The sequence below is a fragment of the Streptomyces sp. NPDC093085 genome (assembly GCF_040683935.1).
Classification (GTDB): Bacteria; Actinomycetota; Actinomycetes; order Streptomycetales; family Streptomycetaceae; genus Streptomyces.
Map to the genome: position 1 here is coordinate 1 of NZ_JBFBFB010000004.1, position 56,998 is coordinate 56,998.

The 56,998-nt window shown below is 71.6% G+C and carries 48 protein-coding genes (1 of these 48 cut by a window edge); 19 read left to right on the forward strand and 29 right to left on the reverse strand.

Features of this window, described 5'->3' with window-relative positions:
• Positions 1 to 133: 133 nt before the first annotated feature.
• Complete coding sequence (locus tag AB0O07_RS13775; RefSeq protein WP_365631626.1) at positions 134 to 1,159, reverse strand: ATP-dependent 6-phosphofructokinase; 1,026 nt, start codon at positions 1,157 to 1,159, stop codon at positions 134 to 136.
• 350 nt (positions 1,160 to 1,509) lie between these two features.
• Here AB0O07_RS13775 and pta point away from each other — a divergent pair, with 350 nt between their 5' ends.
• The 3 genes from pta (at position 1,510) to pyk (ending at position 6,403) form a co-directional block, all read left to right on the forward strand.
• Positions 1,510 to 3,585, forward strand: coding sequence for a phosphate acetyltransferase (pta, locus tag AB0O07_RS13780; protein ID WP_365631628.1), 2,076 nt, complete (start codon positions 1,510 to 1,512; stop codon positions 3,583 to 3,585).
• 92 nt (positions 3,586 to 3,677) lie between these two features.
• Positions 3,678 to 4,898 (forward strand): acetate kinase, encoded by a 1,221-nt coding sequence (locus AB0O07_RS13785; RefSeq protein ID WP_365632971.1) that lies wholly within the window; start codon positions 3,678 to 3,680, stop codon positions 4,896 to 4,898.
• Between the two features lie 74 nt (positions 4,899 to 4,972).
• Positions 4,973 to 6,403: a pyruvate kinase gene (pyk, locus tag AB0O07_RS13790; protein ID WP_365631630.1), complete on the forward strand. Its 1,431-nt coding sequence runs from the start codon at positions 4,973 to 4,975 to the stop codon at positions 6,401 to 6,403.
• Between the two features lie 130 nt (positions 6,404 to 6,533).
• Here pyk and AB0O07_RS13795 read toward each other — a convergent pair whose 3' ends face one another.
• Positions 6,534 to 6,908 carry a metalloregulator ArsR/SmtB family transcription factor gene (locus tag AB0O07_RS13795; protein ID WP_365631632.1) on the reverse strand — a complete coding sequence of 125 codons (375 nt, stop codon included), beginning with the start codon at positions 6,906 to 6,908 and terminating at the stop codon, positions 6,534 to 6,536.
• A gap of 126 nt (positions 6,909 to 7,034) precedes the next feature.
• On the opposite strand from AB0O07_RS13795, the gene AB0O07_RS13800 reads away from it, so the two are divergent.
• Positions 7,035 to 9,074, forward strand: coding sequence for a heavy metal translocating P-type ATPase (locus AB0O07_RS13800; protein ID WP_365631634.1), 2,040 nt, complete (start codon positions 7,035 to 7,037; stop codon positions 9,072 to 9,074).
• 13 nt (positions 9,075 to 9,087) lie between these two features.
• On the opposite strand, the gene AB0O07_RS13805 is transcribed toward AB0O07_RS13800, so the two are convergent.
• From AB0O07_RS13805 to AB0O07_RS13820, 4 genes are all read right to left on the reverse strand, one after another.
• The gene (locus tag AB0O07_RS13805; RefSeq protein ID WP_365631636.1) at positions 9,088 to 10,497 is read right to left on the reverse strand and encodes a hypothetical protein; all 1,410 of its coding nucleotides are present in this window, start codon (positions 10,495 to 10,497) and stop codon (positions 9,088 to 9,090) included.
• Positions 10,498 to 10,501: 4 nt separating this feature from the next.
• The gene (locus AB0O07_RS13810) at positions 10,502 to 11,188 is read right to left on the reverse strand and encodes a DUF6114 domain-containing protein (RefSeq protein ID WP_365631638.1); all 687 of its coding nucleotides are present in this window, start codon (positions 11,186 to 11,188) and stop codon (positions 10,502 to 10,504) included.
• A 100-nt stretch (positions 11,189 to 11,288) separates the two neighbouring features.
• Complete coding sequence (locus tag AB0O07_RS13815; RefSeq protein WP_365631640.1) at positions 11,289 to 11,924, reverse strand: DUF6230 family protein; 636 nt, start codon at positions 11,922 to 11,924, stop codon at positions 11,289 to 11,291.
• Between the two features lie 613 nt (positions 11,925 to 12,537).
• Positions 12,538 to 13,521, reverse strand: a complete 984-nt coding sequence (locus tag AB0O07_RS13820) for a tetratricopeptide repeat protein (protein ID WP_365631642.1) — start codon at positions 13,519 to 13,521, stop codon at positions 12,538 to 12,540.
• Between the two features lie 194 nt (positions 13,522 to 13,715).
• On the opposite strand from AB0O07_RS13820, the gene AB0O07_RS13825 reads away from it, so the two are divergent.
• On the forward strand, positions 13,716 to 14,435 hold the full coding sequence (locus AB0O07_RS13825) for a TetR/AcrR family transcriptional regulator (protein WP_365631644.1): 720 nt from the start codon (positions 13,716 to 13,718) through the stop codon (positions 14,433 to 14,435).
• 82 nt (positions 14,436 to 14,517) lie between these two features.
• Here the strand turns inward: AB0O07_RS13825 and AB0O07_RS13830 are convergent, their stop codons facing one another.
• From AB0O07_RS13830 to AB0O07_RS13840, 3 genes are read right to left on the reverse strand one after another with little or no spacing between them, the layout of a single operon-like run.
• Positions 14,518 to 15,435, reverse strand: coding sequence for an ABC transporter permease (locus AB0O07_RS13830; protein WP_365631646.1), 918 nt, complete (start codon positions 15,433 to 15,435; stop codon positions 14,518 to 14,520).
• The gene (locus tag AB0O07_RS13835) at positions 15,395 to 16,306 is read right to left on the reverse strand and encodes an ATP-binding cassette domain-containing protein (protein WP_365631648.1); all 912 of its coding nucleotides are present in this window, start codon (positions 16,304 to 16,306) and stop codon (positions 15,395 to 15,397) included. The genes AB0O07_RS13830 and AB0O07_RS13835 overlap by 41 nt, the downstream gene beginning before the upstream one ends.
• A 17-nt stretch (positions 16,307 to 16,323) precedes the next feature.
• On the reverse strand, positions 16,324 to 16,791 hold the full coding sequence (locus AB0O07_RS13840; RefSeq protein WP_365631650.1) for a MarR family winged helix-turn-helix transcriptional regulator: 468 nt from the start codon (positions 16,789 to 16,791) through the stop codon (positions 16,324 to 16,326).
• A 150-nt stretch (positions 16,792 to 16,941) separates the two neighbouring features.
• Here AB0O07_RS13840 and dnaE point away from each other — a divergent pair, with 150 nt between their 5' ends.
• Positions 16,942 to 20,397: a DNA polymerase III subunit alpha gene (gene dnaE, locus AB0O07_RS13845; RefSeq protein WP_365631652.1), complete on the forward strand. Its 3,456-nt coding sequence runs from the start codon at positions 16,942 to 16,944 to the stop codon at positions 20,395 to 20,397.
• Here the strand turns inward: dnaE and AB0O07_RS13850 are convergent.
• The 3 genes from AB0O07_RS13850 to AB0O07_RS13860 all read right to left on the reverse strand — a co-directional run bounded on the left by AB0O07_RS13850 (position 20,394) and on the right by AB0O07_RS13860 (position 22,282).
• Positions 20,394 to 20,588 (reverse strand): hypothetical protein, encoded by a 195-nt coding sequence (locus AB0O07_RS13850; RefSeq protein WP_365631654.1) that lies wholly within the window; start codon positions 20,586 to 20,588, stop codon positions 20,394 to 20,396. The two genes, dnaE and AB0O07_RS13850, sit on opposite strands and share 4 nt — an antisense overlap.
• Positions 20,589 to 20,734: 146 nt before the next feature.
• Positions 20,735 to 21,601, reverse strand: coding sequence for a hypothetical protein (locus tag AB0O07_RS13855; protein WP_365631656.1), 867 nt, complete (start codon positions 21,599 to 21,601; stop codon positions 20,735 to 20,737).
• A gap of 216 nt (positions 21,602 to 21,817) precedes the next feature.
• Complete coding sequence (locus AB0O07_RS13860) at positions 21,818 to 22,282, reverse strand: DUF2199 domain-containing protein (protein WP_365632972.1); 465 nt, start codon at positions 22,280 to 22,282, stop codon at positions 21,818 to 21,820.
• Between the two features lie 373 nt (positions 22,283 to 22,655).
• Between AB0O07_RS13860 and AB0O07_RS13865 the strand changes: the two genes are divergently transcribed.
• A complete protein-coding gene (locus tag AB0O07_RS13865) occupies positions 22,656 to 23,639 on the forward strand; it encodes an ImpB/MucB/SamB family protein (protein ID WP_365631658.1) in 984 nt (327 codons plus the stop codon).
• A 10-nt stretch (positions 23,640 to 23,649) separates the two neighbouring features.
• Here AB0O07_RS13865 and AB0O07_RS13870 read toward each other — a convergent pair whose 3' ends face one another.
• From AB0O07_RS13870 to AB0O07_RS13885, 4 genes are all read right to left on the reverse strand, one after another.
• The gene (locus tag AB0O07_RS13870) at positions 23,650 to 25,350 is read right to left on the reverse strand and encodes a methylmalonyl-CoA mutase family protein (protein WP_365631660.1); all 1,701 of its coding nucleotides are present in this window, start codon (positions 25,348 to 25,350) and stop codon (positions 23,650 to 23,652) included.
• A gap of 109 nt (positions 25,351 to 25,459) precedes the next feature.
• Positions 25,460 to 25,786 (reverse strand): DUF3817 domain-containing protein, encoded by a 327-nt coding sequence (locus AB0O07_RS13875; protein WP_365631662.1) that lies wholly within the window; start codon positions 25,784 to 25,786, stop codon positions 25,460 to 25,462.
• Between the two features lie 98 nt (positions 25,787 to 25,884).
• The gene (locus AB0O07_RS13880; protein WP_365631664.1) at positions 25,885 to 26,391 is read right to left on the reverse strand and encodes a MarR family transcriptional regulator; all 507 of its coding nucleotides are present in this window, start codon (positions 26,389 to 26,391) and stop codon (positions 25,885 to 25,887) included.
• A 10-nt stretch (positions 26,392 to 26,401) separates the two neighbouring features.
• Positions 26,402 to 27,793 carry an MFS transporter gene (locus AB0O07_RS13885; protein ID WP_365631666.1) on the reverse strand — a complete coding sequence of 464 codons (1,392 nt, stop codon included), beginning with the start codon at positions 27,791 to 27,793 and terminating at the stop codon, positions 26,402 to 26,404.
• Positions 27,794 to 28,008: 215 nt separating this feature from the next.
• On the opposite strand from AB0O07_RS13885, the gene AB0O07_RS13890 reads away from it, so the two are divergent.
• Positions 28,009 to 29,007: a DUF5937 family protein gene (locus tag AB0O07_RS13890; protein WP_365631668.1), complete on the forward strand. Its 999-nt coding sequence runs from the start codon at positions 28,009 to 28,011 to the stop codon at positions 29,005 to 29,007.
• Between the two features lie 50 nt (positions 29,008 to 29,057).
• Positions 29,058 to 30,143: a glycoside hydrolase family 6 protein gene (locus AB0O07_RS13895; RefSeq protein ID WP_365631670.1), complete on the forward strand. Its 1,086-nt coding sequence runs from the start codon at positions 29,058 to 29,060 to the stop codon at positions 30,141 to 30,143.
• Between the two features lie 43 nt (positions 30,144 to 30,186).
• On the opposite strand, the gene AB0O07_RS13900 is transcribed toward AB0O07_RS13895, so the two are convergent.
• From AB0O07_RS13900 to AB0O07_RS13915, 4 genes are all read right to left on the reverse strand, one after another.
• Positions 30,187 to 30,663, reverse strand: a complete 477-nt coding sequence (locus AB0O07_RS13900) for a MarR family transcriptional regulator (protein WP_365631672.1) — start codon at positions 30,661 to 30,663, stop codon at positions 30,187 to 30,189.
• Between the two features lie 195 nt (positions 30,664 to 30,858).
• Positions 30,859 to 31,611 carry an AIM24 family protein gene (locus AB0O07_RS13905; protein ID WP_365632975.1) on the reverse strand — a complete coding sequence of 251 codons (753 nt, stop codon included), beginning with the start codon at positions 31,609 to 31,611 and terminating at the stop codon, positions 30,859 to 30,861.
• Between the two features lie 23 nt (positions 31,612 to 31,634).
• Positions 31,635 to 32,285, reverse strand: a complete 651-nt coding sequence (locus AB0O07_RS13910) for an AIM24 family protein (protein WP_365631674.1) — start codon at positions 32,283 to 32,285, stop codon at positions 31,635 to 31,637.
• Entirely contained in the window at positions 32,285 to 32,923 is a 639-nt protein-coding gene (locus tag AB0O07_RS13915) for an AIM24 family protein (protein WP_365631676.1), read from the reverse strand. Before AB0O07_RS13915 ends, AB0O07_RS13910 begins: the two co-directional genes overlap by 1 nt.
• A 271-nt stretch (positions 32,924 to 33,194) precedes the next feature.
• Between AB0O07_RS13915 and AB0O07_RS13920 the strand changes: the two genes are divergently transcribed.
• From AB0O07_RS13920 to AB0O07_RS13935, 4 genes are all read left to right on the forward strand, one after another.
• Positions 33,195 to 33,539, forward strand: coding sequence for a DUF3817 domain-containing protein (locus AB0O07_RS13920; RefSeq protein WP_365631678.1), 345 nt, complete (start codon positions 33,195 to 33,197; stop codon positions 33,537 to 33,539).
• Positions 33,536 to 33,829 (forward strand): MTH1187 family thiamine-binding protein, encoded by a 294-nt coding sequence (locus AB0O07_RS13925; protein ID WP_365631680.1) that lies wholly within the window; start codon positions 33,536 to 33,538, stop codon positions 33,827 to 33,829. Before AB0O07_RS13920 ends, AB0O07_RS13925 begins: the two co-directional genes overlap by 4 nt.
• A 210-nt stretch (positions 33,830 to 34,039) precedes the next feature.
• A complete protein-coding gene (locus tag AB0O07_RS13930) occupies positions 34,040 to 35,917 on the forward strand; it encodes a cellulose synthase catalytic subunit (protein WP_365631682.1) in 1,878 nt (625 codons plus the stop codon).
• 3 nt (positions 35,918 to 35,920) lie between these two features.
• The gene (locus AB0O07_RS13935; protein WP_365631684.1) at positions 35,921 to 37,918 is read left to right on the forward strand and encodes a galactose oxidase-like domain-containing protein; all 1,998 of its coding nucleotides are present in this window, start codon (positions 35,921 to 35,923) and stop codon (positions 37,916 to 37,918) included.
• Between the two features lie 621 nt (positions 37,919 to 38,539).
• On the opposite strand, the gene AB0O07_RS13940 is transcribed toward AB0O07_RS13935, so the two are convergent.
• Positions 38,540 to 39,307, reverse strand: a complete 768-nt coding sequence (locus AB0O07_RS13940; protein ID WP_365631685.1) for a shikimate dehydrogenase — start codon at positions 39,305 to 39,307, stop codon at positions 38,540 to 38,542.
• Positions 39,308 to 39,466: 159 nt separating this feature from the next.
• Complete coding sequence (locus tag AB0O07_RS13945; protein ID WP_365631687.1) at positions 39,467 to 39,673, reverse strand: hypothetical protein; 207 nt, start codon at positions 39,671 to 39,673, stop codon at positions 39,467 to 39,469.
• A gap of 125 nt (positions 39,674 to 39,798) precedes the next feature.
• Here AB0O07_RS13945 and AB0O07_RS13950 point away from each other — a divergent pair, with 125 nt between their 5' ends.
• Positions 39,799 to 40,494: a hypothetical protein gene (locus AB0O07_RS13950; RefSeq protein ID WP_365631689.1), complete on the forward strand. Its 696-nt coding sequence runs from the start codon at positions 39,799 to 39,801 to the stop codon at positions 40,492 to 40,494.
• 69 nt (positions 40,495 to 40,563) lie between these two features.
• Here AB0O07_RS13950 and AB0O07_RS13955 read toward each other — a convergent pair whose 3' ends face one another.
• The 5 genes from AB0O07_RS13955 to AB0O07_RS13975 all read right to left on the reverse strand — a co-directional run bounded on the left by AB0O07_RS13955 (position 40,564) and on the right by AB0O07_RS13975 (position 47,146).
• Positions 40,564 to 42,507, reverse strand: a complete 1,944-nt coding sequence (locus AB0O07_RS13955; protein ID WP_365631691.1) for a hypothetical protein — start codon at positions 42,505 to 42,507, stop codon at positions 40,564 to 40,566.
• Positions 42,508 to 42,805: 298 nt separating this feature from the next.
• Positions 42,806 to 43,519 (reverse strand): hypothetical protein, encoded by a 714-nt coding sequence (locus AB0O07_RS13960; RefSeq protein WP_365631693.1) that lies wholly within the window; start codon positions 43,517 to 43,519, stop codon positions 42,806 to 42,808.
• An 18-nt stretch (positions 43,520 to 43,537) separates the two neighbouring features.
• Positions 43,538 to 44,278, reverse strand: a complete 741-nt coding sequence (locus tag AB0O07_RS13965; RefSeq protein WP_365631695.1) for an AAA family ATPase — start codon at positions 44,276 to 44,278, stop codon at positions 43,538 to 43,540.
• A gap of 688 nt (positions 44,279 to 44,966) precedes the next feature.
• Positions 44,967 to 46,487: a HAMP domain-containing sensor histidine kinase gene (locus tag AB0O07_RS13970; protein ID WP_365631697.1), complete on the reverse strand. Its 1,521-nt coding sequence runs from the start codon at positions 46,485 to 46,487 to the stop codon at positions 44,967 to 44,969.
• The gene (locus AB0O07_RS13975) at positions 46,484 to 47,146 is read right to left on the reverse strand and encodes a response regulator transcription factor (RefSeq protein WP_365631699.1); all 663 of its coding nucleotides are present in this window, start codon (positions 47,144 to 47,146) and stop codon (positions 46,484 to 46,486) included. The genes AB0O07_RS13970 and AB0O07_RS13975 overlap by 4 nt, the downstream gene beginning before the upstream one ends.
• A 126-nt stretch (positions 47,147 to 47,272) precedes the next feature.
• Between AB0O07_RS13975 and AB0O07_RS13980 the strand changes: the two genes are divergently transcribed.
• A complete protein-coding gene (locus AB0O07_RS13980) occupies positions 47,273 to 48,019 on the forward strand; it encodes a PepSY domain-containing protein (RefSeq protein WP_365631701.1) in 747 nt (248 codons plus the stop codon).
• Between the two features lie 179 nt (positions 48,020 to 48,198).
• Here the strand turns inward: AB0O07_RS13980 and meaB are convergent, their stop codons facing one another.
• Together meaB and AB0O07_RS13990 are read right to left on the reverse strand one after the other, a co-directional pair.
• Positions 48,199 to 49,158, reverse strand: a complete 960-nt coding sequence (meaB, locus tag AB0O07_RS13985) for a methylmalonyl Co-A mutase-associated GTPase MeaB (protein ID WP_365632978.1) — start codon at positions 49,156 to 49,158, stop codon at positions 48,199 to 48,201.
• A gap of 67 nt (positions 49,159 to 49,225) precedes the next feature.
• Positions 49,226 to 50,428: an acetyl-CoA C-acetyltransferase gene (locus AB0O07_RS13990; protein WP_365631703.1), complete on the reverse strand. Its 1,203-nt coding sequence runs from the start codon at positions 50,426 to 50,428 to the stop codon at positions 49,226 to 49,228.
• Between the two features lie 205 nt (positions 50,429 to 50,633).
• Between AB0O07_RS13990 and mce the strand changes: the two genes are divergently transcribed.
• The 4 genes from mce to AB0O07_RS14010 all read left to right on the forward strand — a co-directional run.
• Positions 50,634 to 51,062 carry a methylmalonyl-CoA epimerase gene (mce, locus tag AB0O07_RS13995; protein WP_365631705.1) on the forward strand — a complete coding sequence of 143 codons (429 nt, stop codon included), beginning with the start codon at positions 50,634 to 50,636 and terminating at the stop codon, positions 51,060 to 51,062.
• A 160-nt stretch (positions 51,063 to 51,222) separates the two neighbouring features.
• Positions 51,223 to 54,945, forward strand: coding sequence for a polarized growth protein Scy (gene scy / locus AB0O07_RS14000; RefSeq protein WP_365631706.1), 3,723 nt, complete (start codon positions 51,223 to 51,225; stop codon positions 54,943 to 54,945).
• Between the two features lie 144 nt (positions 54,946 to 55,089).
• Entirely contained in the window at positions 55,090 to 56,028 is a 939-nt protein-coding gene (locus AB0O07_RS14005) for a cellulose-binding protein (protein WP_365631707.1), read from the forward strand.
• A gap of 103 nt (positions 56,029 to 56,131) precedes the next feature.
• Positions 56,132 to 56,998, forward strand: partial view of an ATP-binding cassette domain-containing protein gene (locus tag AB0O07_RS14010; RefSeq protein WP_365631709.1) — the 5' portion only. It continues 69 nt past the right edge of the window; only the first 867 of its 936 coding nucleotides appear in the window; it begins with the start codon at positions 56,132 to 56,134; its stop codon lies beyond the right edge, outside the window.

Below are 56,998 nucleotides of genomic sequence, written 5' to 3' on the forward strand. Positions count from 1 at the left end.
GTTGGTCGGCGCGGGTGGGGTGGGGGGGGCCGCGGGGCGGGGTTTGTCGGCCCGGCCGCGGGGCGGGGGGGGGGGCAGGACAGGGGGGTGCGGTCGTACGCGTACGACCGCACCCTCCGCCGTACGGAAACCCTCAGAAGACCGACTCGGCCTCGAACATCCGGTCCTCCGGCACCGTCTTCAGCCGGGTCACCGCCTCCGCCAGCGGCACCGTCACGATCTCCGTGCCGCGCAGCGCCGTCATCCGCCCGAACTCGCCCCGGTGCGCCGCCTCCACCGCGTGCCAGCCGAAGCGGGTGGCGAGGACGCGGTCGTACGCGGTCGGGGTGCCGCCGCGCTGGACATGGCCCAGGATCACCGGACGGGCCTCCTTGCCGAGGCGGCGCTCCAGCTCGGTGGCGAGGACGTTGCCGATGCCCTGGAAGCGCTCGTGTCCGAACTGGTCGATCTCGCCCTTGCCGTACTCCATGGTGCCCGCCGCCGGGTGGGCGCCCTCCGCGACGCAGACGACCGCGAACTTCTTGCCGCGCGCGAAGCGCTCCTCGACCATCTTCACCAGGCTCTCGACCTCGAAGGGCCGCTCCGGCAGGCAGATCCCGTGCGCGCCGCCCGCCATCCCGGACTCCAGCGCGATCCACCCGGCGTGCCGCCCCATGACCTCCACGACCATCACCCGCTGGTGGGACTCGGCGGTGGTCTTGAGGCGGTCGATGGCCTCCGTGGCGACGGTGACGGCGGTGTCGAAGCCGAAGGTGCGGTCGGTGGCGTGGATGTCGTTGTCGATGGTCTTCGGGACGCCGACGACCGGCATGCCCGCGTCCGAGAGGAGCCGGGCGGCGGTCAGGGTGCCCTCGCCGCCGATCGGGATGAGGGCGTCTATGCCGTACCTGCGGGCCAGTTCGGCGCAGTTCTCGGCCGCCTCGCGGAGCCGTCCGCGCTCCAGCCGGGCCGAGCCGAGGATGGTGCCGCCCCGGGCGAGGATGCCGCTGACCGCGTTGAGGTCGAGGGGGCGCAGATGGCCGTCGAGGAGCCCCTTGAAGCCGTCCTCGAAGCCGATGACCTCGTCGCCGTGGCCGGTCAGGGCGCGGTGCACGACCGAACGGATCACTGCGTTCAGGCCGGGGCAGTCGCCACCTGCGGTGAGAACTCCGATACGCATCGTGCTCTGGTCTCCTGCTCGCTCGTGTCCTGTGCGGCGCGCTCGCCTCCTGTGCGGGTCCGATCCTCCCACGGGTGATCGGCGCCACGTACCGGCCGTATGGGGGCCCTCCGCGCTGTTGACCGCGTCACTGATCGTTTCGTACGGAGGCCCCGGGGCAGCCGGTCAGAAGCGGGAACGGAGCCCGCCGAAACCTTTTGACCTGGGCTTTCCTCCACAGGCATGACCATCGGGCGCCCCGGCCCGCACCGGGTGCACTATCGACCCCCGCAGGTATTGTCAAGAGGAAGTCAAGAAGAAACAGCCACGGGCAAGAAGAACAGCCACCGGACAGGAACGGGAGAGCACGCGTGACACGCAGCGTGTACGTGACCGGGATCGATCGCGGGGACGGCCGCCAGGTCGTCGAACTGGGGGTCATGGAACTCCTCACCCGCCAGGTGGACCGGGTGGGGGTCTTCCGGCCGCTCGTCCACGACGGGCCCGACCGCCTCTTCGACCTGCTGCGCGCCCGCTACCGGCTGACGCAGGACGCCGGCTCCGTCTACGGGCTCGACTACCCCGAGGCCGCCGCGCTCCAGGCCGAGCGGGGCACCGACGAGCTGGTCTCGCGGCTGGTGGAGCGGTTCCACGCGGTGGCGCGCGACTACGAGGTGGTGCTCGTCCTGGGCACGGACTTCGCCGCGACCCAGCTCCCCGACGAACTCGCGCTCAACGCACGGCTCGCCAACGAGTTCGGCGCCTCCGTGATCGGCGTCGTCGGCGGCAAGGGCCAGAGCGCCGAGTCCGTACGCGCCGAGGCCCGCAACGCGCACCGCGCCTACGAGGTGCTCGGCTGCGACGTGCTGACCATGGTCGTCAACCGGGTCGCCGCCGAGGACCGTACCGCCATAGCCGAGGGCCTGACCGCCCAGCTCCCGGTCCCCTGCTACGTGCTCCCCGACGAGCCCGCGCTCGCCGCCCCGACGGTCGCCCAGATCACCCAGGCGCTCGGCGGCACGGTGCTGCTCGGCGACGACTCCGGACTCGCCAGGGACGCGCTGGACTTCGTCTTCGGCGGCGCCATGCTCCCCACCTTCCTGGAGGCCCTGACCCCCGGCTGCATGGTGGTCACCCCCGGCGACCGCGCCGACCTGGTGGTCGGCGCGCTGGCCGCGCACTCGGCGGGCACCCCGCCCATCGCGGGCGTCCTGCTCACCCTGGACGAGCGCCCCGACGACGCGGTCCTCACCCTGGCGGCGCGGCTCGCGCCGGGCACCCCGGTGGTCTCCGTACCGGGCGGCTCCTTCCCCACCGCCACCGAACTCTTCGGCCTGGAGGGGAAGCTCTCCGCAGCGACGCCCCGCAAGGCGGAGACCGCGCTCGGCCTCTTCGAGCGCCACGTGGACACCGCCGATCTGCTGGCGCGGATGTCGGTGGCGCGCAGCGGCCATGTGACCCCGATGATGTTCGAGCACGACCTGCTGGAGCAGGCGCGCGCCCACCGCCGCCGGGTGGTGCTCCCCGAGGGCACCGAGGAGCGGGTGCTCCGCGCCGCCGATGTGCTGCTCCGCCGGGACGTCTGCGACCTGACGCTGCTCGGCGACACCGACACCATCCGCAAGAAGGCCGCGGACCTCGGCATCGACCTGGCCGGGACGCATCTGGTCGACCCCGCCACGGACGAGCTGCGCCAGGAGTTCGCTGAGCGGTACGCGGGGCTGCGGGCGCACAAGGGCGTCACGGTGGAGCTGGCGTACGACGTGGTCTCCGACCCGAACTACTTCGGCACGCTGATGGTCCAGCAGGGCCTGGCGGACGGCATGGTCTCGGGTTCGGTCCACTCGACGGCCGCGACCATCCGCCCCGCCTTCGAGATCATCAAGACGAGGACCGACGCGTCGATCGTCTCGTCGGTCTTCTTCATGTGCCTCGCCGACCGGGTGCTGGTGTACGGCGACTGCGCGGTCAACCCGGATCCGGACGCGGAGCAGCTCGCTGACATCGCCGTCCAGTCGGCCGCCACCGCCGCCCGGTTCGGGGTGGAGCCCCGGATCGCGATGCTCTCGTACTCGACGGGCACCTCGGGGTCGGGCGCGGATGTCGACAAGGTGCGCGCGGCGACGAAGCTGGTCCGCGACGCCCATCCGGAGCTGCGGATCGAGGGCCCGATCCAGTACGACGCGGCGGTCGAGCCGACGGTCGCCGCGACGAAGCTGCCGGACTCGGAGGTGGCCGGGCAGGCGACGGTGCTGATCTTCCCGGACCTGAACACCGGCAACAACACCTACAAGGCCGTGCAGCGCTCGGCGGGCGCGGTGGCGGTCGGCCCGGTCCTCCAGGGGCTCCGCAAGCCGGTCAACGACCTGTCGCGCGGCGCGCTGGTGCAGGACATCGTCAACACGGTGGCCATCACGGCGATACAGGCCCAGGACACCCCCGCATGACCCCGCCGTCCGACCCGTACGACCCGACCTCCCCGTACTCCCCCACCTCCCCCACCTCCCCCACCTCCCCCACCACAGAAGGCCAGCCCCCCGTGACTCCCCGCGCCACCCGTGTCCTCGTGCTCAACTCCGGTTCCTCCTCGCTGAAGTACCAGCTCCTGGACATGGCGGACGGCTCCCGGCTCGCCTCCGGGGTGGTCGAGCGGATCGGGGAGGGGCCGGTCGCCGACCACACCGAGGCGCTGGAGGCCGTCGCCGCCGAGCTGGCCGGGGCCGGGCTCGGCCTGGACTCCCCCGAGCTGGCGGCGATCGGCCACCGGGTGGTGCACGGCGGGCCCCGGTTCACCGCGCCGACGCTGGTGGACGATGCCGTCCTCGCCGAGATCGAGCGGCTGGTGCCGCTCGCGCCGCTGCACAACCCGGCCAACCTCACCGGGATACGGACCGCCCTGCGGCTCCGCCCCGACCTGCCGCAGGTCGCCGTCTTCGACACGGCGTTCCACACGACGATGCCGGAGCACGCGGCGCGGTACGCGATCGACACGGCGACCGCCGACGCGCATCTGATCCGGCGGTACGGCTTCCACGGCACCTCGCACGCGTATGTCTCCCGGAAGACCGCCGAACTCCTCGGCAAGGACCCGTCCGAGGTCAATGTGATCGTGCTGCACCTGGGGAACGGGGCCTCCGCCTCGGCGGTCGAGGGCGGCCGGTGCGTGGAGACCTCGATGGGGCTGACGCCGCTGGAGGGTCTGGTGATGGGGACGCGCTCCGGGGACATCGACCCGGCCGTCACGTCCCATCTGCACCGCGTGGCCGGGATGTCCGTCGCGGAGACCGATGAACTTCTGAACAAGAAAAGCGGTCTGGCCGGTCTCTGCGGGGACAACGACATGCGCGAGATCCAGCGCAGGATCGACGAGGGGGACGAGCGGGCGCGGCTCGCCTTCGCCGTCTATATCCACCGGCTGAAGAAGTACATCGGCGCGTATACGGCGGTTCTGGGCCGGGTGGACGCGGTCGCGTTCACGGCGGGCGTGGGCGAGAACGCGGCGCCGGTACGGGCGGCGGCGGTGGCCGGACTGGCGGGCCTGGGCCTGTCGGTGGACCCGGAGCGCAATACCGTACGTACCGGGGAGCCCCGGGTCATCTCACCGGACGGCGCCCCGGTGGTGGTGGCCGTGGTGCCGACCGACGAGGAATGGGAGATCGCGCGGGGGACCTTCGCGACGGTGACCGCGACCGCGGATTCCGCCGCATCCATGGATTCCGCTCCGGCGGGCGCCGGGGAATCCGCTGGACCTATCGACTGAGCACACACCCGCCCATTTGTACTTTCCACCAGACGGAATATTCCGCACCGAAACAAAACGATAGGATCCGCCTTATGCGCCGTTCCAAAATCGTCTGCACCCTGGGCCCAGCCGTCGACTCGTACGAGCAGTTGAAGTCGCTCATCGAAGCCGGCATGAATGTGGCCCGTCTGAACATGAGCCACGGAAGCCACCCGGAGCACGAGGAGCGGTACCACCGCGTCCGCAAGGCCGCCGAGGACACCGGCCGCGCGGTGGGCGTGCTGGTCGACCTCCAGGGGCCGAAGATCCGTCTGGAGACCTTCGAGGAAGGCCCGGTCGAGCTGGAGCGCGGTGACGAGTTCACCATCACCACCGAGGACGTGCCCGGCTCCAAGTCGATCTGCGGGACGACGTACAAGGGCCTGCCCGGCGATGTCTCCAAGGGCGACCAGATCCTCATCAACGACGGCAATGTCGAGCTGCGGGTGGTCGAGGTCGAGGGCCCCGAGGTCAGGTCGGTCGTCATCGAGGGCGGGGTGATCTCCGACCACAAGGGCATCAACCTGCCGGGCGCGGCGGTCAATGTGCCGGCCCTCTCCGAGAAGGACATCGAGGACCTGCGCTTCGGGCTGCGGATGGGGTGCGACATGGTCGCGCTGTCGTTCGTCCGCGACGCGCACGACGTGCTGGACGTCCACAAGATCATGGACGAGGAGGGGCGCCGGGTCCCCGTCATCGCCAAGGTCGAGAAGCCGCAGGCGGTCGCCAACATGGAGGCCGTCGTCGCGGCGTTCGACGGCGTCATGGTGGCCCGCGGTGACCTGGCCGTCGAGTATCCGCTCGAAAAGGTCCCGATGGTGCAGAAGCGCCTCATCGAGCTCTGCCGCCGGAACGCCAAGCCGGTGATCGTGGCGACCCAGATGATGGAGTCGATGATCACCAACTCCCGTCCGACCCGCGCCGAGGCGTCCGACGTGGCGAACGCGATCCTGGACGGCGCGGACGCGGTGATGCTCTCCGCGGAGTCGTCGGTGGGCGCGTACCCGGTCGAGACGGTCAAGACGATGTCGAAGATCGTCGTCGCGGCCGAGGAGGAGCTGCTCTCCAAGGGGCTCCAGCCGCTGGTCCCCGGGAAGAAGCCGCGTACGCAGGGCGGTTCGGTGGCGCGCGCGGCGTGCGAGATCGCGGACTTCCTGGGCGGCAAGGCGCTGGTCGCCTTCACCCAGTCCGGCGACACGGCCCGCCGGCTCTCCCGCTACCGCGCCGAGCAGCCGATCCTGGCGTTCACGACGGACGAGTCGACGCGGAACCAGCTCGCGCTGAGCTGGGGCGTGGAGTCCTTCGTCGTGCCGTGGGTGCAGTCCACGGACGACATGGTCGACCTGGTCGACGACGAGGTGCTGAAGCTCCAGCGCTACAGCGCGGGCGACGCCCTCATCATCACCGCGGGATCGCCCCCCGGCGTCCCCGGTACGACGAACATGGTCCGGGTCCACCACCTGGGCGGCGCCGCCGCCTCCTGACGTATCCGCCTCACCTCACCTTGCCCGTGGCCCCGCCGGTTCCGTACCGGCGGGGCCGCGGTGCGTACGGGGCGGGGCTGCGGGGGGGGGATTGCGCGGCGGGGTTACGGAGCGGGGGCGCGTGGCGGGGTCACGGCGTGTCGTGTACGGGCGGGTCGGTCATGCCGAGGCGGAGGTGTTCGACGTGGTGGACCGCCTGGTCGAGGAGGCTGGCGACATGGTCGTCATGGAGCGCGTAGACGACGGAGCGGCCCTGGCGCTCGCCGACGACCAGGCCGAGGTTGCGGAGCAGCCGTAGCTGGTGGGAGCAGGCGGACTGCTCCATGCCGACGGCGGCGGCGAGTTCGGTCGCCGCGCAGGGGCCCTCGCGCAGATGGGCCAGGATCAGCAGCCGGGAGGGCGTGGAGAGGGCCTGGAGCGCGGTGGCGACCTGCGGGGCGTTCTCGGGGGTCAGCCGGGTGCGGGGGGTCGTACCGCTGTCCGGGGTGTTCGCTCCGTGGCCCATGGCGCCATCCTACGGACTTGAACACATGAATGGATGTTCATTCGTTCCTGTATGGTGAGGGCGGTACGGACCCCTCTTCCCCCCTCCCCACCTCCCCTCCCTCTCCTGTGAAGGACCCCTGCCCTCATGGCCTCCACCCTGACCACCCGGGCCCCCGCCGCCCCGGCGGCCGAGAACGCCCCCGCCGCGCGGCGCACCCGCGTCCTCGCGCTGCCCGAGGCCCGCTGGGCGCTCGCCGCCCTCGTGCTCTTCCTCGTCGCCCTCGCGCTGGACCTGCTCGGCGCCCCGGGGTGGATGTGGGGCCCGCTGTACGCCGCCACCTACGTCACCGGGGGCTGGGAGCCCGGGTGGGCGGGGCTGAGGGCGCTCAAGGAGCGGACCCTGGACGTGGATCTGCTGATGGTGGTTGCCGCGCTCGGCGCCGCCGCCATCGGGCAGGTCCTGGACGGGGCGCTGCTGATCGTCATCTTCGCGACGTCCGGCGCCCTGGAGGCGGTCGCGACCGCCCGTACCGCCGACTCCGTACGCGGCCTCCTCGACCTGGCGCCGCCGACCGCGACCCGGCTCCGGAACGGCTCGGCCGGGGAGGCAGGGGAGACCGGAGCGGCGGGGGAAGCGGTGGAGGCCGAGGAGACCGTCGCCACCGGGGAACTCGCCGTCGGGGACCTCCTGCTGATCCGGCCCGGCGAGCGGGTCGGGGCGGACGGCCGGGTGGTGGGCGGGGCGAGCGAGGTCGACCAGGCCACCATCACCGGCGAACCGCTCCCGGTGGCCAAGACGGCCGGCGACGAGGTCTTCGCCGGGACCCTGAACGGGACGGGCGCGCTCCGGGTCCGGGTGGAGCGGGACCCGTCGGACTCGGTGATCGCCCGGATCGTACGGATGGTCGAGGACGCCTCGGAGACGAAGGCGCCCACGCAGTTGTTCATCGAGAAGGTCGAGCAGCGCTACTCGATCGGCATGGTCGCCGCCACCCTGGCGGTCTTCCTCGTCCCTCTCGCCCTCGGCGCCGACCTGACCGGGGCGTTGCTCCGGGCGATGACCTTCATGATCGTCGCATCGCCGTGTGCGGTGGTGCTGGCCACGATGCCGCCGCTGCTCGCCACCATCGCCACCGCGGGCCGGCACGGCGTGCTGGTGAAGTCCGCCGTGGTGATGGAGCGGCTGGGCCAGATCGACGCCGTGGCGCTGGACAAGACGGGCACCCTGACCGAGGGCACCCCGTACGTCACCGATGTCAGGGCGCTGGACGGCTCGGGGCTCGACGAGAACGGGGTGCTGGCGCTCGCCGCCGCCGCCGAGCACCCCAGCGAACACCCGCTGGCCCGCGCGGTGGTGGCCGCCGCCCGCGCCCGTGGCCTCCGTACCCCCGCCGCCGGGGAGTTCGCCGCCACCCCCGGCGTCGGGGTCACCGCCACGGTCGACGGCGCCCGGGTCGCGGTCGGCGCCCCCGCCTCCGTGGTCACCGGGCCCCGCGCGGCGGAGGCCGCCGAGGTGGCGGCCGGCTGGGAGGCCGGGGGGCGGACCGCCGTGGTGGTCACCGTGGACGGGGCGGCGGCCGGGGTGCTCGCCATCGCTGACCGGCTCCGCCCGGACGCCGCAGCCACCGTCGCCGCCCTGACGGAGCTCACCGGGGCCGCGCCCGCCCTGCTCACCGGCGACAACCCGCGCGCCGCCGCCCGGCTCGCGGCCGAGGTGGGCATCACCGACGTACGGGCCGGGCTGCTCCCCGAGGAGAAGGTCGCCGCCGTACGGGAGGCGGAGGCGGCGGGGCGCCGGGTCCTGGTCGTCGGCGACGGCGTGAACGACGCCCCCGCGCTGGCCGCCGCGCACACCGGGGTCGCGATGGGCCGGGCCGGTTCCGACCTGGCGCTGGAGACCGCGGACGCGGTGGTCGTACGGGACGAACTCGCCGCCGTCCCCACGGTCGTGGCGCTCTCCCGCCGGGCCCGCGCCCTCGTCGTGCAGAACCTGGTCATCGCGGCGGTGTGCATCACCGGGCTGGTCCTCTGGGACCTGGTGGGCACCCTCCCGCTGCCGCTCGGCGTCCTCGGCCACGAGGGCTCCACGGTCCTCGTCGGCCTCAACGGGCTGCGCCTGCTCCGTGAAGCGGCCTGGCGGCGCGCCTCGGCGGAGGCGGCGGGCACCACGGGGGCCGCCGGGTGAGCCCCGGTGAAAGTCAGCGGGTGATGTAGTTGTGCAGGCCGGGGACGGTGAGGGTGCCGCCGAACTGGCCCGCCTGGACGACCGTGACATCGGTGAAGAAGGCGAACGGGACGTTCAGCGGGGGCGGGGTGGCCGGGCTGAAGGTGATCGGGATCAGGCCGAAGAGGTTGCCCTTCAGCTCCTCCGTGTACATCGTCACCTCGCCGTCGCGGATGGTCGAGGTGGACCCCGGACGCGCCTCCACATGGGCGGTGCCGCCCTGCGGGTAGACGACCCGCTGGTCGAGGTCCTTGATGTCCAGGGACGAGGCCGTGAACTTGAGGACCTTCTTGACCTGGCCGCTGTAGGTCCGCACCTCGACGATGCCCTGGTAGTCGAGGCCGTTCAGGGTCAGCAGCGAACTGTGCAGCGTCCAGGGGTCGTCGGGGAGGAGCGGGAGGCCCTGCTCCTCGGTGGCCGCGGCGAGGGCCTCGGGGTCGGCCGTCGGGCAGGGGTACGGGGTCTTGCCCTCGGCGCCCGCCGGGATGTCACCGTCCTTGCGGGCCTGGAGCCCTTTGGCGGCGTCGTCCAGCTCCTCGACCTCGGCGCCGGCCTGCTCGGCGGCTTCCTTGATCGCGTCCTTGGACTTCTCGGTGGCCGCGTCGCCGTCCTCGGACTTCCCGTCCTCGGACTTCCCGTCCTCGGACTTCCCGTCCTTCTGTCCGGCCTTGTCCTTGCCGTCTTCGTCGTCGCCGTCGGCGTTCTCGCCCTTCGCTGCGGAGGAGGCGGAGGAGGCGGAGGCGCCGGCGGTGGTGCTCGGCGAGGGGCTGCTCGTGGCCGCCTTCTCGTCGTCCTCGCTGCTCTTGTCGTCCTTGCCCTCCTTGTCCTTGCCGTTCACACCCAGCAGGTCGCCCAGCGCGTCGCCCAGACCCAGCGGGTCCAGCGGGTTGGTGGAGTGCGAAGGGGTGGCGCCGGGGGTGGGGGTGCCGGTGGCCGAGGCCGAGGCCGAGGCCGAGGCCGACGGTTCCGGGGCCTCGGCAGGACCGGCGTCCGCCGCCGGGGCGGACCCGGACGGCGAGGGCCCGGCCGCCTCCTTGCCCTCGGTGTCCTTCTCTCCCGCCGAGGACGAGGCCGAGGGGGAAGGAGCGGTGGAGGCGGAGGGGGAGGAGGAGGGCGCCGGGGAGGACTCCGAGGCCGAGGCGGAGGGCTCGTCGGAGCGGGTCACGCAGGGGCCGGGGGCGAAGGGTATGTCGTCGCCGCCCGCCGCCAGCGCGAGCCGGGGCGTGAGCCCCATGCCCACGAAGACCGCCGTCGGCATCGCCGCCAGGGCCATCGCCTTGCCGGCGGGTATCTGGAGCTTCGTCAGGAGGGACTTCTTCGGAGCCGCGTGGCGGGGCCCTCTCCTCGCCCGGGGCTCCTCACCGCCGGACGCGGTGGGCCGCACATCGTCACCCCGCACTGTTCCTCCCGCCGTTGGCGTGGGCAGTCGCTTCCGTAGCGTTCCGGTCCGTGCCGTGGTGCTCCGTGCCGCGCTCCGGGGTGCCGCCCCGCTCCGTACCGCCCCGCTCCGTACCGTCGCGCTCCGTGCCGTACGGGTCCCCACTGCCGTACGAGTCCCCGCTGTACGGTTCTCCGCTGTCGCGTACCGCCCCGTACCGGGAGGAACCGCGCGCCCCGGGCGGACGGTGCCGCTCCGCCTCCCCGCCGGTCTCCGCGTCCTCCGGTACGCCCGGGGCCCAGGAGATCGAGAGCGCGCCGCCGATCAGCGCGAGCAGGAAGCCGATGAGGAAGCCGCCGAGGTTGGAGACCGGGAGCGAGACGAGCGCCAGCAGGATCGTGGCGACGCCCGCGAAGACCCGGACGATGGAGTGGAACCACATCGTCAGGCCGAGCGTGACCAGCAGCACGCCGATGATCAGCGAGCCGGCGCCGGCCGTGGTCGCCATCGCCACCGTGAGGTTGCCGAACTTCACCTCGGCGTACGGGAAGTAGGCGATCGGGAACCCGCTGAGCAGCGTGAAGAGCCCCGCCCAGAACGGCCGGGTACCGCGCCAGCCGCGGAACCGCTGCCGCCCCTGCGCGAAGCGGCCGGGGGAATCCGAGGAGCCTCGGGGGCCTGAAGACTCGGCGCTCATGGAAAACAGCTCCCTGGTACCGGTGTTGCGGTGAGAAAGTGGAGGTGGGGCGGGCAGGCGGAGGCCCTACGGGACACGGCCCGCCCGCCCGGAGGAGTGCTTAGTAGCACTCCTTGACGCCCTTGTGCAGCCTCAGGCTCAGATCGTTCAGCCTGAAGGTGCCGGCCGTGGTCGCCCATGCCGTCTGCTCCACATTGGTGAGCGTGGCCTTGTCCGAACGCTGGGCGAAGCCGTACGGGTTGGCCTGGTCACCGGGGTTGATGCCGGTCTTGTTGCTCTTGTCCCCGGCCGCCACACCGATGTCGATGTTCTCGAACACGGCGTCCGCGTCGAGCTGCTCGATGTCGATGTAGATGTTGGTCGCCTTGACCGGCTTGCTCGCGTTCGTGCCGGCCCGCAGCTCCAGGCTGACGGAGCCGAAGAGCGGCACGTCCGGAGTGACCACCGACTGGCACATGTTGGTGATCGTGGCCGTGCTGAACCCGGAGACGGCGACCGGGTGCGCGGTCTTGTTCCCCTTGAGATCCGTGCCCGCGTCGATGCTGCCGTACTGGACGAAGTCGTAACCGACCAGCTTGTCCGCGCTGACCTTGAAGCTCTGGCCGGACACGCTGAACGAGGCGGCCAGCGCGCCCTGTGCCAGCGCGACGCCTATCGCCGCCGTGGCGGCGACGCTCGGCACCATGACGACGGCGAACCGCCGCCATCTGGTCCCGCCACGCACTTGGGACTCCATGAATGTCCTCCTTCTCGGACGTACATCTCCGGATCGGGCGGAAACCCGTCCTGGGATGGGAGAAGTGCTACGTCCTCGGGAAGGAGAGCGCCTGCTCCGGAGGCGCCAACCGCGTCCGAAATTACGGCGATCACCCCCGAGCGACAACCACTGGCCACGCCTTCGCGCAACCTCTGGACAGGCCCTGCCGGGTGGGCAGGAACCCCCCTGTCCGGGCTCGGCGGCCGGGCCGCCTGACCCGCTCGGTGGGGACCCACGGACCGAGGGCGCGACTGGCTGCCGTGCTGATACGGAAATGGACCGAGCGTCGCCGATCGTGGTGCATTCGCGCTGTTGACACAAGGGGGTTCATTACTGGCTAGTAACGGCCAGATAACCGGTACGCGACCGGGCGGCACGGGACGACCACACAGGGTGCCGCGCGCCGATGCGTCAGAAGCGGCGATTACCCCCCATAGCGGGACAGAGCAAGGGAGTTGATTTACTGTAGGTAACAGTAGCCGCTTTTACCAAGTTTTGGTAAAGCGAGGCCCCTGGTGTCGCTGTGTCGCCAAATCCGCACCGTGGCCCCGGAGTCGGCGCCCCGGGGCCGTACCACCGCGCCGCACCGCGCCTAGAAGAGCACCCGGGCGAGCGCCTGGCGGGCCGAGGTCACCCGGGGGTCGTCCCCGCCGATCACCTCGAAGAGCTCCAGCAGCCGCAGCCGCGCCGCCTCCCGCTCCTCACCGGCCGTACGCCGTACGGCCTCCACGAGCCGGCCGAACGCGTCCTCCACATGCCCGCCGACCAGGTCGAGATCGGCGGCGGCGATCTGCGCGGCCACATCGGCGGGCCGGTCCGCCGCGTCCTTGCGCACCTGCGCCTGGTCCATCCCCTGGACGCGGGCGAGCAGTTCGGTCTGGGCGAGGCCGAGCTTCGCCTCCGGGTGACCGGGGTCCTGGGCGAGCACCGCGCGGTACGCCTCGGTCGCGGCCGGGAAGTCATTGGCGTCCAGCGCCTGGACGGCCGTCTCCAACAGCGCGTCGTACGGGCCCTCCGGTACGGCGGCCTCGTCCGCGCCCTCCGCGCCCTCCGCGCCCTCGGCGGCCGGGTCGACCGCGATCCCGGTGAGCCCGAAGCGCTCCTCGCCGACCTGGATGAGCTGGTCCAGCGTCTGCCGGATCTGGCTCTGCGGGGCGGCGCCCTGGAAGAGCGGCAGCGCCTGCCCGGCGACCACCGCGAAGACCGCGGGGATGCCCTGGATGCCGAACTGCTGCATCAGCATCTGGTTGGCGTCGACATCGATCTTGGCCAGCACGAAGCGGCCGTTGTACTCCTTGGCGAGACTCTCCAGCACGGGGGTGAGCTGCTTGCACGGCTCGCACCACTCGGCCCAGAAGTCGATGACGACCGGGACCTCGGTGGAGCGCTGGAGGACATCGCGCTCGAAGCCGGCTTCGTCGACGTCGATGACCAGGCTCGACGGGGCGACGGCGCCGGCGCCGCCCTTGCGGGCCGCCTCCGCGCGGGCCTGCTCCGCCTTCGCCTTGGCCTCACCGGCCGCCTTCACCGCGGCGAGGTCGACGACGCCACTCATGGACATGTTCCTAGGCTGCATGAGTACATCCTCCCCCTTCCGCGCCGACTTGAGAAAAGCGGCATCCGGGCGGGACGGCCGACCCGTGCCCCCGTTTCCGCTACGAGCCGTAGCGTAACTGGCGCGTAAGGTACGCGCACAGATTCCCCTGGTGAGCCGGATCACATGACTACTGGCCGGTACGGTTTCGGGTACCGGCCGGTAGGGTCGCGGCCATGGGCGGCGACGAGGACGCGGAACCCCGGAAGTCCACCGGGGGCGAGGGCCGGACGGGCCCGCGCGGGAGCCGTCCGGCCGGGGGCCCTCCGCACGGGGGCCGTCCTGAGGGAAGCCGTCCGCACGGGGGCCGGCCGCGTTCCGCCGAGGCGGACGCCGCGATCCTGGAGGCGACCCGGGAGGCCCTGGGTGAACTGGGGTGGACAAAGCTGACGATGGGCCATGTCGCGGCCCGCGCCGGCGTCGCCAAGACGACGCTCTACCGGCGCTGGCCCTCCAAGAGCGAGCTGGTGGTGGACGCGGTCGCGGTCCTCTTCGACCGGGTGGAGCTCGCGGACCGGGGCAGTCTGGCGGCCGATGTCGAGGGCGCCGTCCTCCAGTTCGCCGCGCTGCTGGAGCGGCCGGAGAACAAGACGTCGCTGATGGCGCTGGTCGCCGAGGCCACCAGGGACGAGGCGCTGCGGCTCCGGATCAGGCAGGCGATCGTGGAGCGGCAGAAGCGGCTGGTGGTGGCCGGCCGCGAGCGCGCCCAGGCGCGCGGTGAACTCCCCTACGAGCCGGACGCGGGGGCGGCGGCCCGGACGACGGAGCTGATCTTCGATGTGATCGCGGGCGCCGTGCTCCACCGGACGATGGTGAGCGCCCGGGAGGTGGACGCGGAGTGGGCCCGTACGTTCACGGCGCTGCTCCTGGGCGGCCTGAGCCCGAAGCGACCGTGACCGGCCCCGGGGGCGGTCACGGTCCCGGGACCGTGACCGCCCCCGCCCGGCCTCGCCTCCGCCCCCGCCCTCGACTCCGCCCTCACCGCGCGAGCCGCCCCAGCAGGGAGGAGGCCGCCGCGATGCCCACGACGGCGGCGAAGAGCAGCACGCCGTAGTCGAGCGCGAGGTGCGAGGGCGTGCCGAGCAGCAGCCCGCGCAACGCGTCGACCTGGTAGCTCAGCGGGTTGATCCGGCTGATGACCTGGAGCCAGGACGGCATGATCGCCACCGGGTAGAGGGCGTTCGACGCGAAGAAGAGCGGCATCGTGATGGCCTGCCCGATGCCCATCAGCCGGTCGCGGGTGAGCACGATCCCGGCGATGGTCATGGAGAGGCAGGAGAAGAAGGCCGAGCCGAGGACGACGGCGACGGCCACGCCGAGCAGCCGCAGCGGGTTCCAGGTCAGCCCCACCCCCAGGGCCGCCGCGATGACGATCACCACGACCGCCTGGATCAGCGCCTTCACCCCGGAAGCGAACGCCTTGCCGCTGATCAGCGCGGCCCGTGGCGTCGGTGTGACCAGCAGTTTGGTCAGAATGCCCGCATCGCGCTCCCAGATGATCATGATGCCGTAGAAGATGGCGATGAACATCGCGGACTGGGCGATGATGCCCGGCGCGAGGTAGTCGATGTACGGGATGCCGCCGGTCGGGATGGCCTTGATCCGGGTGAAGGTCTCCCCGAAGATCAGCAGCCAGAGGGCCGGCTGGACGGCGCGGGTGTAGAGCTCGGTGCGGTCGTGCCGGAGCTTCTGGAGCTCCACGACACACATGGCGGCCACCCGGGCGGGCAGCACCCGCCACCCGGTCCGGGCGCGCGGCGCGGAGAGCAGCAGCGCGAACCGCGCGGGGTCGGGCCCCTGGGCGCTCCCCGTGGGCGTGCCGGTGGTGATGCCCGTACGGGTGCCGGTACGGGGGTCAGCCGACCCGGGTCGCGGTGCGGCGGGTGGACCTGACATCACGGAAGTCGCCCCCTTCCTCGTCCAGACCGCTGCCGGCGATGTCCCGGAAGACGTCCTCCAGGGTCGGCGGCGGGTCCCCCCGGCCGCCTTCGGCCACCCGGCGGTCGCGCAGCGCGCTCCGCAGCTCGTCGGGGGTGCCGAGGGCATGGATACGTCCCTGGTGCATCAGGGCGACGCGGTCGCAGTACTGGTCGGCCTCGTCCATGTAGTGGGTGGTGACCAGGACGGTCATCCCGGTGGCGTGCCGCACCGCGTCGATGTGCTCCCACACGCTGGTACGGGCGATCGGGTCGAGGCCGATGGTCGGCTCGTCCAGCATCAGCAGCCGGGGCGCGCTGACCAGGGCCTGCGCGAGTTCGAGGCGGCGGATCATGCCGCCGGAGAACGTCTTGGTCATCCGGTCGGCGGCGGTGGTGAGCCCGACGGCGGCGAGCGCCTGCGCGACGCGCTCGGCGCGCTCGCGGCGCGGCACGTCGAAGACGCGGGCGAAGAGGGTGACGTTCTCGCGGCCGGTCAGCGCGGCGTCGGCGGAGAGCTGCTGCGGTACGTACCCGAGCAGCCTGCGGACGGCCATCTTCTCCTTGGCCGCGTCGTGCCCGAAGACCTGGACCATGCCGGCCGGGACGGGCAGGAGGGTGGTGATACAGCGGATCGCGGTGGTCTTGCCGGCCCCGTTCGGCCCGAGCAGCCCGAAGACCTCGCCCGCGGCGACGGCGAGATCGAGCGCGGCGACGGCCCGGGTCTCCCCGAAGGAGTAGTCGAGCCCGGCGCACCGTACGGCGGCGACGGAATCCACGGCGCCGGAAGCTCCGAAGGTTCCGGCGGCACCAGGGGTTCCGGAGGTTCCCGGTTCGGGGGTCTCACTCATGTGCGGCCTCCCCTTCCTCATGGAGGTGGCGTTTCCTCATGGAGGTGGCGCGCGAGGCTGCGCAGTGCGGGCAGGGCCGCCGCCAGCGCCTCGCGTTCCTCGTCCGTCAGCCGGGCCACGTGGTCGCGTACGAGCGCGGCCCTCCGCGAGCGCCAGCGCAGCAGCCGGGCCTCCCCCGCCGGGGTGGGCAGCAGCAGCGTCGAACGCCGGTCGGCCGGGTCGTCGGCGCGGCGCAGACAGCCGGCCAGGACGAGCTGGTTGACCAGGGTGGAGACGGAGTTCCCGGCGAGCCACAGCTCCTCGGCCGCGTCCGAGACCCGGATGCCCGGGCGGTCCACGACCAGCCGCAGCAGCTCACCCTGGGCCCCGAGCAGCGGCGCGGCGGGCGCGGTACGGCGCAACCGGCGCCGGATCGTGCGCTGAACCCCTGCCAGCGCCTCGGCGAGCGAGTCCGGGAACTCCCCGGAGAACTCCTCCGTGGCCATGCCATCAATTTTATCTCTGCCTCCGAGCTATTCCACTCGGACGAGTGAGCGGCGGCGCTCCCCTCCGCCTGAGGTTAGAGTAATCGAACGAGCGTACGATGAACATAACGGGCTTTTGATCGAAAAGGGGTGGAGTGATGGAGGTGCGGCATGGCGGGCTTCGTCCACGTGCACGTCGCGTCCGGTTACTCCGCCCGCTACGGCGCGTCCCATCCCGAGCAGCTCGTCCGGCGGGCAGCCGAGCGGGGGATGTCCGCGCTCGCGCTCACCGACCGGGACACGGTCACCGGCGCCGTGCGCTTCGTCCGGGCCTGTGAGGAGGAGGGCGTCCGGCCGGTTCTCGGCGTCGACCTCGCGGTGGCGGCCCTCGCGCCCGCGCCGCCCGCCCGGCGGCACCGCACCCCGGCGCACGGCGGCGCGTACGTCACCGAGCCGCCCCTGCGGTTCGTGCTGCTCGCGCAGGGCCGGGCGGGGTGGGCGCGGCTCTGCCGTATCACCTCGGCCGCCCATGCCGGTGCCGGGTCCGGTACGGCGCCGGTGGTGCCGTGGGAGGCGCTGCGCGCGTACGGCGGCCCCGGTCTGACCGTCCTGCTGGGGCCGCTCTCCGAGCCGGTACGGGCACTGTCGGCGGGCCGGCAGGACGTCGCGGTGAAGCTGCTGGCGCCCTGGAAGGAGATCTTCGGGAAGGGTGTCCGGCTGGAAGCCGTCGCCCAGAGACGTTCCGGCCTCGGGCCCGGGTCGCTGCGGCTGGCCGCCCGTACCCTCGCCCTGGCCGACCGCACCGGCACCACCGCCGTGCTCTCCAACGCCGTCCGCTACGCCGACCCCGGCCAGCACCGCCTCGCCGACGTCCTGGACGCCGCACGGCTGCTGCGCCCCGTCGACCGGCGCCACCTGGACAGCGGGCAGCGCTGGCTCAAGGACGAGCGGGGAATGGCGGCCGTGGCCCGGATGACCGCCGAGTGCGCGGGGACGGATGTCCGCCGGGCCCGCCGTCTGATGGCGGACACCGCCGCCACGGCGGCCGAGTGCGTCATCGACCCGGCGGCCGCCCTCGGGCTCGGTACGCCGCACTTTCCCGAACCGTCGCTCTTCGGGGCCGGGCCAGGGGCGGGAGAAGCCGCCCGGCTGCTGCGCGGGCAGTGCGAGGCCGGCCTGGTCCGGCGCGGTCTCGACCGGGACCGCGCGGCACGGGAGCGGATGGCCGAAGAGCTGGCCGTGATCTCCGCGCTGTCCTACGACTCGTATTTCCTCGCCGTCGGCCAGGTCGTGGCCGACATCCGGGCCAAGGGCATCCGGGTCGCGGCCCGCGGCTCCGGCGCCGGCTCACTGGTCTGCCACGCGCTGGGCATCGCCACCGCCAACCCGCTCGACCACCACCTGCTGTTCGAACGGTTTCTGAGCACCCGCCGGGAGTCACTGCCCGACATCGACATCGACGTGGAGTCCGCCCGACGCCTGGAGTGCTACGACACCGTCTTCGAACGCTTCGGCAAGGAGCGGGTCGCGGTCACCGCGATGCCCGAGACCTACCGGGCCCGCCGCGCCCTGCGCGACACCGGCCTCGCCCTCGGCATCGCCCCCGCCGACATCGACCGGATCGCCAAGAGCTTCCCGCATCTGCGCGCCCGCGACATCACCGGCGCCCTCGCCGAACTCCCCGAACTACGGCGGTTGGCGGGCGAGAAGGAGCGCTACGGCCCCCTCTGGGAACTCGCCGAGGGCCTCGACTCCCTGGTCCACGGCATGGCCATGCACCCCTGCGGCGTGGTCATCAGCGACGCCGGCCTCCTGGACCGGCTGCCGGTCCAGCCCACCCCGCAGGGCGACTACCCCATGGTCATGGCCGCGAAGGAGGAGGTCGAAGCGCTCGGCAACATCAAACTCGATGTCCTGGGCGTGCGGATGCACTCCGCGATGGCCCACGCCGTCGCCGAGCTGGAACGCGTCACCGGCGACCGCGTCGACCTCGACGACCCGGAGCAGGTGCCGCTCGACGACGTCTTCGCCTTCCGGCTCATCCAGGACAGCCGGACCCTGGGCCTGTTCCAGCTGGAATCCCCCGGCCAGCAGGACCTGTTGTCCCGGCTCCAGCCCCGCGACGTGGGCGACGTCATCGCCGACATCAGCCTCTTCCGCCCCGGCCCGGTCGCCGGGGGCATGCCCGAGCGGTACATCGCCGCCCGGCACGGAGGGACGCCGTCGTACGCGCATCCGGATCTGGAGCCCGTACTCGCCGACACCTACGGCGTCACCATCTGGCACGAGCAGGTCATAGAGACCCTGCGGGTGATGACCGGCTGCGACCGGTCCTTCGGGGAGATCACCCGGCGGGCACTGGGCGACAAGGAGCGACTGCCCAGGATCAAGGAGTGGTTCCACGACCGGGCCCGCGGGCGCGGCTACCACGCGGCGGTGCGCGACGAGGTGTGGAGGACCGTCGAGTCCTTCGGGGCGTACGGCTTCTGCCGCGCCCACGCGGTCGCATTCGCCGTACCGGCGCTCCAGAGCGCCTGGCTCAAGGCGCACCATCCGGCGTTCCTGCTGGCCGGTCTGCTCGAACACGACCCCGGGATGTGGCCCAAACGGGTCCTCGTCGCCGACGCCCGGCGCCACGGGACCCCCGTCCTGCCGGTCGACGTCAACAACTCCCGGGTGCGGCACACCGTGGAGAAGACCGACGGCGACCGGTGGGGCGTACGCCTCGCCCTCTCCGCCGTGCACGGCATCGGCGAGGACGAGAGCGCCCGTATCGAGGAGGGACAGCCGTACGGATCCCTCTCGGACTTCTGGCAGCGGGCCCGCCCCAGCAGACCCACCGCCGAACGGCTCGCCGGGATCGGCGCCCTGGACCGCCTCCACGACGGCCGCCTCACCCGGCGCGATCTCCTGCTCCAGATCGCCGAGTCGCACCGCCTGTCCCGCTCCCGGCAGGTGCCCGACGGCCAGCTGCCCATCACCGCGGAGGCGGCCGGCGGCACCGCTCCGAGCGGCCTGCCGGAGATGTCCGGACGCGAGGCCCTCAGCGCGGAGCTGACCACCCTCGGCATCGATGTCTCCCGGCATCTGATGGAGCACCATCACCGGTTGCTGCGCGAGATCGGCGCGACCGACGCGGCACATCTGGCCGGGCTGCGCGCCGGCCGGCAGGTCCTGGTCGCCGGCGTGCGCGCGGCCACCCAGACCCCGCCGATAGCCAGCGGCAAGCGGATCATCTTCGTCACTCTGGAGGACGATTCCGGCCTGGTCGACCTGGCCTTCTTCGAGGACTCCCACCCGGCCTGCGCGCACACCGTCTTCCACAGCGGACTGCTGCTGGTGCGCGGCACGGTACAGGTGCGCGGCACCCGCCGTACCGTCGTCGGCACCATGGCCTGGGACCTGGACGAGATCGCCGCCGCCCGCCGCGACAACGGCCCCGAGGCCGCGCTCGCCCTCCTCGGCACCCCCCGCCCGCACCCGACCCCGGCCCAGCCCCACCGCACCCTGGACAACGGCACCACCGGCGCCCGCCTCCACCCCTACGCCGACCTCCAGCCGGCCGGCACCCGCTCGGCCGACCTGAAGAAACTCGGCCACCGCAGCCCGGGTTCTCCAGATCTTTAGCGCTTGCGGTCCTGGACACGGGCTGGACTGTGCCCTATGCGGTTGTCCCAGTCGGCCAGCACCTTCGTGGCGCGGTTCATGGCGGCGCGGCTGACGCCGGCTTCCCGCCAGAGGTGGTTCTTGGTGTTCGGCCTGGGCTCGTACGGTGGCGAAGGCGCTGCGGGGAAAAGGCGCTGCGGATCAAGGCTCATGCGCCAAGGCCCCGCAGTGCCGTCCGGGCGGTACGGTCGGCGGGGTCCTACTTGGTGATCCGGTGCACGAAGGACGGCGGCACATTGCTCCCTGCGCGGTCAGAAGGGGTGCCGGCGTTGGAAGTGCCCCTTTCCAGTGCTGGGTGTCAGCTGTTGAGGTCGAACACGCACCAGGTGGTGAACGGTTCGGTCTGGACGTAGATCCTGCTTCCCCGTCCGGCAACCCGCCGGCGGCCGGGGGCAGCGCCATCGGGCAGGGTGAGCAGGCCGACGTCCGTTGGCTCGACGGATGTTTCACCGATCTCTCCGTGGGCGAGTCGGTCCCGCGCCTCGCCGTAGCCACCGTAGAAGGCGACTCGCTCACCATGGACGGCCACCGCGTGGGAGCCCCGCACGCGGTTCGCCCACACCCTTACGGGCCGATCGGTGCGGTCGGGGCGTATCTCGACGAGGGGGAAGTCCGTGTAGGCACACGCCCAGGCGGCGGTGCCCGACACGTTCAGGGCATCGCAGTCGAAGAGACCGGGGATGCCGGCATCGTCTGATGTCCAGGTGTGCCGGCCTGTGGAGCTCCAGCGGTGGATCCCGATCGGGTTCTCGTCGAAGTGCCCGACCCAGATCTGGCCGTCCTCGTCCACGAGCAGGTGCTCGATGGCGTCCCCGGCGGAGAAGGACGAGGTCTCGCGGCCGAGCGCATCGAAGACCTGGACCTGGTGCGTGTCCTCGTACCGGCGGACGCGAGACGCGGCGACGACAAACCCGCCGCCGGGCAGGCGGTCCAGATGCGGCCAGCGGGCCCGCACGGCGCTCAGCTCGGTGAGTTCGGCGTTGCCGTCCGGATCGACGGAAACAACCAGTGCGTCAAAGGGCCGGGCAGCGTCGCCAGGCTGCGGAACGCGGTCGGCAAGCAGCCAGTGGGCGGTGCCGAAAACGTCGACGGTACTGGTCAGGACGTGGCGGTCGTGGTGCGCATGGGGCAGATGGGCGTAGGGAACGAGGACGGTCTTCTGCACGGATGGGCTCTCCTGAGTGGGTGGTCGGTCACGGCCATCGGGCGCGGCGGTGAGCGGCGGTCGGCGGCGCGCGAGCGGTGGAGAGCGGGGCGGGGCGCCTAGACGCCATGGCCCTTTCTGGTCGTCATGAGGTGATCGTGGTTGACATCCGCCCCGGGGACAAGCCATTTATCCGGCCCCTTGCACGGCCCTTGCGCTGCATCGACGTACCGGCCCTCACTGCTCCTCGCTGCTGCCGGAGTGGAACACGGCCTCCGCGATGTCCCGCACGCGGTCCAGGGTGATCCCCGCGCGCTGTTCGACGGCGAGGGGATGGTCGGTGGGCTCCAGTTCGACGTAGGGGCGCTCGCCAACCGGGCGGGTGTGGACGTGGGTCTTGAGATTGAGCGTCGTGGGCGAATAGACCAGCAGATCAGTGGTCAGCCAGCCGAAGTACGGCTTCTCGGCCTCCCGGCCGGGCGTGTCCCACAGGTCCGCCGAGCGGGAGAAGTTCTCGCGGCTGAGCGACACCCAGACACCCCAGGAGAACACCTCGTCGCTACCGACGATCGGTATCTCGACCAGACCCTTCACGAAATAGTGCCGCGCGTGGACCACGCACTGGTCCGAGGAGAGCAGGCAGTCTTCGGCGTCGGCGAACGACGGATCCCACACAGCCGGGGCCTCGGCCGAGTAGTTCATCGGCAGCTCAGAGTGGTGGGCGCCGCAGCACGAGCAGGTGAACCCGAGATCACTGGTCATGGCACTGGAGCCTAGTGACGGGTTCCGACACTGCCCCGGGCAGGAGCCCCGCCCGAGCCCCGTCCGACCGCTGCCCTACAAGACACGCAGTCGCAGTGGCTCGAACGCCAAGGGCAGTCCTCGCTCACCCCGCACTGTTCGATTTACGTTCGATATATTGACCTCAGAGGCGCATCGGCGGCCATCGAAGCACCGAGAGGCGGAGGGTCATGCTGCTGCGAACTGCGCGCGTCTCGTGGCCCATGGTGACGAACCCGTCCACGGCAGGAGAACGAGACACTCCGAGACATCCGGAGAACCCGGGGAGCGCGGGATGACCGCCCGCCTGCGGCACATCGCCCACCTCCACCTGCATGCCTCACTGACCGGGGAGCAGTACGGCGACATCATCGAACTGATGTCCACTGTGACGCCCCATGTCCAGGCCGTCCCGCCCGACGCCGTCCGGCTCGACCTGACGTCCGCGCTCCGGTACTTCGGGCTCTCCCCCTACGACACCGTCCAGTTGGCGAAGCTCAGGCTGAAAGCCCTGTACGGCATCGACAGCAGCGCCGGTCTCGCGGGCAACCGGATGCTCGCGACCATGGCCGCCGACGCGTCCGCGCCGGGGGACACCACCTGGGTCCCGGCCGGGCAGGTGACCGACTGGCTGCGTCCGCGCCCGGTCACGGCGCTGCCCGGGACCGGGCGGACCACGGTGGAGACGCTCAGCAGGTACGGGGTGCACACCATCGGGCAGGTCGCGGATCTGCCCGCGCCGACCCTGCGACGGCTTCTCGGCGCGGGCCCGGCCCGGCTGCTGGCCGAGCGGGTGCGCGGGCACGATCCCCACCCGGTCATCCCGTCGGAACCCGCGGCGCATCTGGTCGCGGATCTCGCGCTGGAACGGGACTGCCTCGACCCGGCGCACCACCACCGGGCCGCCGTGGGACTCGCCGACCAACTCGGCCGGCGCCTGCGCGGCGAAGGCCGGACCGCCGGCCGGCTCACCCTCACCGTGCGCTACGCCGACCACGGCTCCACCACACGTACACGCGCGCTGCCGGAACCCACCGACCACTCGCCCGCCCTCGTGACGGCCGCCCTGGCTCTGCTGGCCGGCCTCGGGCTGCAACGGGCCAGGGTCCGCGCCTTCGTGCTCCGCGCCGACGACCTGCTGCCCGCGGGCAGCGCCTGCCGTCAGCTCTCGCTGGATCCCCGGGACGCCCGCGCCCGAGCGGCCGAGGCCGCCGCCGACCGCGCCCGCCGGCGCTTCGGGACAGCGGCCGTACGGCCGGCCGCTCTGGCCGGCCGCTGAGGACCCGGCGTCAGAACCCGGGGGGCTCCGTGTACGTCCCCCACTCGTCCCGGAGCACCCCGCAGATCTCGCCCAGGGTCGCCTCGGCCCGTACCGCCTCCAGCATCGGCGTGATCATGTTGGAGCCGTCGCGCGCCGCCGTCACCAGCGCGGCCAGCGCCGTACGGACCCGGGCGTCGTCACGGGCGGCCCGGCGCTCGGCGAGGGTGCGGACCTGGTCGCGCTCCACCTCGTGGCTGACCCGCAGGATCTCCAGGTCGCCGGTGACCGAGCCGGGGTGGACATTGACGCCGACGACCTTCTTCTCGCCCTTCTCCAGCGAGCGCTGGTAGCGGAAGGCGGACTCGGCGATCTCGCCGGTGAACCAGCCGTCCTCGATACCGCGCAGGATGCCCGAGGTGACCGGGCCGATCGGATGGCGCCCGTCCGGATGGGCCCGCGTCCCGCGCTCCTTGATCTGCTCGAAGATCTTCTCGGCGTCGGCCTCGATCCGGTCGGTGAGCTGCTCGACGTACCAGGAGCCGCCCAGCGGGTCGGCCACATTGGCGACGCCGGTCTCCTCCATCAGCACCTGCTGGGTACGGAGCGCGATCTCGGCGGCCTGCTCGCTCGGCAGGGCGAGGGTCTCGTCCAGCGCGTTGGTGTGCAGCGAGTTGGTCCCGCCGAGGACGGCCGAGAGCGCCTCCACCGCCGTCCGTACGACGTTGTTGTACGGCTGCTGCGCGGTCAGCGAGACGCCCGCGGTCTGGGTGTGGAAGCGGAGCCACTGGGCCTTGGCGGTGCGCGCCCCGTACACGTCCCGCATCCAGCGCGCCCAGATCCGGCGGGCGGCGCGGAACTTGGCGATCTCCTCGAAGAAGTCGAGGTGCGCGTCGAAGAAGAAGGAGAGCCCGGGCGCGAAGGTGTCCACGTCGAGGCCCCTGCTGAGCCCCAGCTCCACATAGCCGAAGCCGTCCGCGAGCGTGTACGCCAGCTCCTGCGCGGCCGTCGAGCCGGCCTCCCGGATGTGGTAGCCGGAGACGGAGAGCGGCTTGTAGGCGGGGATGGCGGTGGCGCAGTGCTCCATCAGGTCGCCGATGAGGCGGAGATGGGGCTCGGGCTGGAAGAGCCACTCCTTCTGGGCGATGTACTCCTTGAAGATGTCCGTCTGGAGCGTGCCGTTGAGGATGCCGGGGTCGACGCCCTGGCGCTCGGCGGCGACCAGGTACATGCAGAAGACGGGGACGGCGGGGCCGCTGATCGTCATCGAGGTGGTGACGTCGCCGAGCGGGATGGCGTCGAAGAGGATCTCCATGTCGGCGGCGGAGTCGACGGCGACCCCGCAGTGGCCGACCTCGCCGAGCGAGCGGGGGTCGTCGGAGTCGCGCCCCATGAGGGTGGGCATGTCGAAGGCGACGGAGAGCCCGCCGCCGCCGGCCGCCAGGATCATCTTGTACCGCTCGTTGGTCTGCCGGGCGTTGCCGAACCCGGCGAACTGGCGGATGGTCCAGGTCCGCCCCCGGTAGCCGGTCGGGTGGAGGCCACGGGTGTACGGGTACTCCCCCGGCCACCCGATCCGCTCGAACCCCTCGTAGGTGTCGCCGGGCCGGGGCCCGTAGACCGGCTCCACGGGGTCCCCCGAGAGCGTACCGAAGTCCGCGTCACGCTTGCGGGCCCCGTCGTACCGGGCCTGCCAGCGCCGGCGGCCCTCCTGGATTGCGTCAGCGTCCATGGAACCAATTTACTAGGACGTCCAAGTAAATGTCGATGGAAACAGGCCACCGGCTGAAGCGTCGGGCGGACTCCGGGGCGCGAGCCCCGGAGGAGGAGCGGCGACGGGCCTACGCCTGGGCGGTCTCCGGGTCCCGGTCCGTGATCAGCGGACGGACCTCGGCGGTGATCTTCGGCTCGACGAAGAACGAGGCGACGGGGATGCAGCCGGCGGCGAGCACCCAGAGCAGCTTCCCGAAGGGCCACTTCGCCTTGGAGCCCAGGTCGAAGGCGAAGATCACATAGATGATGAAGAGCACCCCGTGGATCTGCGAGATGACCATCGTATTGCCGGTGTCGAATCCGTACTTCAGGATGATCGCCACGGTGAAGATCAGCAGCCATACGGCGGTGACGTACGCCATCACCCGGTAACGGGACAGCACATTGGACTTCATGGCCCGAGCCTAACGGGGCACAAAGGGCGATCTTCGCCCGCCCCTCCCCCGCCCCTCCCCCCGCCGGGAGGGGAAGCGGAAGCCGGGGAGCGCGGTGCTCACTCCTCGAAGTCCTGGGCGGCCACCCGCAGCGGGCGGAGCAGCGCGAAGATCTCGGCGCACTGCTCCGCGTCGTACACCCCGAGCCCGAAGTCCATCTCCATCAGGTCCTTGGTGGCGGCCTCGACCACCTCGCGCCCCCGGTCCGTGATGGAGGCGAGGGTGCCGCGCCCGTCGTTGGGGTTGGGGCGCTTGTCGACGAGTCCGGCGGTCACCAGCCGGTCCACGGTGTTGGTGACGGAGGTCGGGTGGACCATCAGCCGCTCGCCGATCTTGGACATCGGCAGCTCGCCCTCCTTGGAAAAGGTGAGCAGCACCAGCGCCTCGTACCGGGCGAAGGTGAGTCCGTACGGCTTGACGACGGCGTCCACACCGGCGAGCAGGATCTGGTGCGCACGCATGATCGAGGTGATCGCCCCCATGGAGGGCACGGGTCCCCAGCGCTGCTGCCAGAGTTCGTCGGCGCGGGCGATGGGGTCGAAGGGCAGGCTGAGCGGCTTGGACACGCCACCGACCTTACCCACTGGTCACTTGCGGGTCAGCCCCGTCTCGCACTTCGGGCATACGGTGCGCGACGCCCGGTTCTCCCGCTCCGTGGCCGGGCCCCGGTACGTCCACGGGTCCCCGCTCCGGTACGTCCACGGATCCGGCCCCCGCCCCCTTGCCGGGCCCGTGGTCCGGTCCGTGCGGCCCGGTGCGGCGGACCTCGTACACCAGGGCGAGGGAGCAGAGCGTGCCGAGCACCCCGGCCCCGGCGACGACCTGGTGCACCGGCAGGAACTCCGCGGCGAGCCCGGCGGCGGCCATCCCGAGCCCCTGAATGGTCATCAGTCCCGCCGTGAGCAGCACCATCGCCCGGCCGCGCAGCTCCTCGGGGACGGCGGCGACGAACCACTGGTCGAGCCCGATGACATACGCGGCCCCCGCCCCGGCGAGCACGAGCGCGCCCAGCGCCCACCACAGGCCCGGCTCCGCCCCGTACCCCAGCAGCGGCAGCAGCCCGGTGGCGGCGACCGGCAGGACGAGGCGGGAGCGGGTGCGCGGGGAGAGCGCCGTGCCGAGGTACAGCTCCGCCGCGATATGCCCCACCGGCATCGCGCACATCAGCGCCCCCAGCGCGGCGGGTCCGAGGCCGAGCGCGTCGGTGTACGGGGCGGCGAGCGCCTCCGGCGCGACGACGAACATCGCGGGCACCCAGAAGAGCAGCAGCAGCCCGCGCGTGCGCCGGTCGCCGAGGAGCAGCCGGGCACCGCCCAGCGACTCCCGCAGCAGCGCCCCGCGCCCCTCTCCCCGCCCCTCCTCCGCCGCGCTCCGGGCGGGCCGGCGCAGGGTGCCCCAGCGCAGCAGCCCGGCCGAGCAGAGGAACGTCACGACGGTGACGCAGATCGCGCCGCGCGCCGGGACGACGGCGAGCAGCACCCCGCCCACCCCGAACCCGGCGAGCTGGGCGCTCTGCGAGACGATCCGGAGCAGCGAGCGGCCGAGGACATACCGGTCGCCCTCGCCGAGGATGTCGGTGAGCGCGGCCATCCTCGTCCCGGTGAAGACGGGCGCGATCGCGGCGACGGCACACCGCAGGGCGAGCAGCACGGCGATCGGCGTCCCCGGCACCACCATCACCGCCACGCACCCGGCACAGAGCAGATCGCAGACGACCAGCACCCGCCGGGCGGGGTAGCGGTCGGCAATCCCGGCGAGCAGGGTGCCGCCGAGGAGGTACGGAAGGAGCCCGAGGGCGAAGGTGAGGGCGCTGAGCAGCGGCGATCCGGTCAGTACGTAGACGAGGTAGGTGAGCGCGATCTCGCTGACGACGACGCCGAGCAGCGAGAGCAGATGGGCGGCGAAGACGAAGCGGAACTCGCGCACGGCGAAGACCGCGCCGTAGCCGGCGGAGGCGTTCTGGGGCATGGCGGCAGGGTGGGCGGTTAGGCTCCCCCGGTCACAGAGATTCGCTCCAGCCCGAATCCTCCTCCCCCGTACGCCTCCTCCGCGCCCCTCTTCTCCCCCAGCTCTCCGCCCCGTACGGCCCCTCCGCGCCCCTCCCCCTCTCCCAGCTCTCCGCCCCCGCACGGGCCCCTCCACGCCCCTCCCCCTCTCCCCGTTCGCTCTCCCCCGAGGCCCCGATGCCCTTCCACCTCCACTTCGCCGAGAGCGATCTGCTCCGCTGCCGCTTCGCCGTCTCGCCGCTCTGGGAGACCCAGGAGGCGGTACGGACCCTCGCGCGCCCCGGGCGGGCCGCGTACCACCTGCCGTGGCTGCGCCGGATCCGGGACGCGGCGGCGGCGCTCGACCTCGCGCCGCTCCATCTGCTGATGCCCGAGTTCGGCCACAACCCGGATTTCCTCAGCCGGCCGCCGGTGGTCGCCGCGCCGTCCTTCGAGGAGGAGATCGCGGCCGTCCGGGCCACCGATCCGGAGCTGGTCAGGACCGATATCAGGCTGGCGCTCGCGGACACCCCGGGCGCTGCGGAGTCCCCGGCGGGCCGGGCGCTGACGGCGGATCCGGCGGCGGCGCTGCGGACCCTGGCCGATCTGCTGGAGCGGGCGTGGCAGGAGCTGGTCGCGCCCGACTGGCCCCGGCTGCGCACCCTGCTGGAGGCCGATGTGGCGTACCACTCACGGCGGTTGGCGGAGCTGGGGCTCCAGGGGCTGCTGGGCGAGCTGAGCCCGCAGCTCAGTTGGACGGACGGCACCACGCTGAGGATCACGGGGACGAACGGCGACCACACCCGTGTCCTGGCCGGCGCGGGACTGGTCCTGATGCCCAGCATGTTCGTCTGGCCCCGGGTCGTCAGCGGCTATCTGCCGCCATGGCAGCCCGCCGTGATCTACCCGGCGCGCGGGATCGGCGCCCTCTGGTCGCGCCCCTCGGAACGCACCCCCGCCGCGCTCGCCCGGCTGCTGGGCCGGGCCCGCGCCGAGGTGCTCTGCGCGCTGGACGAACCGGCGTCCACGACGGCGCTCGCCGGGGTGCTCGGGCTGGCCCCCTCGACGGTCTCGGGGCACCTGTCGGCGCTGCGCGGGGCGGGGCTGCTGACGGCGCGGCGGTACGGGCACCAGGTGCTGTACGAGCGGACGCCGCTGGGGATCGCGCTGGCGGTGTCGCAGAGGGGAACCGGCTGAGCGTTATGTAACGATATGCCGGTCTTTTCGCTCGTCTCCGAGGGGCTTGGATGTCCGGCCGCAGACCGCAATCGTCACCCTCACACCCCCTTCCCTCCGCTCTTCCTCCCTCTCTTCCCCGCACCGTGCTGCTCGCCCTGCTGCTCACCCTCGTGGCGGCGGCCGGCTGCGCCCCGTCCCCTCCCGCTTCCGGGACCCGTACGGCGCCCGCAGCGCAGAGCTCCCCGGTGGTACGGGGCGAGGCGGCCCCGGCGGCGGGGGCGCCGTTCTGGATCGACCCGGAGAGCGACGCGGTCGAGCAGGTCAGACAGTGGGAGAAGGAGAAGCGCCACGGGGACGCGAAGCTCCTCCGGCGGATCGCGGACCGCCCGGTCGCCGTCTGGCCGGCCGCCGAGAACCCGGAGCCCCGGATCGTCCGCGCGGCCCGGGGCGCCGCCGCCGAGCGGCGGACGGCGGTCCTCGTCGCGTACAACATCCCGCACCGCGACTGCGGTCTCTACTCGGCGGGCGGCGCCGCCGACGGTCCCGCCTACCGCGACTGGATCGACTCCTTCGCCGGGGCGATCGGCGACGCCAGGGCGGTCGTCATCCTGGAGCCCGACGCGGTCCCGCACCTCGCGGACGGCTGCACCCCGGCCGAGCACCACGCCGAGCGGTACGAGCTCCTCTCGTACGCGGTCGGGCGGCTGAAGCGCCAGCCGCACACCCGGGTCTACGTGGACGCCGGGAACCCGGACTGGATCGCCGACCCGGCGAAGATCGCCGAACCGCTCCAGCGGGCGGGGGTCGGCGCGGCCGACGGCTTCTCGCTCAACGTCTCCAACTTCCAGCCGGACGGCGCGGTCCGGGAGTACGGCACCCGGCTCTCCGCCCTGCTCGGCGGCGCCCACTTCACGATGGACACCAGCAGAAACGGCGCGGGCCCCCTCCCCGGCAACCGCGAAGAGGCCTGGTGCAACCCCCCGGGCCGCGCCCTGGGCACCCCGCCGACCACCGACACCGGCGACGAACGGATCGACGCCCTCCTCTGGATCAAACGCCCCGGCGAATCCGACGGCCCCTGCCGAGGCGGCCCGGCGGCGGGCACCTGGTGGCCCGAGTACGCCCTGGGCCTGGCCCGCCGCTCGAAGGGCTGACGGCCGCGGTCGCGCGGTCGCCCGGCCCATAGCCGTCGCCCGGTCAGCTTCTGCCGCGCCGGCCGCGCAGGTGTTCCGCGACCGGGGTCAGGGCGGCGCGGAGTTCGGCCAGGGCCTCGGGGGAGAGCAGGTCGATGAAGTGGCGCCGTACGGACTCGACATGGTGCGGCGCGACCTCCTGCATCGTCTCCATGCCGTGGTCGGTCAGGACCGCGAAGAGCCCGCGCCGGTCGGACTCGCAGTTCTCCCTGCGGACCAGCCCGGCGGCTTCCATCCGGGTGATCTGGTGCGAGAGCCGGCTCTTGGACTGGAGCGTGGTGGCGGCGAGATCACTCATCCGCATGCGCCGCTCCGCCGACTCCGAGAGGTTGACCAGGATCTCGTAGTCGTTCATGGTCAGCCCGAACGGCTGGAGGTCCTTCTCCAACTGGTGGGTGAGCAGCTTGCTGACATCCAGGTGGGTGCGCCAGGCACACTGCTCCGCGTCGCTCAGCCAGCGGGTGGCCGTCTCGGTCTCCATGTAATCGATTCTACCTAAGAAGTTGAATTACGGACGAAGTCGGGAAGTGGGGAAATGGGGAAGCGGGAAGGGTCGGAGAAGTGAGGAAGTGAGGGGGGTGCGGGGCCGCGTGGAGTGGTACGTGTGACGTCCGGCGCGCGGACAGGCCACGGCAGCGGCGCCCCCGTCCGGCCGTCACCCTCCGCAGACTACCGCTCACAGGCCGAAGCGACGCTGGAGATCCCCCAGTCCCCCCGGCGCGGAGGGCTGGCCGCCCCCCGGCCGGCCGCCGCCCGGTACGCCCGCCTCCCCGGGCACCGCACCGGTCGGCTGCTCGTCCAGGAGCTTCTCGGTCGACTGGAGCAGCACCGTACCGGCCCCGACGAACTCGAACTGGTGCTCCTCGCCCGAGACGCCCCCGATCCCCGTCAGAGAACGGATCCCGCCCAGCACCCCGGTCATATAGCCGTGGTCGTAGTGGTGGCAGGGGGAAGGGCAGTCCGCCCAGCCCACCAGCGCCTGCGGGTCCACCCGCAGCGGCGGCTCCATGAAGACCACGGGACCGTTGGACGCCGCGACGAACTTCCCCGTCCCGATCAGGGTCACGAAGCCCGGCACGATCGACTGCTTCAGCGCCAGCGAGGGCTGGAACGCCAGCAGATTCCCCGAACGGATGGTCAGATTGCCGTCCTCCAGGTCGAAGGAGTTGACGTCGAAGGCCCGGTCCGCGAGCAGCATCTTCCCGCTGCCCTCCGCGACCACCCAGTCCTGCACATGCAGCGGCGAGTGGAAGCTGCTCCGGATCAGCCCCTCGAAGTGGCCGTGCCCGACCCCGTTGAAGTCGATCTGCCCGTAATAGGCGATCATCTTCCCCTTCTGGAGGAACCAGCGGCTCCCCTTCAAGTCCACACAGAAGGTGTACTCGTTGACGTTGTCATCGCTCGGCAGCGTCACCGGATCGAAGATCACCGGCGCGCTCGTCACACCCCCGCTCACAGCTTCTCCTCCGACGCCTGGACGAACACCGCGCCACTGCCGCTCAGTTCGAGCTGGAACGCCTCGCCGGAGCCGCGCCCCACCATCTCCCGCCACCCCACCGAGGCGGAGAGCTTGTTCCGTACGTCCCCGTGGTGGGCCACATACGCCTGCGGGTCCACATGGATCTCCCGCCCCGGGGTGATCGGCACCTCGATCACCCCGCCGTGCGCCATCACCGCGACCGCGCCATGGCCCGTCAGCGTCGTCGTGAACAGCCCCTGTCCGGTGACCTGGCCGCGCACCATGCCCATGACGCCGCCCTGCGACCCCATGAACATCGTGGACTGCTGGAGCGTGCCGTCGAAGGCGAGCAGCCGGTCCGCCTCCACATAGAGCGTGTCGCCCGACAGGTTGATCACCTGGATGTGGTGTCCGCCGTGCCCGAACATCACCGTGCCGCTGCCCTCGACCGTCATCAGCGGTGTCGCCTCGTTGGCCACCCGCCGTCCGATCATCGACATCAGCCCGCCCTGGCCGCCCTGGATGTTCGGCGTGAAGCTCACCTCGCCCCGGTACGCGAGCATCGCGCCGCGCTGGCTGAACAGCCGCTGCCCCGGCGCCACCGTCGCCTCGACCATCTTCGAATTGATCTCACGGAACGGCATCACACATCACCCCCGATCGTGTTCCGCTCGCTCGGCTGCACATACACCAGCCCATCGCCCTCGAACCGGATCTGGAACGCCTCGCCCGACCCCTCCCCCATCAGCGTCCGGAAGTTCACCCCCGACTGGAACTTCTGCGACAGGTTGCCCTGGTGCGCGATGTACGCCCCGGGGTCGACGTGCAGCGGGTACTGCGGGGAGACCCGGAGGGCCACCGCCTCGCCGTGCGACATGATCGCCGCCTGTCCCGTGCCCTCGACCGTGGTCGTGAACAAGCCGTTTCCGCTCGCGCCGCCGCGCAGCCCGGTGAAGGCCGTCCCCGTGCGCAGCGCGGCGTCCGTGCAGAGCAGGTTGCTCGCCTCCACGTAGAGCTTGTCGCCATGGAGCGAGACCAGGTTGATCTCGCTCGCCCGGTCCGCGAAGAAGCAGGTCCCCTGGCCCTTCACCTCCATCACGGTCATCGATTCGCCGGTGAGGCGGCGCGTCACCATCCCGCGCAGCCCGTCACCGCCCCCGGTCATCCTCTTGAAGGTCATCCGCCCGTCGTACGCGACCATCGAGCCGTTCTTCGCTTTCACGGCGTCGCCGGTCAGGTCGACGGCCAGCACCTTGCTGCCTTGCAGTCGAAACTGAGCCACCACCCGACGGTATCCGGCGCCGCACCTGCCGGACCAGGGTTCCCGCCCCTGACCCGTCCCGGAAACGCCCCTGACCCCGCCCCGCACCAGTCCCCTACCGCGCCCCCGACCGCGACCCCGATCCCGACCCCGATCCCGACCCTGATAACGGTCCGGCAAAGAGGGGCTGCCACAATGGGGCCGGCGCTTGTGCGCGCATTCACAAGATCGTGTGCGCGCCGCCGGGCGCCGCCCTGCCCTCCCGTGCCCCGAAGACGAAGGTGCCTGCCCCGTGGACATCAAGACCGCCTCCTCCCTCCACCGCCTCCGCCTGGTCTCCGCGCCGGAGGCCGTCTCCTTCCTCCTACTTCTGGTCTGCTCGGTGCTCAAGCGGACGACGGAGTTCAACGCGGTCCCGGTGATGGGCGCGATCCACGGGCTGCTCTTCATCCTGTACGTGATCTTCTGGCTGGACGCCTGGAACCGCACCAAGTGGTCCTTCGGCACGGCCGCCCTCTACTTCGTGCTCTCCGTCCTGCCCGCCGGCGGCTTCTTCGCCGAGCGGAAGCTCAAGCGCGCCGCCGCCGACGCGGTCATCGCCTCCCGGGCCCGCCGCGAGGGTACGGTGAACGCATGATCGTCGCCTTCTCCGTATCGCCGCTCGGGGTCGGGGAGGACGTCGGCGAGTACGTCGCCGACGCCGTCCGCGTCGTCCGCGCCTCCGGACTCCCCAACCGCACCGACGCCATGTTCACCTCGATCGAGGGGGAGTGGGACGAGGTGATGGACGTCGTCAAGCGCGCCGTCGCCGCCGTCGAGGCGCGCGCCGGGCGCGTCTCGCTCGTCCTCAAGGCCGACATCAGGCCCGGCGTCACCGACGGCCTCACCTCGAAGGTCGAGACGGTGGAGCGCCACCTCGCCACCTGAGCGACCTCGCCGCCTGAGCCACCTCTCCGCCTGAGCCTCGCCGCCTGGCGCGGGTCCCGCCTCGGGCTGCCGGGCCCGCCCCGGGGCGCGTCGCCGCCGTACGGGCGAACCCCCGAACGTAAAGCCCCTCACACGGACGCCTCCAGTCGACACGCCGGTCAATTGCCCTTTTTGTGGGGACATCGACCTCGCGAGAAAGCTGGAGGAACCGTGCGCCCCGAGGGCTTCGACGACGACTACGACATCCATAGCTGCCTGGCCGGTCCCCTCACGGAACCGGCCCCGGCAGCCGCCTACCGGGTGCGGTACCGGAGTCTGCTGTCGAGGGAACCCCGCCGAATACGCGCGGTCCTGCTGATGGCCCTGGCGCCGCTCCTCAGCGGCTCCCTGCTGGTCTACCTGGTCTGGCCCAGCCACCGCACCGTCCGCGAGGGCGGCGACCGCTGGCTCATCGCCTTCGACCACGTGATGCTCGGCGCGATCGGGCTCATCGCCTTCTTCATGCTGGTCAACGTGGTCTCCGTGGCCCATGCCACGCTCGCCGCCCAGGACCCCGTCCCGGTCCGTGCCGAGCCCGGCACCCGGGTCGCGTTCCTCACCACGTACGTCCCCGGCAAGGAACCCCTCGCCATGGTCCGGGACACCCTCGAAGGCGCCGGGCGCCTGCGCCACAGCGGCCCGCTCGACATCTGGCTGCTCGACGAGGGCGACGACCCCGCCGCCCGCGCGCTCTGCGCCGAACTCGGCGTACGCCACTTCACCCGGCGCGGGGTGCCCGAGTGGAACCGTAAGAGCGGCGTCCACAAGGCCCGTACCAAACACGGCAACTACAACGCGTGGCTCGCGATGCACGGCGACGCGTACGACTTCTTCGCCTCCGTCGACACCGACCACATACCCCTCCCCAACTTCCTGGAGCGGATGCTCGGTTACTTCCGCGACCCGGATGTCGCCTTCGTCGTCGGCCCGCAGGTGTACGGCAACTACACCTCCCCGGTCACCAAGGCCGCCGAGTCCCAGCAGTTCCTCTTCCACGCGCTGATCCAGCGGGCCGGCAACCGCTATCGCGCCCCCATGTTCGTCGGCACCAACAACGTCGTCCGGATCACCGCGCTCAAGCAGGCCGGCGGGCTGTACGACTCGATCACCGAGGACATGGCCACCGGGTTCGAGATCCACTGCCGCAAGAACCCCCTCACCGGCCGGTTCTGGCGCTCCGTCTACACCCCCGACGTGCTCGCCGTGGGCGAGGGGCCCGCCTCCTGGACGGACTTCTTCACCCAGCAGCTCCGCTGGTCGCGCGGGACGTACGAGACCCTGTTCAAGCAGTACGGGAAGGCACCTCTGCGCGTGCCCCCCGGGCGGCTGCTCAGCTACACGCTGATGCTCGTCTACTACCCGATGACCGCCGTCAACTGGCTGCTGGGCGTCCTGAGCTGCGTCCTCTTCCTCTGGCTCGGCGCCTCCGGCACCCAGGTCTCCTCCTCGGTCCTGCTGATGCTCTACAGCGACGCCGCCGCCCTCCAGATCGGGCTCTACCTCTGGAACCGGCGCCACAACGTCTCGCCGCACGAGCCCGAGGGCTCCGGCGGGCTCGCGGGGATGGCGATGTCCGCGCTCTCCGCGCCGATCTACCTCAAGTCGCTGGGCGCCGCCGTGCTCCGTACCCGGGGCCGCTTCGTCGTCACCCCGAAGGGCGGCGAGGCCAGCCCGGACCGGCTGTTGACGTTCCGGGTGCACTTCTTCTGGGCGGCCGTTCTGATCAGCTCGCTCATAGCCTCGCTCTTCCTGGGCCACTCCCATGTGGCGATGCGCACCTGGGCGGTGCTGGCGCTGGCGACGGCGCTCGCCCCGGCCGCCGTCTGGGCCTGGACGCTCCGCCAGGAGCGCGCCGTACGTACCGTACGCGCCGCCGTACGCGCCGCCGTACGGAAGCCGGCCCAGGCGCCCGCCCCGGCGGCCCCGGCCCCGGTGACCCCGGCGGCCCCCGCCCCCGCGCTCCCGCCCAAGCCGGCGTTCCCGCCGAAGCCCGCGTTCCCGCCCCGCCCGGTGGCCGAGCCCGTACCGACGACGACCGGAGGGAAGTGACCCATGTCCGCGTCCACGCCGTACCGGCCCCGCCGCCGGCCTCCGAACAAGCTCAGGAAGACCCTGATGGGCGGTGGGGCCCTGGTGGTCCTCGTCGGCCTCAACGCCCCCGCCGCGGTCTCCTTCGCCCAGGAGAAGTACCACGCGTACAAGATCGCCCAGCCCGGCTACAAGCGGCAGTACGGCTCCTGGGCCCCGCTCGACGTGCCCGAGAAGTACCGTACGAACGCCATCCACGCCGCCCTGCTCCACACCGGCAAGGTGCTGATCATCGCGGGCTCCGGCAACAACCAGAAGAAGTTCGACCAGGGCTCCTTCGACACCATCCTGTGGAACCCGGCCGACAACTCCTTCAAGAAGATCCCCACCCCCGAGGACTTCTTCTGCTCCGGCCACTCCCAGCTCCCCGACGGCCGGCTGCTGGTCGCGGGCGGCACGGCCCGGTACGAGGTGCTCGACGGCGGGATCGAGCGCGCGGGCGGCGGGATGCGGGTCAAGAACGAGAACCCGGACAAGGCCCACACGTTCAAAAAGGGCACCCGCTTCCGCTCGCCCTCAGGCGTCGAGTACGTCAGCAAGTTCGATGTCACCGTCCCCAAGGCGAAGCGCGAGTTCGAGATCTCCTACGCCTCCAGCGGCCGGATGCTCCCCTGGAAGACCAAGGTCACGGCGGGCGAGGCACGCGTCTTCGTGGAGGCCGTCGAGAAGGGCCCGCGGGCGCTGACGACCCAGGCGGCGCAGTACGAGATCGTCGGGCTCAAGGGGAAGGACGCGGACAACCTCTACGGGCTCGCCCAGAAGATCACCACGGAGAAGCAGGACTTCCAGGGCATCAAGGCGGCGTACGAGTTCGACCCGAAGGCCGAGAAGTACGTCCCCGTGCAGCCTATGAAGGAAGCGCGCTGGTATCCCACACTCGTCACCCTGGACGACGGGAAGGTGCTCGCCGTCTCCGGCCTCGACGACGTCGGCGCCGTCCTGACCGGCGACAACGAACTGTACGACCCGGAGACCAAGACCTGGTCCAAGGGCCCCACCCGCTACTTCCCCACCTACCCCGCGCTCTTCCTCACCAAGGGCGGCAAGCTCTTCTACTCCGGCTCCAACGCCGGGTACGGCCCCGCCGACAAGGGCCGCGAGCCCGGCCTCTGGGACCTGAAGACCAACACCTTCACCGGCATCAAGGGCCTCACCGACGGCGACCAGACGGAGACCTCCGCCTCCCTGCTGCTGCCGCCCGTGCAGGACCAGCGGGTGATGGTGCTCGGCGGCGGCGGGGTCGGCGAGTCCGCCAAGTCCACCGCCCGTACGGCCGTGGTCGACCTGAAGGCGGAGAACCCGGCGTTCAAGGAGGGCCCGAAACTCCCCCAGGGCACCCGCTACCTCAGCAGCGTGCTCCTCCCCGACGACTCGGTCTTCACCACCGGCGGCTCCTCCGACTACCGGGGCCGCAGCGCCAGCGACATCCTCAAGGCGCAGTTCTACGACCCGAAGTCCAACACCTTCCGCCGCGCCGCCGACCCCACGGTGGGCCGCAACTACCACTCCGAGGCGCTGCTGCTCCCCGACGGGCGGGTGGTGACCTTCGGCTCCGACCCGCTCTTCGGCGACGCGGACAACACCAAACTCGGCACCTTCGAACAACGCGTGGAGATCTTCACCCCGCCCTACCTCCAGGGCGACAAGGCCCAGCAGAACCGCCCGAAACTCGGCAAGGGCCCCGACCGGGCAGCCCCGGACGGCAAGGCCACCTTCCATACGGACCACCCCGAGGCGATCGCCAAGGCGCGCCTGATGCGACCGAGCGCGGTCACCCACACGACGGACGTCGAGCAACGCTCAATTGACCTGAAAACGCACCAGGGCAAGGCCAACGGTCACACCACGTTGACGGTGGAGATCCCCCAGGACCGCGCCCTGGTCCCGCCCGGCTGGTACATGCTCTTCGTCACCGACAAGAACGGCGTCCCGTCCGAAGCGAAGTGGCTCCAGGTGGAGTGAGCCGGAGCCGGGGGACCTGAGCGACGGGCGGCCCTGCCAGGGCGGCCGGGTTGTGGGGGCGCGGCACGTCACACCGGGGTCCCGCGCTCCCACAGTTCCTGGTCGCCACATGGCTGCGCTGCGTACGACCGGATCGCAGCGGACCAACCGGCCGCGCAAGACCGTCGGGCGGATTTCCGCAGCACTGAAGCACGGCACGAAGTTCAGTCCGTAAGGACAACCTGCCTCCGTCAGTGTCCGTACTGGGCTGCCCGTCGAGAGAGGCGGCTGCTCATGCGGGCGCAATTCAGGAGCGTGAGCCTGTCCGTCCTGGGGTACATCGGCGCCTGGGTGCTCGTGCCCGTGCTGTTAGTGGCGACGCTCATGGCCATGGGGGAACTGCTGCCGCCCACCATTACCGGTTCGGCCGCACTTCTCCTGTACGTACCCTTACTAGCCCTCTGGGCACCGTTCTGGTGGATCGTCTACTCCTGTGCTTCGCCTCCGGACCGGCCGTGCGCAACGCCTTCAGCCTCTCCGCCGTCCATGCGGCGCTTCCAGCGCTGGCCACGTGCGCCGCGGTCTGGGTGTTCGCCCTCGCCAACCTGCCCTCAGGCGGTCTGCCGCCGGGCCCGGAGGCGCTCACGGTGTGCGCCGTCTTCGGCGGCCCGGCATCAGTGACGGCACTTGCGTGGTGGGAGATCCATCGCCTGTGGCATCAGCACGGCATGCGCTGGCGGGGCTGAGCACATCTCGGCCGTAGCGGCCCGCAGCATCTCGTCGTAGGACGACGTGGCGTGTCCGGTCTGGAGGGTGAGTGCGAGGGGATCGGCGGCGCCGGGGGGGACGGTCGAGACGAACGAGTCCGGCGGTGAGATGGGCTGCCGCATCGGCCCATGGACTGATGACCAGCCCTATACCGGTCCGCTCGGCCACCGTGGCGAGGGAGTGGGCTCCGGCGGTGTCCCTGGCGACCGCGACGGCCTGGTGGCAGCCCAGTTCGCGGGCGGCGGCCAGAGCCGTACAGGCGGTCGCTCCCGCGCCGAGGACGGTGACTTCCGACACCGCGGTGACACCGGCCGTACGCAGCGCTTGGACCATGCCGTGGACATCTGTGTTGTCTCCGTACAGCCGTCCGTCGCGTACGACGATGGTATTCGCCGCGCCCGCCGCCACGACGGTGTCGGTGACATCGTCGAGGAGCGGGACGGCGGCAGCCTTCAGCGGCATGGTCAGCGAGAAGCCGCGCCACCGGCCCGCGCGCGCCTCCGCGAAGTGGTGTGGGAGGTCCGCGGGGCGGCAATCGATGGCGTGATACGTCCAGTTCAGGCCCAGCGCGGCATACGCGGCCCGGTGGAGGACGGGGGAGAGCGCGCCGTGGACGGGTGAGCCGAGCAGGGCGAGCTTCATGATGCCGGCCTGTGAAGCACGGTGGCCACGCCGTCGTCGGTACGGTCGTAGGCGAGGCCGCGCAGCACGGCCACGGGCGCGCCGCGACCGCGCTGGCCGAGGATCAGCCCGGCCGCGGCGGCGACCAGATCGGTGAACGTCTCCTCCTGGTGTTTGGTCTTAGTGTTCGGTCGACTCGTCCAGGGTCAACTGGACGACCTCGGCCGGCTTCCCGGTGCGGGCGGACAGGGCCGGCGCCTCGGGTCCCGGGGTGACGGCCGCGAGATCGCGGTGGTCGGGTTCATAGGGGGCGGCTCCGTACCGGATGGCCGGCCAGCGTGGTGCACAGCCGGGTATGGGCGTCGGTGAGGATGGCGGCCCGTGCATCGGCGGACCTGGTGGCCGCGAGCGGGAGACGGACGCGGTGGACGTAGTGCGGCAGGGAGCCAAGTTCTTTAGGCCGTTTCAAAGCCGATGGCCGTACGAGAAACTGTCTTCCGGTGGAGCACCTGGTGACCACGGCAGAGCCCGAGTACGGAGGAACCATGAGTGACGGAATCGGCTGGATAGGCGTCCACGCCGCCACAGGCGGTTCGGCCGCCCTGCCCGGCATGCTCGGAGGAATATCGCTCACCTGCGCCCGCGGCGTCGAAGCGGACGAGTTCCTGATCGCACTGGGCGCCGACCTCGACCAGCTCGCCGACGGTATCCCCGGCAAGGATCTCGTCGTACCGGCGAGGCGGCGGAACGACCGGTCACCTCACGTGAATCGCGCGATGTACGGAACATGCGGCGACTGGGCGTTTGTGCTGGAAGACTGGGGCATGGCGACGTGGGCCACCGGTTACCGAAAGGTGGAGTCGATGCGGCCGGCACCGGGTGAGGAGTTCGTCTGTGTGACGTTGAACTCGTGGAGTCCACCGCAGAGGATCATCCATGCGCCGGGCGACGGGCGCGTCTGTCAGGCCGAATTCGGACAGGACACTGGTGAGGGCTCGGCCCTGGACGCAGCGCTCCAGGAGTCCGGCGCGGTGTTCCCGTCCATCGGAGAGGTGGGTGAAACCGCCATGGTGGCCTACTACGAGGAGCACGGGCCCCGGCTGCCCGTAGCAGTGTTCACAGCCGTCGGCGACTACTGCGGTCTGTCCGTCGACCAGGAAGCCGTTCAGGCCGGTGACCTTCCCGCGGTTCTCCTTCCCATGACCTGACCGGTGACACGGTGCCGGCCCCCACCCCCGAGCACAGGGTGAGGGCCGGCGCCTTCGCGAGGGCGGCTGCTACTGGGCGGTGAGCTTGCAGATGACCGGCTCGCCGTTCCCGGGCGTCCCGTACAGACAGGTGTTTCCCGTGCTCATACGAGTGTCCAGCCAGTACGGGTCCTTGTCCATGATCCGCATGTCGCGCATGAACGCCGCGAAATGGTTGCCCATGGATTCCTGATTATGCATACCCGAGATGGCGGAGCGGCCACACACTTCCTTGAACGTCGGGTCGGCCCCATTCAGGCTGAACAGGTGCACCGCCGTGTCGTGTTTCTTGGCGTAGGTGCCGATGCAGGCCGCGCCAGTGGGAGTGGTGCTGCCGGTATTCAGAGCTGGGTTCAGGCCGCCTTCCGCCGACGACATACCCCCGCTGTTGTACGACGAGGCGAACGCGAACTCATCGCAATTCAGCGTGTCGGCTGCGTCCACCAGTGCGCTCGCGTCCCCGTTCTCGGCAGCCCACCCAGTGGGACAGATACGGTTCCGGCTTCGGCTGTTCTGCGCACTGTCACCCATGTAGTACAGGGGCTTCAGCACCGACCGAGAGCCCGGCTGGTTGGGCGTGGACTGCTGAATCAACCAGGCATGCGCAGCCGCCTGCGGGAACGCCTTGGCGTTGAAGACGTACGTAGGTGCGGAGTTGACGAACACACAGCCTGTACCCGGTCCTGCCGTGGTGGTGTCACACCGGATCTGATCCAGGTCTTCCGTACCGCCGCTGTAGCCCTTGGACCACTGGTAGCCGGTCATGAACGGCCGGATCTTTCCGTCAGCGGGCAGGATGTTCGCGTCGATCTTGACGTCCGGCTTGAACAGGTACTGTTGGTCAGCGGTCGATGCGTCCCACATATAGGGCGTCGTCAGAGACGTGGAGTGCATGTCGCCGGGGGTCCACCACGTCTTCTCCGTCCAGGCGTCGGGGCCCGGTTCGACAGGCTTGCACGGCCCCTGGCACAGGTGCTCGGCAAGCATCATGTTGATCTCCGCGAAGTCCCGTGGGATCTGCTGCGCGGGCTCTATGGTGAGGTGCTCGGTGAAGCTGTTCTGTCCATCGAGTTCGATCATGCGCAGGAACGTGAAGTAGGCGATCGCGTCCGGGATGCCGTCAGTGGCAATGATGACAGGAACCGCCCGCACGTCACATTCGGTGAATCGTGTCGCGAGAATGCTGGTGGACTCGGTGTGGCACCATGGCACCCCGGCGGTCGCCGCCGTTGCCGACGCCGCCTGAGCCACCTTCTCAGGGGCCTGGTCCTTGGGGATCGGCTTGCCGAAACAGACCTGTCGCCCGTCCGCGTCGACCGGGCCGCACTGTTCCACCGCAGGATCCGACGTGGCCGACAGCGTGGGCGATGAGCCGAGCGGCTTGGTCTGGTACGGACTCGGCGGAACGTCGAACGAACTCGGGTCAGGCGCGGAGTAGTCCGGCGTAGGCAGGGTGAGGTCGACCGGCAACTCCACACGGAATGGTGCCCACGGCGACCAGGTCGTCTCGTACAGCGAGCCGTCGTAGGCCGAAGTATGGAACACATAGTTCGTGTTCATGGCCAGTTTGCCCGCAGGCACATCCACCGTCACCATGGAACCTGACGCCACGAAGGGCGAGACGATGACACCGTACTCGTTGTCGGCAATGCTTACCTTCGTCTTCGGGTTGCCGGACGCGTCAGCGCTCCACACCTCGAATGTCAGGTTCGCCTTGTCACCGTCGGCGTCGGTCACCGTGTTTTTGAGCTGAACTTTCTGCGAGATGACCCGCTGGAACCCTGCCGCGTCTTTTTTGTTCGACGGGGCGGCCGTGGGGTTCTTTCCCGATACCGGGCGGGATGCGGCCGCAGCGATCGGTTTCACCTCAGGTCCCGCAGCGGGACGGCTGGAAGGTGCGGCGTTCGGGTCAGGCTGGGCAGCGCTGCCCGAACCGGCCGCACTCGCCGGGCCAGCGCCTATGAGCAGCAGCATGGCTACGCCAGCCACAATTCTGCTACGAAGAAGCTGTCTTGACGGTCTGTATGCAGACACGAAGCGATGCGTCCTTCCTTGCAGGAAAATGCGACACGTGCGCGAATTTGCACACAGTCGCAGGACGCTAGACCCAAGTGCCTTGGTCGTAAAGACGATTAAGGCGTGAGGTGACCAACCCGCCTCAGAGCGCGCCGAGTTGCTGGGACATGCACGCTACAAACGCGAGATAAGCCACACCCCGCACCCATACGACGACGACCATCCATGTGGCCACGTCGTCGCATCAACTCCAACGTCAGAAGGGGGACATTCCGGCCGAGCCGACACCGAAGTGAACTCCTGGACCCCCATACCACGGCATTGGAACATTCGGAGCATCCTCTGGTGCCTGACGAGGCGGCGAGAGGTCCATGGTGGTGCGGTCGGCGTATGGCGGGGTGAAACTCCAGAGGGATAGCTGCGAAGGCTCCTCGACATCAACTTGTCGATCGTGTCGGGTTCGTCGCTCCAGTTCCTCTTGAAGCCCCGATTCCCGATACCGTGCGCCGCGAGCCGTGCGCCGCATTGTGACGGCCTCCGTCCGGAGGTGCTTGGCATCCCGGTTGTCCTTCTCCTGAACACGTCGTCGGAGAGCGGCCTTCTCCCGCTCTGGCATGTCCGCTTCTGTGAGGATGCCTTCGTGCTCGGCCGTGGGCCCCGCCGCCTCGGTCACCTTGCGGATAGCCGCGGCGCGGCGTACGACATCCTGCTGGTGGCGCTCGAACGCGAGCACGTGGGGGCCGGTGCCGGCGGCGGCTTGCTGTTCGGCGCGATCGGCGGCCGACTCCGCCTTCTCCGCAGCCGTCCCGGTCGCGCGCGCGGCTGCGGCAGCCTTACGCACGGCGTCACGCAGGGCGGCGTTGCCGAGGTGCGCGTAGGGCGGTCCTCGGTCGGGGCGGCTCCCGGGGGCGGGGCCGTAGACGGCCAGCGGCAGGAAGAGGTGGGACTCCTTCTTGTCGCGGCTCGTCATCGTGTAGAGCGCGTTCGGCTACGAGCCGGGGCCGTAGTCCAGCGCCTCCTGGACGCTCAGGCCCTGGGACTTGTGGCAGGTGATCGCGTATCCGAGGCTGAGTCCGCCCTGCGCGATGTAGTCCGCATCGACCCACTCGGCCACGTCGCGGGGGCCGTCGGCGGTCTCCTCGCGCCACTCGACCAGGACGCGGCGCTCGGCGTCGTGTGCGGCGCGCTTGTCGGCCCAGAGGGTGAGCATCGCGGCGACGGTCGCGTCCTTGTCCGCGAGGGCGTGTACGCGGCCGGTGCCGACGAAGGCGCGGAGCGCTTCCACCTTGTTGTCGTCGCGCCACAGCTCCAGTGCCCGGCGCTCGATCGCGTCCTTCTGCCGGAAGTTCTGGCTGAGGGCGAGTCCGCCGACGAGATGGTGGACGGCGGCGAAGGACCCGCCGATGCCGGGCGAGTGCAACTGCTCGGGGTCACCGATCCCGACGACCTTCGTGCCGGTCCCGGCCGCGTGGGCGAGGAGTTCGGCGATGTCGCGGTCGTCGCACATCGCGGCCTCGTCCACGACCAGGACGTCCACTCCGTTGAGTCCGGGGCCGCCGGTACGGATGCCGGTGAGCCAGGAGGCGACGGCCGCCGCACTCGCCCCGGCGGGGACGAATCCCTGGGCCTCCCACGCCTGCCGGGCGGCGTCCATGATGGTGGTCTTGCCCGCCCCGGCGATGCCGAGACGGTTCGTGGCCTCGGAGACGATCAGCGCCTCCGCCGCCACGACATCCGCCGTCGTGTAACGGTCGGCGTGCGTGAAGTGCCGGGCGCCCTTCGGGTCCAGCCTGACCGCGTACCCCGCGTACCCCGCTGCCGGAGGGTGGAGTTGGTGAGCTGTTCGGCCTCTTCGGAGTCCGTGACGCCGTATGGAAGGACGGCTGCGATGGCGTCGGGGTCGTCACCGACGGCGCGGCCTTCGGCCTGCCAGTACGCACGCAGTACGTCGTCCCCGACCCCGGCGGCCTCACCGTTCTTCGCCGCCTTGGACATCCTGCCGGGGCAGCGGGCCGCCGAAGCGCGCGCCGAACTGGAGTCCATGGGCGGGACGCACATCAATACGGACCGGGTACGAGATCAGCGGACGCGGACGAACGGCCTGCCTGGTGCACCCGGATGGTTCGTGGGCGCGCGCGTGCGCATCACGCCCGATGGGGTCTGCCGCCTGTTCCGCGGGCGGTGGCGCGCGTCCCTCGGGGGACAGCGGCGCCGGAGCCGTCACCTGCCGGATCAGCGCCCCGCCGGGCTCGTGCGGTGTGCGTAGGGATAGGGGGGATAGGGGGATCGTCGCCATCCGTCAGGTGGTGAAGGCGCTCGGCGACCCGGCGGCGGCTCCAGCGGTTCGAAGGACGCGCCGGGGCCGGTGAGTTGGTGGGCAGGTCGGACGCGTTTCCGGAGTGAGCGGGCGGGTGGGGCTAGTGGTCGGGGGGTGGGGGGAGGCGTAGTTCGAAGAGGGCGCCGCCGGTGGGGGGTTGGGTGGTGGTGAGGGTGCCGTTGTGGCGTTCGGCTATGTCGCGGGCGATGGCGAGGCCGAGGCCGGCGCCGCCGTCGTCGCGGCTGCGGGCCTCGTCGAGCCGTACGAACCGCTCGAAGATCCGCTCGCGCTCCGCCTCCGGCACCCCGGCCCCGTCGTCGGCGACCGCCAGCACCACCCAGCCGCCCTCCCGGCGCACCGACGCCTCCACCGAACCGGCCGCGTGGCGCTGGGCGTTGTCGAGGAGGTTGCCGAGCACCCGGGCGAGCTGGGCGCGTGAGCCGAGGACGTCGCAGCCCTCCGCCGTTCGTACCGTGACCGGGAAGCGGTCCCGGGGGCGCTGGGCGGCCTCCTCGCGTACCAGCGCGCCCAGGTCGGTCCTGGCGGTGCCGGGGCGCTCCCCCGCGTCCAGCCGGGCCAGCATCAGCAGGTCCCCGGCGAGTTGCTGGAGCCGTACGGTGTCGGCTACGGCGCCCGGCACATCGAGCAGCCCGGGGTGGGCATGGCCCACTTCGAGCTGGGTACGGAGCGAGGCGATGGGGCTGCGCAGCTCGTGCGAGGCGTCCGCGACGAAGCGGCGCTGCCGGTCGACGGCGGCCTCCAGCGCGGCCAGCGTCTCGTTGGTGGTCCTGGCGAGCCGGGCGACCTCGTCCCGGGTCGCGGGCTCGGGCACCCGCCGGGAGAGGTCGGTGGAGGCGGTGATCGCCGCCATCTCGCCCCGGATGCCCTCCACGGGCCGCAGGGCGCGCCGGGTGACCAGCCAGGTCACTCCCCCGACGACCAGCAGCAGCACCGGCAGCCCCAGCAGCATCGCGGCGCCGGTGGTGTTGAGGGCGCTCTCCCGGTCGGCGAGGGTCGCGCCCGCGTGGACCAGGACCGTACGGCCGGAGCGGTCGGTGGCCTCGACGGTGGCGAAGCGGTACGCGCCCGTCGCGCCGTCGACGGTCGCGGTCCCTTCGCGGTAGTCGGTGGTGTCGTCGATCTCGCCGACGGCCGGGTCGTCGTCCTCGGGGTGGTCACGGCCGCCGTCGCCGCCATGGCTGCCGTGGCCGCCGCCGTCGTCGTCGTTTCCGGTGTCGTCCCAGCTGTCGTCCTTGTTGTCGTCGTCGGCTTCGGAGGGGTTGGGGGCCTTTTTGCCTGCCGGGGGGACCGCTGTCCCGTCGATCCGCTGGAGGTCCTCGCTCAGCGCGAGCGTCCGGCCGTCCTCGTCGGTCACCCGTACCGGGTGGTCCTCGGCGTCCGGCAGCTCCAGTTCGGCATAGGGGGTACGGTCCGGGGCTGCCGACGCGATCTCCAGGGCGACTTCCCGCGCGGCCCGGTCCGCCGCGCGGTCCGCCTGGTCGGTGAGGTTCACCCGCAGGGAGAGCAGCACCGCGACCCCGGCGGCCACCAGCGCCACCGCGACGACGGCGGTGGCCCCGAGCGACGCCTTCGCCCGTACCGACGAGAACGGGCCTCTCACCGCTCGGCCAGCAGGTAACCGGCGCCGCGCACCGTCCGGATGGTGTCGGCGCCCAGCTTGCGGCGCAGGGCGCTGATGTAGACCTCGATGATGTTGGGGTCGCCCTGATAGGCGAAATCCCAGACGTGCTCCAGGATCTCCGGCTTGCCGACGACCTGCCCGGCCCGGACGGCGAGTTGCTCCAGCACGGCGAACTCCTTGGCGGTGAGCGCCACTTCCGTACCGTCGCGGAAGACCCGGCGGGCGGCGGTGTCGACGGTGAGCGGACCGGCGCGGAGCACGGGCGAGGCGCCGGCCCGACCCCGGCGGCGCAGCAGGGCCTTGACCCGGGCGACGAGCACGACGTACGAGAACGGCTTGGTCAGATAGTCGTCGGCGCCGGTGTCCAGCCCCTCCGCCTCGTCGTACTCGCCGTCCTTCGCGGTGAGCATCAGGATCGGCACGTCGTGGCCGGCGGCGCGCAGGGCGGCGCAGACCCGGTAGCCGTTCATGCCGGGCAGCATGATGTCGAGGACGACGAGGTCGTAGACGCCCTCCCCGGCGCGGTGCAGCCCTTCGAGGCCGTCGTGGACGACATCGACGGCGAACCCCTCGGCGGTCAGGCCCTTGGCGAGCGACACGGCGAGCCGCTTCTCGTCCTCCACGATCAACAGGCGCATGCGCCCAGCTTCCCAGAGCCGACCTGAAGACCTCTTCAGGTCGCTTCAGGGTGGCTTCAGCTTCGGTCCGGCAGATTGAAGGCGTCCGACAGGGACAGGAAAACGGACCGGCTCGGGAGGCCCTTCATGAAGCGCAACATCGTTATCGCCGCGATCACTTCGGCCGTGCTGATCGGCGGCGGCACGTACACCGCGGCGATGGCCCTGACGGGCGGCCAGGGGGACGACCGGGGCGCGGCCCCGGTGGTGCCGGTGACCACGGCGACTCCCTCGTCGCCTTCGGAGCCAGGCGACGACAACGGTACGGATGTCACGGCGTCACCGACCCCGACGGCGTCCCCGACCCGTACCGCGACGCCGTCCCCTACGGCGGACACGCCCCGCGCGCCCCTCACGGCGGCCGACGCCGTCAAGGCGGCGATCGCGGCGCGCCCCGGGGCGGTCTCCTCGGTGGAGGCCTCGGACGACGGGGGCACCGCCGCCGCGCCCGGCCGCTGGGAGGTCGACCTGTTCACCGTGGACGGCCGCAAGGTGGAGCTGCGCGTCAATGCGACGACGGGCGCGGTACGGGTCCACGACGATGACGCCGCCGATGATGACGACAGGAACGACGACAAGGGCGACGACAGGGACGATGACCGCGGTGAACTGGCGGCCCTGCGCGCCGCCACCGTCGATGCCGGGCAGGCGATGTCCGCCGCGCTCGCCACCGTCCCCGGGCGGGTGGTCTCCGCCGAGCTGGACGACGACCCGGGCGAGCCCTGGGAGGTCGAGGTACGCGGCGACGACGGCCTCAAGCGCGAGGTCCACGTCAACCCGACCACCGGCACCGTCACCCTCGGCACCGTCACCCTCGACCGCCACCACGGCTGACCTCACCCGCCACCACGACTGACCTCGCCGCCACGGCGGCACCACCGCGGCGCGACCGCAGCCGCCGCAGCCGCAGCCGCAGCCGCCACCGCAGCCGCCGCCGACCGGCCTCGCGGCCACCCCGTACAGGCGCCCGCCGGTCCCCCGCCGGCGGGCGCCACCCGTACGCGGGGGGGGCGTCAGCCGTGTGTCAGGCCCGCGATGAGTTTGTCCGCCGCCGTGTACGGGTCCAGGGCGCCCGCCGCCACCTCCACCGCCAGGGACTCCAGGCGGCGGTCGCCGTGGAGGTCCCCGATGCGTTCGCGGAGGGCGGTGACGGCGATGGTCTCCACCTCGTGGGCGGCGCGGCGGGCCCGGCGGGCGGTGAGGACGCCGTGTTCCGCCATCCACGCGCGGTGCTTCTCGACCGCCGCCACCAGTTCGTCGATGCCCTGGGCGCGCGCCGCGACCGTCCGTACGATCGGCGGGCGCCAGTCGCCGGGGGCGCGGGCCTCGCCCAGGCCCAGCATGTGGTTGAGCTCGCGGGCCGTGGCGTCGGCGCCGTCCCGGTCGGCCTTGTTGACCACGTAGACGTCGCCGATCTCCAGGATCCCCGCCTTCGCCGCCTGGATCCCGTCCCCCATACCGGGGGCCAGCAGCACCACCGAGGTATCGGCCTGCGAGGCGATCTCGACCTCCGACTGGCCCACCCCTACGGTCTCCACGACGATCACGTCGAACCCCGCCGCGTCCAGCACCCGGACCGCCTGCGGTGCCGCCCAGGCGAGGCCGCCGAGGTGGCCCCGGGTGGCCATCGAGCGGATGTAGACGCCGGGGTCGGAGGCGTGCTCGGACATCCGGACCCGGTCGCCGAGGAGCGCGCCGCCGGAGAAGGGGGACGAGGGGTCGACCGCCAGTACGGCGACCCGCCGGCCCGTTGCCCGGTAGGCGGAGACCAGCGCGGAGGTGCAGGTCGACTTGCCGACCCCGGGCGAGCCGGTGAGGCCGATGACATACGCGTTGCCCGTGAGCGGGGCCAGCGCGGCCATCACCTCGCGGAGCAGCGGTGACGCCCCCTCGACCAGGGAGATCAGCCGGGCCACCGCCCTCGACCCGCCCTCACGCGCCCGGGCCACCAGCCCGGGGACGTCCTGTGGCATGGTCATTCCGTTCCGCTCCCTGTCGTCGCCTTCGCCACCGTCGCCACCGCCGGATCACGCCTCCGGATCACACCTCCGGTACGCGGACGATCAGCGCGTCGCCCTGGCCGCCGCCCCCGCAGAGTGCCGCCGCGCCGGTGCCGCCGCCGCGCCGCTTCAGCTCCAGGGCCAGATGCAGGACGATCCGGGCGCCGGACATGCCGATGGGATGGCCGAGAGCGATCGCTCCGCCGTTGACGTTCACCTTCTCCGGGGAGACCCCCAGATCGCGCATCGACTGGACGGCGACCGCCGCGAACGCCTCGTTGATCTCGATGAGGTCCAGGTCACCGACGTCGAGGCCGGCCTTGTCGAGGGCGTGCCGGATCGCGTTGGAGGGCTGGGACTGGAGGGAGTTGTCCGGGCCCGCCACATTGCCGTGGGAGCCGATCTCGGCCAGCCACTCCAGGCCGAGTTCCTCCGCCTTCGCCCGGCTCATCACGACGACCGCCGCCGCGCCGTCGGAGATCTGCGAGGAGGTGCCCGCCGTGATCGTGCCGTCGGCGGCGAACGCGGGGCGCAGCCGGGAGAGCGACTCCACGGTGGTCTCCGGGCGGATCCCCTCGTCCTGGGAGAAGAGCACCGGGTCGCCCTTGCGCTGCGGGATCTCCACCGGGGTGATCTCCGCCTCGAAGACGCCGTTCTTCCGGGCGGCGGCGGCCCGCTGGTGCGAGAGGGCGGCGAACTCGTCCTGCGGGGGGCGGGTGATCCCGAGCCGGGTGTTGTGCTTCTCGGTGGAGGCGCCCATGGCGATCGACTCGAAGGAGTCGGTCAGTCCGTCGTACGCCATGGAGTCGAGCATCTCGATCGCACCGTACTTGTGGCCGGCGCGGGACTTGGGGAGCAGGTGTGGGGCGTTCGTCATCGATTCCTGGCCACCCGCGACGACGATGTCGAACTCGCCGGCGCGGATGAGCTGATCGGCGAGCGCGATCGCGTCGAGGCCGGAGAGACAGACCTTGTTGACGGTGAGGGCCGGGACGTTCATCGGGATCCCGGCCTTGACGGCGGCCTGCCGCGCCGGGATCTGGCCGGCCCCGGCCTGGAGGACCTGGCCCATGATCACGTACTCCACCTGGTCCCCGCCGATCCCGGCCCGCTCCAGGGCGGCCCTGATGGCGAATCCGCCCAGGTCGGCCCCGGAGAAGGGGGTGAGGGAGCCGAGCAGCCTGCCCATGGGCGTACGGGCCCCGGCGACGATCACGGAGGTGGTGGTGTTCGTTCCAGACATGGGACGCGATCCCCTTACTTCTTGTCGCTTCTCGGGTACGGTGCGGCGGGCCATGGCGTGCGAGTGAACGATGGTTCACATCAAATGTACTGAGCGGAGCGGCTCCCGGTCACCCGGCCGCGCATGTGATCGGCCGCACGTGCCGTACGTCGCGTTCTCCCTCCCGCACGTTGCGTCATCGCCCTCTTACCGCTGCACTGTCTTCATGCTGACCAGAATCGACCACATCGGAATCGCCTGTTTCGACCTCGAAGCGACCGTCGCCTTCTACCGCGCCACGTACGGCTTCGAGGTCTTCCACACCGAGGTCAACGAGGAGCAGGGGGTCCGCGAGGCCATGCTGAAGATCAACGAAACCTCCGACGGCGGGGCCTCGTACCTCCAGCTCCTGGAGCCGCTCCGGGAGGACTCGGCGGTCGGGAAATGGCTGGCCAGGCACGGGGAGGGCGTGCATCACATCGCGTTCGGCACCCCTGATGTGGACGGGGCCGCCGAGACCGTACGGGAGCGGGGCGTGCGGGTCCTGTACGACGAGCCGCGCACCGGTTCCATGGGGTCGCGCATCACCTTCCTCCACCCCAAGGACTGCCACGGCGTACTCACAGAACTGGTCACCTCCCGCCCGGAGCACTGACCTTAAGGATTCGCGGCCCGGTAGAGTGGCGCATCCGGAGCCGGGGCCGGGCCGGGGCCGCGCCCCTGCCGTTGATCTGTCACCATTCCCCGGGGGTCCGTTCGCCGAGAACGGGGCCCAGACAGGGCAGTTGCGACCAGGGGACGGATGGGACCGCGCAGTGCGGGGCTACGAAAGCCAGCAGAGCCACCGAGCTGAGGACGACCACCTCTCGCGGTTCGAAGCCGAGATGGACCGGCTGAAGACCGCGCGGGAGAAGGCCGTCCAGCACGCCGAGGACCTCGGTTACCAGGTCGAGGTGTTGCGTGCCAAGCTCCATGAGGCACGGCGCGCTCTGGCGACCCGTCCCTCCTCCTCGTACGACGCGGGAGACCTCGGCTATCAGGCGGAGCAGCATCTGCGGAACGCGCAGATGCAGGCCGAGCAGATGCGCCAGGAGGCCGAGCGGGAGCTGCGCGACGCCCGCGCCCAGACCCAGCGCATCCTCCAGGAGCACGCCGAGCACCAGGCACGGCTCCAGGCGGAGCTGCACGCGGAGGCCACCCAGCGCCGTCAGCGCCTCGACCAGGAGCTGGCGGAGCGCCGGCAGACCGTCGAGTCCCACGTCAACGAGAACGTCGCCTGGGCCGAGCAGCTCAGGTCCCGTACCGAGGCGCAGGCCCGGCGGCTGATGGACGAGTCGCGGGCCGAGGCCGAGCAGTCGCTCGCCGCCGCCCGCGCGGAGGCCGCCCGCGCCGCCGACGAGGCCCGGCGGCGGCTCAACTCCGAGGCGGAGTCGGCGCGGGCCGAGGCCGAGCAGTTGCTGCTGCGGGCCCGCAGGGACGCCGAGCGGATGATGAACGCCGCGTCCTCGCAGGCCCAGGAGGCCACCAGCCACGCCGAACAGCTCCGCTCCTCCACCACCGCCGAGGCCGACCAGGCCCGCCAGCAGGCCGCCGAGCTGAGCCGCGCCGCCGAGCAGCGGATCGCGGCGGCCGAGGAGCGGCTGCGGGAGGCCCGCGCCGAGGCCGAGAAGGTCCTCACGGAGGCCAAGGAGTCCGCCGCCAAGAAACTGGCGAGCGCCGAGTCGCAGAACGAGCAGCGCAGCCGTACCGCCAAGTCGGAGATCGCCCGGCTGGTCAACGAGGCGACCAGCGAGGCCGAGGCCACCAAGGAGGAGGCCGAGCAGGTCCTCGCCGACGCCCGCGCCGAGGGCGAGAAGCTGGTCGCGGAGGCCGCCGAGAAGGCCCGTACGGTCGCCGCCGAGGACACCGCGGCCCAGCTCGCCAAGGCGGCCCGGACCGCCGAGGAGGTCCTGACGAAGGCGTCCGACGACGCCCAGGCCACCACCCGCTCGGCGAGCGAGGAGGCCGACCGGATCCGGCGCGAGGCCGAGGCCGAGGCGGACCGGCTCCGGGGCGAGGCCGCCGAACAGGCCGACCAGCTCAAGGGCGCCGCCAAGGACGACACCAAGGAGTACCGGGCCAAGACGGTCGAGCTCCAGGAGGAGGCGCGCCGGCTCCGCGGCGAGGCCGAGCAGCTACGGGCCGAGGCGGTCGCGGAGGGCGAGCGGATCCGGGGCGAGGCCCGCCGGGAGGCGGTCCAGCAGATCGAGGAGGCGGCCAGGTCCGCCGAGGAGCTGCTGACCAAGGCGAAGGCCGACGCCGACGAGGTGCGCAGCGGGGCGACGGCCGAGAGCGAGCGGGTACGGACCGAGGCCATCGAGCGCGCCACGACGCTGCGCCGGCAGGCCGAGGAGACCCTGGAGCGCACCCGGGCGGAGGCGGAGCGGCTCCGTGAGGAGGGCGAGGACCTCGCCGAGGTCATGCGGGCCGCCGCCGAGCAGGCGGCGACGGAGCTGCGCGAGGAGGCCGAGCGGGGCGTCGAGGCCCGTAAGGCGGAGGCGGCCGGTGAGCTGACCCGGCTGCACACGGAGGCCGAGCAGCGCTTCACGTCGGCCGAGGAGGCGCTGGCCGAGGCGCGCACCGAGGGCGAGCGGATCCGGCGGGACGCGGCCGAGGAGGCCGAGCGGCTGCGCGCGGAGACCGCCGAGCGGGTCCGTACGCTCCAGGCGCAGGCCGAGGAGGAGGCGCGGCGGCTGCGGACCGAGGCGGCCGAGGACGCCTCGGCGTCCCGCGCGGAGGCGGAGAACGCGGCGGTACGGCTGCGGACGGACGCCGCCACCGAGGCGGAGCGGCTGAAGACGGAGGCGCAGGAGAGCGCCGACCGGATCAGGTCCGAGGCGGCGGCGGCGGCCGAGCGGGTCGGCGCGGAGGCCGCCGAGGCGCTGGGCGCCGCGCAGGAGGAGGCGACGCGCCGGCGCCGCGAGGCCGAGGAGACCCTGACCGGGGCGCGGGCCGAGGCGGAGCAGGAGCGCGAGCGGGCCCGGGAGCAGAGCGAGGAGCTGCTCGCCTCGGCGCGGAAGCGGGTCGAGGAGGCGCAGGCCGAGGCGCAGCGGCTGGTCGGCGAGGCGGACTACCGGGCGACCGAGCTGGTGGCGGCGGCCGAGCAGACCGCGCAGCAGGTACGGGAGACCGTCGCCGGGCTGCACGACCAGGCGGAGCAGGAGATCCTGGCCCAGCGGGCCGCCGCCGAGCAGGCCGCCGACCAGCTCACGGCGGAGACCCGCGAGGAGTCGGAGCGGATTCTCACGGAGGCGCGGGCGGAGCGGGAGCGGGCGTCCGAGGACGCGCACCGGCTCCGTACCCGCTCCCAGGAGGAGAGCGAGGCCGCGCAGGCGCTGGCGGAACGTACCGTCAACGACGCGATCGGCGAGGCGGAGCGGCTCCGTTCGGACACCGCGGAGTATGTCCAGCGGGTCCGTACCGAGGCGTCGGAGGCGCTGGCGGGGGCGGAGCGGGACGCGTCCCGGGCGCGCGCCGAGGCCCGCGAGGACGCCAACCGGATGCGGGGCGACGCCGCCGGGCAGGCCGACCGGCTGATCAACGAGGCGGCGGGCGAGGCCGAGCGGATGCGCGCTGAGGCCACCGAGACGGTGGGCTCGGCCCAGCAGACGGCGGAGCGGCTGCGCGCCGAGGCGGAGCGGCACCAGCGGGAGAGCGAGGCCACGGCCGAGCGGATCAGGACCGAGGCGCAGGAGGAGACGGACTGGCTGCTCGACGAGGCGCGCAAGGACGCGGCGAAGCGCCGTTCCGACGCGGCCGAGCAGGCGGACCAGCTCATCAACAAGGCCCAGGAGGAGGGCCTCCGGGCCGCCACCGAGGCGGAGAAGCAGGCCGACACGCTGGTCGGCGCGGCCCGCAAGGAGGCGGCCCGGATCACCTCGGACGCGACGGTCGACGGGAACTCCCTGGTGGAGCAGGCCCGTTCGGACGCGAACGAGCTGCTGGTGGGGGCGCGGCGGGACGCGACGGCGATCCGGGAGCGGGCCGAGGAGCTGCGCCGCCGGATCGAGAACGAGATCGAGCAGCTCCACGAGCGGGCCCGGCGCGAGACGTCCGAGCAGTTGCGGACGGCGGGCGAGCGGGTCGACAAGCTGATGAAGGCCGCCGACGAGCAGCGCGCCGAGGCCGATGAGAAGGCCAAGCAGGTGGTGGCGGACGCCAACTCGGAGGCGAGTTCGGTCCGGATCTCGGCGGTGCGCAAGGCGGAGGGGCTGCTCAAGGAGGCCGAGCAGAAGAAGGCTTCGGCGGTCCGTGAGGCCGACCAGCTGCGCTCCGAGGCGGTCACCGAGGCACGGCGCGTGGTCGACGAGGGCAAACGTGAGCTGGATGTGCTGGTGCGCCGGCGCGAGGACATCCAGGCGGAGATCTCCCGTGTCCAGGACGTGCTGGAGGCGCTGGAGTCGTTCGAGGCACCGTCAGGCGGCGGGAAGGACAATCCCGTCAAGGCGGGCGCAGCGGCCGGAATCACCCGTTCGAGTAGCAAGTCTTCTGACAGTTAGTGACCGTTGGCGTCTCTGGAGGGGGACGTGCCACTCGAAAGGCTGGACATTCTCCATATCAAACCTGCATCAGCTCGATGACACGCCGCTTAGGCCCCTAGGATTCCCCCTATCACCTCACCGGTCTCATTCGACAGGAACCCCATGAGCGACACTTCCTCCCCATTCGGCTTCGAGCTCGTGCGGCGTGGTTACGACCGCGGTCAGGTGGACGACCGCATTACCAAACTCGTCGCCGACCGTGACAGCGCACTGTCCCGCATCACCTCTCTCGAAAAGCGCATCGAGGAACTCCACCTGGAGACGCAGAACGCGCAGGCGCAGGTGAACGACGCGGAGCCGTCGTACGCCGGTCTCGGCGCCCGCGTCGAGAAGATCCTCCGCCTCGCCGAGGAGGAGGCGAAGGACCTGCGCGAGGAGGCCCGCCGGGCGGCCGAGCAGCACCGTGAGCTGGCCGAGTCGGCGGCCCAGCAGGTCCGTAACGACGCCGAGGCGTTCGCCGTCGAGCGCAAGGCGAAGGCCGAGGACGAGGGCGTCCGCATCGTCGACAAGGCGAAGGGCGACGCGGCCACGCTCCGTTCGGACGCGCAGAAGGACGCGCAGTCCAAGCGCGAGGAGGCCGACGCGCTCTTCGAGGAGACCCGCGCCAAGGCCGCCCAGGCCGCCGCGGACTTCGAGACGAACCTCGCCAAGCGGCGTGAGCAGTCGGAGCGCGACCTGGCGTCCCGTCAGGCGAAGGCCGAGAAGCGGCTGGCGGAGATCGAGCACCGCGCCGAGCAGCTCCGCCTGGAGGCGGAGAAGCTGCGGACGGACGCGGAGCGCAGGGCGCGGCAGACCGTCGAGACGGCGCAGCGCCAGTCCGAGGACATCGTGGCGGACGCGAACGCCAAGGCCGACCGGATCCGCAGCGAGTCGGAGCGCGAGCTGGCGGCGCTGACGAACCGCCGCGACTCGATCAACGCCCAGCTCACCAACGTCCGCGAGATGCTGGCGACGCTGACGGGTGCCGCGGTGGCCGCTGCGGGTTCCCCGGCCGAGGACGAGCCGATCTCGCGCGGGGTCCCGGCGCAGCAGTCCCGCTGAACCGGCCGGTCCGTCGTGTGACGGCCGCTCCGTCGCGTAACGGTCGAAAGGCCCCCTGTCACTCCGGTGGCGGGGGGCCTTTCGCGCGCTTAGGTTGGTCCGCATGATCGAGGCTGCGGGGCTCACCAAGCGGTTCGGCCGCACGGTGGCGGTGGACCGCCTCTCCTTCCGGGTACGGCCCGGGGTGGTGACCGGCTTCCTCGGGCCCAACGGGGCGGGCAAGTCGACCACGATGCGGATGATCCTCGGCCTGGACCGTCCGACGGCGGGCACGGTGCTGGTCGACGGGGTGCGGTACGCGGAGCTGCCGGCGCCGCTGACCCGGGTCGGGGCGCTGCTGGAGGCGGCGTCGGTGCACGGGGGCCGGAGCGCGTACCACAACCTGCTCTGTCTGGCGCAGAGCAACCGGATCCCGGAGCGCCGGATCGGCGAGGTGCTGGACATCGTCGGACTGACGGCGGTGGCGCGGAAGAAGCCGAAAGGGTTCTCGCTGGGGATGGGGCAGCGGCTCGGTATCGCCGCGGCGCTGCTCGGCGATCCGGAGATCCTGATGTTCGACGAGCCGGTGAATGGTCTGGACCCGGAGGGAATCCACTGGATCCGCAATCTGATGAAGACACTCGCACATGAAGGGCGCACGATCTTCGTATCGAGTCATCTGATGAGCGAAATGGCCCTGACCGCCGATCACTTGATCGTCATCGGGCAGGGCAGACTCCTCGCGGACACGTCGATGGCGGAGTTCATCCGGGCGAATGCGCGGAGTTTCGTACGGCTGCGTTCGCCGCATCCGGAGCGGCTGAAGGACGCGCTGCACAGGGCGGGTTTCCCGGCGCGCGAGGCGGCGGACGGCGCGCTGGAGGTGGACGGGGCGCGCACCGAGGAGCTGGGTGAGGTGGCGGCGCGGGACGGCGTCACGCTCCATGAGCTGAGCGCGGAGCGCGCCTCGCTGGAGGAGGCGTTCATGCGG

Bases quoted from the DNA above. Each gene is read 5' to 3' on its own strand.
- AB0O07_RS13775 (WP_365631626.1), bottom strand. From the start codon at position 1,159: ATGCGTATCGGAGTTCTCACCGCAGGTGGCGACTGCCCCGGCCTGAAC.
- pyk (WP_365631630.1), top strand. From the start codon at position 4,973: ATGCGCCGTTCCAAAATCGTCTGCACCCTGGGCCCAGCCGTCGACTCG.
- AB0O07_RS13795 (WP_365631632.1), bottom strand. From the start codon at position 6,908: ATGGGCCACGGAGCGAACACCCCGGACAGCGGTACGACCCCCCGCACC.
- AB0O07_RS13800 (WP_365631634.1), top strand. From the start codon at position 7,035: ATGGCCTCCACCCTGACCACCCGGGCCCCCGCCGCCCCGGCGGCCGAG.
- AB0O07_RS13810 (WP_365631638.1), bottom strand. From the start codon at position 11,188: ATGAGCGCCGAGTCTTCAGGCCCCCGAGGCTCCTCGGATTCCCCCGGC.
- AB0O07_RS13815 (WP_365631640.1), bottom strand. From the start codon at position 11,924: ATGGAGTCCCAAGTGCGTGGCGGGACCAGATGGCGGCGGTTCGCCGTC.
- AB0O07_RS13820 (WP_365631642.1), bottom strand. From the start codon at position 13,521: ATGCAGCCTAGGAACATGTCCATGAGTGGCGTCGTCGACCTCGCCGCG.
- AB0O07_RS13825 (WP_365631644.1), top strand. From the start codon at position 13,716: ATGGGCGGCGACGAGGACGCGGAACCCCGGAAGTCCACCGGGGGCGAG.
- AB0O07_RS13830 (WP_365631646.1), bottom strand. From the start codon at position 15,435: ATGTCAGGTCCACCCGCCGCACCGCGACCCGGGTCGGCTGACCCCCGT.
- AB0O07_RS13835 (WP_365631648.1), bottom strand. From the start codon at position 16,306: ATGAGTGAGACCCCCGAACCGGGAACCTCCGGAACCCCTGGTGCCGCC.
- AB0O07_RS13840 (WP_365631650.1), bottom strand. From the start codon at position 16,791: ATGGCCACGGAGGAGTTCTCCGGGGAGTTCCCGGACTCGCTCGCCGAG.
- dnaE (WP_365631652.1), top strand. From the start codon at position 16,942: ATGGCGGGCTTCGTCCACGTGCACGTCGCGTCCGGTTACTCCGCCCGC.
- AB0O07_RS13850 (WP_365631654.1), bottom strand. From the start codon at position 20,588: ATGAGCCTTGATCCGCAGCGCCTTTTCCCCGCAGCGCCTTCGCCACCG.
- AB0O07_RS13860 (WP_365632972.1), bottom strand. From the start codon at position 22,282: ATGAACTACTCGGCCGAGGCCCCGGCTGTGTGGGATCCGTCGTTCGCC.
- AB0O07_RS13865 (WP_365631658.1), top strand. From the start codon at position 22,656: ATGACCGCCCGCCTGCGGCACATCGCCCACCTCCACCTGCATGCCTCA.
- AB0O07_RS13870 (WP_365631660.1), bottom strand. From the start codon at position 25,350: ATGGACGCTGACGCAATCCAGGAGGGCCGCCGGCGCTGGCAGGCCCGG.
- AB0O07_RS13875 (WP_365631662.1), bottom strand. From the start codon at position 25,786: ATGAAGTCCAATGTGCTGTCCCGTTACCGGGTGATGGCGTACGTCACC.
- AB0O07_RS13885 (WP_365631666.1), bottom strand. From the start codon at position 27,793: ATGCCCCAGAACGCCTCCGCCGGCTACGGCGCGGTCTTCGCCGTGCGC.
- AB0O07_RS13890 (WP_365631668.1), top strand. From the start codon at position 28,009: ATGCCCTTCCACCTCCACTTCGCCGAGAGCGATCTGCTCCGCTGCCGC.
- AB0O07_RS13895 (WP_365631670.1), top strand. From the start codon at position 29,058: ATGTCCGGCCGCAGACCGCAATCGTCACCCTCACACCCCCTTCCCTCC.
- AB0O07_RS13900 (WP_365631672.1), bottom strand. From the start codon at position 30,663: ATGGAGACCGAGACGGCCACCCGCTGGCTGAGCGACGCGGAGCAGTGT.
- AB0O07_RS13910 (WP_365631674.1), bottom strand. From the start codon at position 32,285: ATGCCGTTCCGTGAGATCAATTCGAAGATGGTCGAGGCGACGGTGGCG.
- AB0O07_RS13925 (WP_365631680.1), top strand. From the start codon at position 33,536: ATGATCGTCGCCTTCTCCGTATCGCCGCTCGGGGTCGGGGAGGACGTC.
- AB0O07_RS13935 (WP_365631684.1), top strand. From the start codon at position 35,921: ATGTCCGCGTCCACGCCGTACCGGCCCCGCCGCCGGCCTCCGAACAAG.
- AB0O07_RS13940 (WP_365631685.1), bottom strand. From the start codon at position 39,307: ATGAAGCTCGCCCTGCTCGGCTCACCCGTCCACGGCGCGCTCTCCCCC.
- AB0O07_RS13945 (WP_365631687.1), bottom strand. From the start codon at position 39,673: ATGCACGGGCCGCCATCCTCACCGACGCCCATACCCGGCTGTGCACCA.
- AB0O07_RS13955 (WP_365631691.1), bottom strand. From the start codon at position 42,507: ATGCTGCTGCTCATAGGCGCTGGCCCGGCGAGTGCGGCCGGTTCGGGC.
- AB0O07_RS13960 (WP_365631693.1), bottom strand. From the start codon at position 43,519: ATGACGAGCCGCGACAAGAAGGAGTCCCACCTCTTCCTGCCGCTGGCC.
- AB0O07_RS13975 (WP_365631699.1), bottom strand. From the start codon at position 47,146: ATGCGCCTGTTGATCGTGGAGGACGAGAAGCGGCTCGCCGTGTCGCTC.
- AB0O07_RS13980 (WP_365631701.1), top strand. From the start codon at position 47,273: ATGAAGCGCAACATCGTTATCGCCGCGATCACTTCGGCCGTGCTGATC.
- meaB (WP_365632978.1), bottom strand. From the start codon at position 49,158: ATGCCACAGGACGTCCCCGGGCTGGTGGCCCGGGCGCGTGAGGGCGGG.
- AB0O07_RS13990 (WP_365631703.1), bottom strand. From the start codon at position 50,428: ATGTCTGGAACGAACACCACCACCTCCGTGATCGTCGCCGGGGCCCGT.
- mce (WP_365631705.1), top strand. From the start codon at position 50,634: ATGCTGACCAGAATCGACCACATCGGAATCGCCTGTTTCGACCTCGAA.
- AB0O07_RS14005 (WP_365631707.1), top strand. From the start codon at position 55,090: ATGAGCGACACTTCCTCCCCATTCGGCTTCGAGCTCGTGCGGCGTGGT.